The 55936-nt window shown below is 44.2% G+C and carries 60 protein-coding genes (1 of these 60 only partly in view); 31 read left to right on the top strand and 29 right to left on the bottom strand.

Translation table 11 applies throughout. The features are described from left to right. The 3 genes in view from ECHVI_RS11045 to porX are tightly spaced (at most 10 nt apart) and all read right to left on the bottom strand, a layout consistent with a single transcriptional unit that may run on beyond the window. A protein-coding gene (locus ECHVI_RS11045) for an alanine dehydrogenase (protein ID WP_015266072.1) crosses the window boundary here: on the bottom strand, nucleotides 1-951 show its 5' portion. Its footprint begins 267 nt before the window's first position; 951 of the gene's 1218 nt are visible here — the first part of the coding sequence; the start codon lies at nucleotides 949-951; its stop codon lies off the left edge, out of view. 1 nt (nucleotide 952) lies between these two features. Beyond that, on the bottom strand, nucleotides 953-1375 hold the full coding sequence (locus ECHVI_RS11040; protein ID WP_015266071.1) for a bifunctional tRNA (adenosine(37)-N6)-threonylcarbamoyltransferase complex ATPase subunit type 1 TsaE/phosphotransferase: 423 nt from the start codon (nucleotides 1373-1375) through the stop codon (nucleotides 953-955). 10 nt (nucleotides 1376-1385) lie between these two features. Then, entirely contained in the window at nucleotides 1386-2948 is a 1563-nt protein-coding gene (porX, locus tag ECHVI_RS11035; RefSeq protein WP_015266070.1) for a T9SS response regulator signal transducer PorX, read from the bottom strand. A gap of 66 nt (nucleotides 2949-3014) precedes the next feature. On the opposite strand from porX, the gene ECHVI_RS11030 reads away from it, so the two are divergent. Genes ECHVI_RS11030 through ECHVI_RS11000 form a run of 7 tightly spaced genes read left to right on the top strand, consistent with a single transcriptional unit; the run spans nucleotide 3015 to nucleotide 9109 of the window. Beyond that, nucleotides 3015-4244, top strand: coding sequence for an HD domain-containing protein (locus ECHVI_RS11030; protein ID WP_015266069.1), 1230 nt, complete (start codon nucleotides 3015-3017; stop codon nucleotides 4242-4244). A 15-nt stretch (nucleotides 4245-4259) separates the two neighbouring features. Then, the gene (lpxD, locus tag ECHVI_RS11025) at nucleotides 4260-5282 is read left to right on the top strand and encodes a UDP-3-O-(3-hydroxymyristoyl)glucosamine N-acyltransferase (protein ID WP_015266068.1); all 1023 of its coding nucleotides are present in this window, start codon (nucleotides 4260-4262) and stop codon (nucleotides 5280-5282) included. Between the two features lie 39 nt (nucleotides 5283-5321). Next, a complete protein-coding gene (locus ECHVI_RS11020) occupies nucleotides 5322-6716 on the top strand; it encodes a bifunctional UDP-3-O-[3-hydroxymyristoyl] N-acetylglucosamine deacetylase/3-hydroxyacyl-ACP dehydratase (RefSeq protein WP_015266067.1) in 1395 nt (464 codons plus the stop codon). Next, on the top strand, nucleotides 6713-7492 hold the full coding sequence (gene lpxA / locus ECHVI_RS11015; RefSeq protein ID WP_015266066.1) for an acyl-ACP--UDP-N-acetylglucosamine O-acyltransferase: 780 nt from the start codon (nucleotides 6713-6715) through the stop codon (nucleotides 7490-7492). Before ECHVI_RS11020 ends, lpxA begins: the two co-directional genes overlap by 4 nt. 3 nt (nucleotides 7493-7495) lie before the next feature. Beyond that, the gene (locus tag ECHVI_RS11010) at nucleotides 7496-8131 is read left to right on the top strand and encodes an ABC transporter ATP-binding protein (protein WP_015266065.1); all 636 of its coding nucleotides are present in this window, start codon (nucleotides 7496-7498) and stop codon (nucleotides 8129-8131) included. A 58-nt stretch (nucleotides 8132-8189) separates the two neighbouring features. Beyond that, the gene (locus tag ECHVI_RS11005; RefSeq protein ID WP_015266064.1) at nucleotides 8190-8666 is read left to right on the top strand and encodes a hypothetical protein; all 477 of its coding nucleotides are present in this window, start codon (nucleotides 8190-8192) and stop codon (nucleotides 8664-8666) included. Between the two features lie 8 nt (nucleotides 8667-8674). Then, a complete protein-coding gene (locus ECHVI_RS11000) occupies nucleotides 8675-9109 on the top strand; it encodes a nuclear transport factor 2 family protein (RefSeq protein WP_015266063.1) in 435 nt (144 codons plus the stop codon). Between the two features lie 12 nt (nucleotides 9110-9121). Here the strand turns inward: ECHVI_RS11000 and ECHVI_RS10995 are convergent, their stop codons facing one another. Together ECHVI_RS10995 and ECHVI_RS10990 are read right to left on the bottom strand one after the other, a co-directional pair. Further along, nucleotides 9122-11512, bottom strand: a complete 2391-nt coding sequence (locus tag ECHVI_RS10995) for an endonuclease MutS2 (protein WP_015266062.1) — start codon at nucleotides 11510-11512, stop codon at nucleotides 9122-9124. 138 nt (nucleotides 11513-11650) lie between these two features. Beyond that, the gene (locus ECHVI_RS10990) at nucleotides 11651-11995 is read right to left on the bottom strand and encodes a DUF4296 domain-containing protein (protein WP_015266061.1); all 345 of its coding nucleotides are present in this window, start codon (nucleotides 11993-11995) and stop codon (nucleotides 11651-11653) included. Nucleotides 11996-12103: 108 nt separating this feature from the next. On the opposite strand from ECHVI_RS10990, the gene ECHVI_RS10985 reads away from it, so the two are divergent. Genes ECHVI_RS10985 through ECHVI_RS10975 form a run of 3 tightly spaced genes read left to right on the top strand, consistent with a single transcriptional unit; the run spans nucleotide 12104 to nucleotide 14931 of the window. Next, nucleotides 12104-12982 carry a DUF58 domain-containing protein gene (locus ECHVI_RS10985; RefSeq protein ID WP_015266060.1) on the top strand — a complete coding sequence of 293 codons (879 nt, stop codon included), beginning with the start codon at nucleotides 12104-12106 and terminating at the stop codon, nucleotides 12980-12982. Continuing rightward, nucleotides 12975-13898, top strand: coding sequence for a hypothetical protein (locus ECHVI_RS10980; RefSeq protein WP_015266059.1), 924 nt, complete (start codon nucleotides 12975-12977; stop codon nucleotides 13896-13898). The genes ECHVI_RS10985 and ECHVI_RS10980 overlap by 8 nt, the downstream gene beginning before the upstream one ends. After that, nucleotides 13885-14931 (top strand): vWA domain-containing protein, encoded by a 1047-nt coding sequence (locus ECHVI_RS10975; RefSeq protein WP_015266058.1) that lies wholly within the window; start codon nucleotides 13885-13887, stop codon nucleotides 14929-14931. Before ECHVI_RS10980 ends, ECHVI_RS10975 begins: the two co-directional genes overlap by 14 nt. 119 nt (nucleotides 14932-15050) lie before the next feature. Here the strand turns inward: ECHVI_RS10975 and ECHVI_RS23655 are convergent, their stop codons facing one another. The 16 genes from ECHVI_RS23655 to ECHVI_RS10905 all read right to left on the bottom strand — a co-directional run bounded on the left by ECHVI_RS23655 (nucleotide 15051) and on the right by ECHVI_RS10905 (nucleotide 26870). Beyond that, complete coding sequence (locus ECHVI_RS23655) at nucleotides 15051-15227, bottom strand: hypothetical protein (RefSeq protein ID WP_015266057.1); 177 nt, start codon at nucleotides 15225-15227, stop codon at nucleotides 15051-15053. Nucleotides 15228-15351: 124 nt separating this feature from the next. Next, entirely contained in the window at nucleotides 15352-15519 is a 168-nt protein-coding gene (locus tag ECHVI_RS23650) for a hypothetical protein (RefSeq protein ID WP_157501348.1), read from the bottom strand. A 9-nt stretch (nucleotides 15520-15528) separates the two neighbouring features. Continuing rightward, nucleotides 15529-15729: a hypothetical protein gene (locus ECHVI_RS10970; RefSeq protein WP_015266056.1), complete on the bottom strand. Its 201-nt coding sequence runs from the start codon at nucleotides 15727-15729 to the stop codon at nucleotides 15529-15531. Beyond that, complete coding sequence (locus ECHVI_RS10965) at nucleotides 15726-15962, bottom strand: hypothetical protein (protein ID WP_015266055.1); 237 nt, start codon at nucleotides 15960-15962, stop codon at nucleotides 15726-15728. The genes ECHVI_RS10970 and ECHVI_RS10965 overlap by 4 nt, the downstream gene beginning before the upstream one ends. Before the next feature lie 234 nt (nucleotides 15963-16196). Then, entirely contained in the window at nucleotides 16197-16709 is a 513-nt protein-coding gene (locus tag ECHVI_RS10960; protein WP_041738562.1) for a peroxiredoxin family protein, read from the bottom strand. Between the two features lies 1 nt (nucleotide 16710). Further along, on the bottom strand, nucleotides 16711-17340 hold the full coding sequence (locus ECHVI_RS10955; RefSeq protein ID WP_015266053.1) for a hypothetical protein: 630 nt from the start codon (nucleotides 17338-17340) through the stop codon (nucleotides 16711-16713). Nucleotides 17341-18168: 828 nt separating this feature from the next. Next, a complete protein-coding gene (locus tag ECHVI_RS23645; RefSeq protein WP_015266051.1) occupies nucleotides 18169-18345 on the bottom strand; it encodes a hypothetical protein in 177 nt (58 codons plus the stop codon). Nucleotides 18346-18603: 258 nt separating this feature from the next. Beyond that, nucleotides 18604-18816, bottom strand: coding sequence for a hypothetical protein (locus ECHVI_RS10950; protein ID WP_015266049.1), 213 nt, complete (start codon nucleotides 18814-18816; stop codon nucleotides 18604-18606). Between the two features lie 7 nt (nucleotides 18817-18823). Continuing rightward, nucleotides 18824-19009, bottom strand: coding sequence for a hypothetical protein (locus ECHVI_RS24060; RefSeq protein ID WP_245553482.1), 186 nt, complete (start codon nucleotides 19007-19009; stop codon nucleotides 18824-18826). A 24-nt stretch (nucleotides 19010-19033) separates the two neighbouring features. Beyond that, nucleotides 19034-21022, bottom strand: a complete 1989-nt coding sequence (locus tag ECHVI_RS10945) for a peptidase domain-containing ABC transporter (protein ID WP_015266048.1) — start codon at nucleotides 21020-21022, stop codon at nucleotides 19034-19036. A gap of 215 nt (nucleotides 21023-21237) precedes the next feature. After that, nucleotides 21238-21690, bottom strand: coding sequence for a glycosyltransferase (locus ECHVI_RS10935; protein WP_157501345.1), 453 nt, complete (start codon nucleotides 21688-21690; stop codon nucleotides 21238-21240). Then, nucleotides 21671-22342 (bottom strand): hypothetical protein, encoded by a 672-nt coding sequence (locus ECHVI_RS10930; protein ID WP_157501342.1) that lies wholly within the window; start codon nucleotides 22340-22342, stop codon nucleotides 21671-21673. The genes ECHVI_RS10935 and ECHVI_RS10930 overlap by 20 nt, the downstream gene beginning before the upstream one ends. 409 nt (nucleotides 22343-22751) lie before the next feature. Further along, nucleotides 22752-23096 carry a hypothetical protein gene (locus tag ECHVI_RS10925; protein ID WP_015266046.1) on the bottom strand — a complete coding sequence of 115 codons (345 nt, stop codon included), beginning with the start codon at nucleotides 23094-23096 and terminating at the stop codon, nucleotides 22752-22754. Nucleotides 23097-23819: 723 nt separating this feature from the next. Further along, entirely contained in the window at nucleotides 23820-24026 is a 207-nt protein-coding gene (locus tag ECHVI_RS10915; RefSeq protein WP_015266044.1) for a hypothetical protein, read from the bottom strand. Between the two features lie 668 nt (nucleotides 24027-24694). Next, nucleotides 24695-25327, bottom strand: a complete 633-nt coding sequence (locus ECHVI_RS10910; RefSeq protein ID WP_015266043.1) for a LysE family translocator — start codon at nucleotides 25325-25327, stop codon at nucleotides 24695-24697. Nucleotides 25328-25331: 4 nt separating this feature from the next. Further along, a complete protein-coding gene (locus ECHVI_RS10905) occupies nucleotides 25332-26870 on the bottom strand; it encodes a GH3 family acyl-acid amido synthetase (RefSeq protein ID WP_015266042.1) in 1539 nt (512 codons plus the stop codon). Between the two features lie 167 nt (nucleotides 26871-27037). Between ECHVI_RS10905 and ECHVI_RS10900 the strand changes: the two genes are divergently transcribed. From ECHVI_RS10900 to ECHVI_RS10880, 5 genes are all read left to right on the top strand, one after another. Then, nucleotides 27038-27712, top strand: a complete 675-nt coding sequence (locus tag ECHVI_RS10900; RefSeq protein WP_015266041.1) for a YggS family pyridoxal phosphate-dependent enzyme — start codon at nucleotides 27038-27040, stop codon at nucleotides 27710-27712. Between the two features lie 60 nt (nucleotides 27713-27772). After that, nucleotides 27773-28159, top strand: a complete 387-nt coding sequence (locus ECHVI_RS10895; protein WP_015266040.1) for a DUF423 domain-containing protein — start codon at nucleotides 27773-27775, stop codon at nucleotides 28157-28159. Between the two features lie 51 nt (nucleotides 28160-28210). Continuing rightward, nucleotides 28211-29512 (top strand): D-alanyl-D-alanine carboxypeptidase/D-alanyl-D-alanine-endopeptidase, encoded by a 1302-nt coding sequence (locus ECHVI_RS10890; protein ID WP_015266039.1) that lies wholly within the window; start codon nucleotides 28211-28213, stop codon nucleotides 29510-29512. Between the two features lie 21 nt (nucleotides 29513-29533). Beyond that, nucleotides 29534-30586 (top strand): S66 peptidase family protein, encoded by a 1053-nt coding sequence (locus ECHVI_RS10885; RefSeq protein WP_015266038.1) that lies wholly within the window; start codon nucleotides 29534-29536, stop codon nucleotides 30584-30586. A gap of 166 nt (nucleotides 30587-30752) precedes the next feature. Then, a complete protein-coding gene (locus tag ECHVI_RS10880) occupies nucleotides 30753-31502 on the top strand; it encodes an SGNH/GDSL hydrolase family protein (protein WP_015266037.1) in 750 nt (249 codons plus the stop codon). 114 nt (nucleotides 31503-31616) lie between these two features. Here ECHVI_RS10880 and ECHVI_RS10875 read toward each other — a convergent pair whose 3' ends face one another. Beyond that, nucleotides 31617-32279: an HAD family hydrolase gene (locus ECHVI_RS10875; RefSeq protein ID WP_015266036.1), complete on the bottom strand. Its 663-nt coding sequence runs from the start codon at nucleotides 32277-32279 to the stop codon at nucleotides 31617-31619. Between the two features lie 307 nt (nucleotides 32280-32586). Here ECHVI_RS10875 and ECHVI_RS10870 point away from each other — a divergent pair, with 307 nt between their 5' ends. The 3 genes from ECHVI_RS10870 to ECHVI_RS10860 all read left to right on the top strand — a co-directional run bounded on the left by ECHVI_RS10870 (nucleotide 32587) and on the right by ECHVI_RS10860 (nucleotide 36673). Beyond that, a complete protein-coding gene (locus tag ECHVI_RS10870) occupies nucleotides 32587-34476 on the top strand; it encodes a DUF294 nucleotidyltransferase-like domain-containing protein (RefSeq protein WP_015266035.1) in 1890 nt (629 codons plus the stop codon). Between the two features lie 397 nt (nucleotides 34477-34873). Next, complete coding sequence (locus tag ECHVI_RS10865; protein WP_015266034.1) at nucleotides 34874-35110, top strand: hypothetical protein; 237 nt, start codon at nucleotides 34874-34876, stop codon at nucleotides 35108-35110. A gap of 210 nt (nucleotides 35111-35320) precedes the next feature. After that, nucleotides 35321-36673 carry a transposase gene (locus ECHVI_RS10860; RefSeq protein WP_015266033.1) on the top strand — a complete coding sequence of 451 codons (1353 nt, stop codon included), beginning with the start codon at nucleotides 35321-35323 and terminating at the stop codon, nucleotides 36671-36673. An 836-nt stretch (nucleotides 36674-37509) separates the two neighbouring features. Here the strand turns inward: ECHVI_RS10860 and ECHVI_RS23640 are convergent. From ECHVI_RS23640 to ECHVI_RS10845, 3 genes are all read right to left on the bottom strand, one after another. Then, nucleotides 37510-37683, bottom strand: a complete 174-nt coding sequence (locus ECHVI_RS23640; protein ID WP_015266030.1) for a hypothetical protein — start codon at nucleotides 37681-37683, stop codon at nucleotides 37510-37512. Nucleotides 37684-37731: 48 nt separating this feature from the next. Beyond that, nucleotides 37732-38154 (bottom strand): DUF1573 domain-containing protein, encoded by a 423-nt coding sequence (locus ECHVI_RS10850; protein WP_015266029.1) that lies wholly within the window; start codon nucleotides 38152-38154, stop codon nucleotides 37732-37734. 179 nt (nucleotides 38155-38333) lie between these two features. After that, nucleotides 38334-39761 carry an ATP-dependent DNA helicase gene (locus tag ECHVI_RS10845; RefSeq protein WP_015266028.1) on the bottom strand — a complete coding sequence of 476 codons (1428 nt, stop codon included), beginning with the start codon at nucleotides 39759-39761 and terminating at the stop codon, nucleotides 38334-38336. A gap of 23 nt (nucleotides 39762-39784) precedes the next feature. Here ECHVI_RS10845 and ECHVI_RS10840 point away from each other — a divergent pair, with 23 nt between their 5' ends. Genes ECHVI_RS10840 through coaD form a run of 4 tightly spaced genes read left to right on the top strand, consistent with a single transcriptional unit; the run spans nucleotide 39785 to nucleotide 42224 of the window. Further along, the gene (locus ECHVI_RS10840) at nucleotides 39785-40288 is read left to right on the top strand and encodes an NUDIX domain-containing protein (RefSeq protein WP_015266027.1); all 504 of its coding nucleotides are present in this window, start codon (nucleotides 39785-39787) and stop codon (nucleotides 40286-40288) included. Nucleotides 40289-40340: 52 nt separating this feature from the next. Beyond that, the gene (locus ECHVI_RS10835; RefSeq protein WP_015266026.1) at nucleotides 40341-40928 is read left to right on the top strand and encodes a hypothetical protein; all 588 of its coding nucleotides are present in this window, start codon (nucleotides 40341-40343) and stop codon (nucleotides 40926-40928) included. Between the two features lie 2 nt (nucleotides 40929-40930). After that, nucleotides 40931-41764 carry a DUF3822 family protein gene (locus ECHVI_RS10830; protein WP_015266025.1) on the top strand — a complete coding sequence of 278 codons (834 nt, stop codon included), beginning with the start codon at nucleotides 40931-40933 and terminating at the stop codon, nucleotides 41762-41764. 4 nt (nucleotides 41765-41768) lie between these two features. After that, a complete protein-coding gene (gene coaD / locus ECHVI_RS10825; RefSeq protein WP_015266024.1) occupies nucleotides 41769-42224 on the top strand; it encodes a pantetheine-phosphate adenylyltransferase in 456 nt (151 codons plus the stop codon). On the opposite strand, the gene ECHVI_RS10820 is transcribed toward coaD, so the two are convergent. After that, nucleotides 42212-42898: an NUDIX hydrolase gene (locus ECHVI_RS10820; protein WP_015266023.1), complete on the bottom strand. Its 687-nt coding sequence runs from the start codon at nucleotides 42896-42898 to the stop codon at nucleotides 42212-42214. The genes coaD and ECHVI_RS10820 overlap by 13 nt on opposite strands. Nucleotides 42899-42981: 83 nt before the next feature. Between ECHVI_RS10820 and pyrE the strand changes: the two genes are divergently transcribed. Continuing rightward, nucleotides 42982-43629, top strand: a complete 648-nt coding sequence (gene pyrE / locus ECHVI_RS10815; RefSeq protein ID WP_015266022.1) for an orotate phosphoribosyltransferase — start codon at nucleotides 42982-42984, stop codon at nucleotides 43627-43629. Nucleotides 43630-43708: 79 nt separating this feature from the next. Here pyrE and ECHVI_RS10810 read toward each other — a convergent pair whose 3' ends face one another. The 3 genes from ECHVI_RS10810 to ECHVI_RS10795 form a co-directional block, all read right to left on the bottom strand. Beyond that, on the bottom strand, nucleotides 43709-44476 hold the full coding sequence (locus ECHVI_RS10810; RefSeq protein ID WP_015266021.1) for a TIGR02757 family protein: 768 nt from the start codon (nucleotides 44474-44476) through the stop codon (nucleotides 43709-43711). Continuing rightward, nucleotides 44473-45027: a hypothetical protein gene (locus tag ECHVI_RS10805; RefSeq protein WP_015266020.1), complete on the bottom strand. Its 555-nt coding sequence runs from the start codon at nucleotides 45025-45027 to the stop codon at nucleotides 44473-44475. The genes ECHVI_RS10810 and ECHVI_RS10805 overlap by 4 nt, the downstream gene beginning before the upstream one ends. 970 nt (nucleotides 45028-45997) lie before the next feature. Further along, nucleotides 45998-47224, bottom strand: a complete 1227-nt coding sequence (locus ECHVI_RS10795) for a LysM peptidoglycan-binding domain-containing protein (protein WP_015266018.1) — start codon at nucleotides 47222-47224, stop codon at nucleotides 45998-46000. Nucleotides 47225-47483: 259 nt separating this feature from the next. Here ECHVI_RS10795 and ECHVI_RS10790 point away from each other — a divergent pair, with 259 nt between their 5' ends. The 8 genes from ECHVI_RS10790 (at nucleotide 47484) to ECHVI_RS10755 (ending at nucleotide 55829) form a co-directional block, all read left to right on the top strand. Next, the gene (locus ECHVI_RS10790) at nucleotides 47484-48839 is read left to right on the top strand and encodes an NfeD family protein (protein ID WP_015266017.1); all 1356 of its coding nucleotides are present in this window, start codon (nucleotides 47484-47486) and stop codon (nucleotides 48837-48839) included. 129 nt (nucleotides 48840-48968) lie between these two features. Then, on the top strand, nucleotides 48969-49340 hold the full coding sequence (locus tag ECHVI_RS10785; RefSeq protein WP_015266016.1) for a globin domain-containing protein: 372 nt from the start codon (nucleotides 48969-48971) through the stop codon (nucleotides 49338-49340). Between the two features lie 7 nt (nucleotides 49341-49347). After that, the gene (locus tag ECHVI_RS10780; protein WP_015266015.1) at nucleotides 49348-50073 is read left to right on the top strand and encodes a lysophospholipid acyltransferase family protein; all 726 of its coding nucleotides are present in this window, start codon (nucleotides 49348-49350) and stop codon (nucleotides 50071-50073) included. A gap of 29 nt (nucleotides 50074-50102) precedes the next feature. Continuing rightward, entirely contained in the window at nucleotides 50103-50390 is a 288-nt protein-coding gene (gene gatC / locus ECHVI_RS10775) for an Asp-tRNA(Asn)/Glu-tRNA(Gln) amidotransferase subunit GatC (protein WP_015266014.1), read from the top strand. Further along, nucleotides 50390-53191 (top strand): tetratricopeptide repeat protein, encoded by a 2802-nt coding sequence (locus tag ECHVI_RS10770; RefSeq protein ID WP_015266013.1) that lies wholly within the window; start codon nucleotides 50390-50392, stop codon nucleotides 53189-53191. Before gatC ends, ECHVI_RS10770 begins: the two co-directional genes overlap by 1 nt. A gap of 160 nt (nucleotides 53192-53351) precedes the next feature. Then, nucleotides 53352-54074, top strand: a complete 723-nt coding sequence (locus ECHVI_RS10765; RefSeq protein ID WP_015266012.1) for an ABC transporter ATP-binding protein — start codon at nucleotides 53352-53354, stop codon at nucleotides 54072-54074. A gap of 134 nt (nucleotides 54075-54208) precedes the next feature. After that, entirely contained in the window at nucleotides 54209-54757 is a 549-nt protein-coding gene (locus ECHVI_RS10760; RefSeq protein WP_015266011.1) for a cob(I)yrinic acid a,c-diamide adenosyltransferase, read from the top strand. Between the two features lie 4 nt (nucleotides 54758-54761). After that, on the top strand, nucleotides 54762-55829 hold the full coding sequence (locus tag ECHVI_RS10755) for a branched-chain amino acid aminotransferase (RefSeq protein ID WP_015266010.1): 1068 nt from the start codon (nucleotides 54762-54764) through the stop codon (nucleotides 55827-55829). Nucleotides 55830-55936: the final 107 nt, after the last annotated feature.

The following is a 55936-nucleotide window of genomic DNA, read 5'->3' as shown; positions in this document are numbered from 1 at the left end:
AACTGGCTCGTTGTGAGTCGTCATGCGGGACGTTTCGATACAGCCTCCTTGGTCTATGCTTACATCGATCACCACGCTTCCGGGCATCATTTCGGCTACCATTTCCTCTGAGACCACTACCTTGGCACGCCCCTTTTCACCCCTAAGTGCCCCTATCACCACATCGGCTTTTTTTAGCGCCTCACCTAAGGTATAATTGTCGATGGTAGACGTATAGACCTGTTGTCCCAGCAACTGTTTTATCCTCCTGAGCTTATAAAGGTGATTATCAAAAATCTTAATGCTGGCTCCAAGGCCTAGCCCCGTCCTCGCCGCATACTCGGCGACCGTGCCCGCACCTATGATGACCACGTTGGTAGGTGGTACTCCGGTAATCCCTCCTAAAATCAATCCTTTACCGCCTTTTTTGGCGCTGCTGAGGTACTCTGCTGCTATCAGCATCACCGAACTACCGGCTATTTCACTCATCGCACGTACCACGGGCATTCCGCCTACTTTATCTTCAAGGTGCTCAAAAGAGACTGCAGTGATCTTTTTTCTGTTGAGGGCATGGATATAATCAGCACTTTGCTTTCCCAGCTGAAGGGCAGAAATGAGGCAGCTTCCCGGCTTCATAAAACCAATCTCCTCTTCAGTAGGCGGCTCTACTTTCAGCACCACCTCCGCTTCAAATGCCTCCTTGGAAGAATAAACTACCTTTGCACCTGCATCTGAATAGGCCTTATCTGAAAACTTGGAAGGCTTCCCCGCACCGGACTCCACCATCACCCGCTGGTTATTATTGACCAATAACGCAACAGCTTCTGGTGTCAGCACCACTCTTTTTTCTTGCAGCTCCGCTTCTTTGGGAACTCCTATCAAAATCGAATGGTCAGAAGTTCCGGTTTTTGCCAAGGATTCCTGCGGATAGATTCCTGCCTCTTTACTTATCTCAGCCATTTTAGCCCCCATCTTAAAACTTTTTTATGCTCATCTCCCTACCTCCTATATCGTCGACGGCTATCCTGATCAGGTAAAATTCCTCGGGCAAATAGTCCTGGATATTTTCTGCCCATTCAAGCCAGCAATAACTTCCACTGTAAATATATTCATCCACCCCAATCTCCAACGCCTCGTCTTGCTCCTTTATTCGATAGAAATCAAAATGGTAGAAGGTTTCCCCTTGATCATTTAGATATTCATTGACGATAGAAAATGAAGGGCTGCTCACCACATCTCCCACACCAAATTCCTTTGCGACGGCCTTTATCAATGTGGTCTTGCCAGCTCCCATTTCTCCTTGAAAGACCCACACCGGCAAGTCCCTACAGTACGAGATGATCTCCTTTGCCACTTCTGGCAATGTTGCTATAGTTCCACACTTGATTGTTTTCAACCTTCTTTTTCTACTTTAGTTTAGGTGATAAATGCATGATCGGAACAATCATTTCTTCCAAAGAAACCCCTCCGTGCTGGAAAGTATCCCTGTAGTAATTTACATAATAGTTGTAATTGTTCGGATATGCAAAGAAATAATCTTCTACTGCAAAAACATAACTGGTGGAAACATTAAATCTCGGAAGCTTGATATCCTCAGGTTTTCCGATCTCAAATACTTTTCCGGATTCAAAATTAAGGTTTTTGCCCTGCTTATACCTTAAATTCGTGGTAACTTTTCGATCTCCAATGATTTTATAGGGGCGGTTTACCTTTTTGGTGCCGTGATCTGTCGTCACGATGACCTCACACCCCGCTTCACTCACTTTCTTAAACAGTTCAAACAACGAACTGTGCAAAAACCAACTTTCCGTGATCGATCGGTAGGCGGATTCATCAGGGGCCAATTCACGGATCATCTTCATGTCTGTACGGGCGTGTGACATCATGTCCACAAAATTATACACCAGCACATTAAGGTCATTGTTCATCAGGTTAGGAAATTGCTCCAAAACAGATTTCCCTTGATTGGCCTGAAGGATTTTATGGTAACTAAACTTACTCTGTAAACGGTTTTTCTTAAGGTTAATGGCCAAAAAATCTGCCTCATGGCTATTCTTACTTTCATCCGTATCTTCATTTTCCCACAAATCTGGATGAAAACGGGCCATGTCCAAAGGCATCATGCCACTAAACAGGGCATTTCTGGCGTAAGCAGTAGTGGTGGGAAGTATACTGTAATAGGTGTCTTCTGACTTGACATTAAAATAATCACTCAACGCCGGCTCAATGATCTCCCATTGATCCAACCGCAAGTTGTCGATCACGACAAAAAACAACGGCTTTTCAGATGCCTTTAACTCGGGAAAGACCTTCTCCTTCATCACTCGGTGTGACAAAATCGGCTTATCGGCATCCCCATCATTTAACCAGTCCAGGTAATTATCCTTTATAAACCGCGCGAAGTTGGCGTTAGCCTCTGCCTTTTGGGTGTCCAGGACCTCTTGCATGCTCTTGTTTTCGGTCTTGTCAATTTCAAGCTCCCAATAAGTCAGCCTTTTGTAGATGTCCGCCCATTCATTATGGTCGATCGCATCATTATAAGCCATGCTGATCTTAGAAAAATCTTGCTGGTACGAAAGATTGGTCTTTTCGCTGATGAGCTGTTTATTTTGCAATATTTTCTTTACAGAAAGCAAAATCTGGTTTGGATTGATGGGCTTGATGAGGTAATCTGCAATTTTACCACCAATGGCATCATCCATGATGTGTTCTTCCTCACTTTTGGTTATCATGACCACAGGCGTCTGCGGCTTAAGGATTTTCACCTGCTGCAAGGTCTCCAACCCCGTCATTCCGGGCATCATTTCATCCAAAAAAATCACATCGAAGTTGGTACTTTCCACCCTATCAATGGCGTCCACACCACTGTTTACAGTGGTAATTTCATATCCTTTTTGCTCTAAAAACATGATGTGAGGTTTCAATAGGTCAATCTCATCATCTGCCCAGAGTATTTTAAATTTTTGCATCTTATCAGGTTTAAATCTTTTAAATTTATAATTACTTTTGAATTCTATCAACTAATTCTTAGGCAATTGAAAAGCCATAAAATACTTAACGATCCAGTTTACGGTTTCATCACTATTCCCAGTGAGTTGATTTTCACCATCATCGACCATCCTTTTTTTCAAAGGTTACGGAGGATCAAACAACTTGGTTTGACCGATTTGGTCTACCCTGGAGCTTTGCACACCCGATTTCACCATGCCATTGGCGCGATGCACCTTATGAGCATCACCTTGGACAACCTCCGAAACAAAGGTCATGAAATTAGTGACCATGAATACGAGGCTTCACTGATTGCCATTTTGCTCCATGATATAGGCCATGGGCCTTTTTCACATGCGCTGGAATACACCCTGCTGAAGGGAATTCCCCATGAGTCACTTTCGCTGCTCCTTATGGAGTCTTTAAACAACCAATTAAACGGCCAATTGGATCTGGCTTTAAGAATTTTTAAGAATAAATATGAGCGAAAATTCTTCCATCAACTGGTTTCCAGCCAATTGGACATTGACCGCTTGGACTACCTCCAGCGGGATTGTTTTTTCACGGGGGTATCCGAAGGGACCATCGGTGCAGACAGGATCATCAAAATGATGAACATTAAGGATGATCAGATCGTAGTAGAAGAGAAAGGTTTATACAGCATAGAAAACTTCCTCAGTGCTAGGCGTTTGATGTACTGGCAGGTATACCTGCACAAAACAACTGTTAGTGCTGAAAAAATGCTCATAAACCTTATCACCAGGGCCAAAGACCTCCAACAATCAGGGGTCGATGTGGAAGGGTCGCATGCTTTCAGGCATTTGTTGCAGAACAATTATACCCTAAGGGATTTCCAACAGTCCCCTGCGCTACTGGAGACGTTTGCGGACTTGGACGACTTTGATATCTGGGGAGCCATAAAGTATTGGAAAAACCATGACGACTTTGTTCTCAGAAGTATATCTGAAATGTTTTTGACCAGGAACCTTTTTAAGATCAAGCTGAGCAATTTACCTTTCGAGGAAACGCAACTTGAACTTATGAACAAAGAGGTCGCCAAGGGACTTAACCTGCCTGATGAAGCCCTTCCTTATTTTGTTTCATCTGGGTTTATCTCCAATAATGCTTACGTGGCCAAAGAGAAAGTCATGATCCTCACCAAAAAAGGAGAAGTAATCGACGTGGCCCAGGCAGCAGACCTCCCAAACATCAAAGCGATGAGCAAAATTGTAAAAAAGTACTATGCTTGTCGCGCTAAAAATTTAACTTTGCGGTAATATAATTTTAAACTCATGGAATTCACTGTCAGTCAGGTTGCAGCGCTTATAAACGGTACAGTAGAAGGTGACGGTTCCCAAAAAGTCGAACGGATAGATAAAATCCAAGAAGGTAAAAAAGGAGGAATCAGTTTCTTGTCCAACATGAAATACGAACCTCATATCTATGGTACGGCATCCTCTGCCGTCATTGTATCCGAGGATTTTTCCCCTTCCAAACCACTCCAAACCACACTTATCAGGGTAAAGGATCCTTATTCAGGTTTCACCCAATTGCTGGAAGCATATGCTCAGCTCACCAAGCATACCAAAACAGGTGTAGAGGAACCGTCCTTTATGGATAAAACCAGCAAAATGCAAGATGGTGGTTACAGGGGAGCGTTTAGTTATATTGGCAAGAACTGCAGCATCGGACAGCAAGTCAGCATTCATGCCCAGGCTTACATCGGAGATAATGTCAAAATTGGCGACCGTACGATCATTCATCCTGGAGCGAGGATTTACAGTGACACGATCATTGGCAATGACTGTGAAATCCACCCCAATGTGGTCATCGGTGCAGATGGATTTGGTTTTGCCCCGCAGGAAGACAAAAGTTATAAAAACATCCCCCAACTTGGTAATGTCATCCTCGAAGACCATGTCAGCGTAGGTTCTGGCAGCACCATTGACTGTGCCACCATGGGATCCACCCTCATCAAAAAGGGCGTTAAAATAGACAACCTGGTCCAGATCGCCCACAATGTCATCATTGGAGAACATACCGTCATCGCTGCCCAAGCGGGTATTTCCGGCTCTACTGAAATTGGCAAAAACTGTGTGATTGCCGGTCAAGTAGGTATCGTAGGGCATTTAAAAATTGCCGATAACACGACCATTGGGGCTAAAACAGGTGTTTCCAAATCAATTTTGGAATCCGGAAAAACCATTTTTGGATACATGGGCTACGAAATGAAGGAGTTCCTCAAGTCCTATTCTATTTTCAAAAAACTCCCATCTCTGCAAGACAGAGTAAAAGAACTGGAAAAAAAACAATAAATTTGTGGCAAAATCTATGATGCCCAAAAATCATCTTTAATGAAAGTCAAACAGCATACTATTGGAAAACAGGTAACCATTTCGGGCGTAGGTCTACATACCGGAGTGGATGCCAACATGACATTTCTCCCTGCTCCGCCAAACCATGGCTATAAATTTCAACGTATAGATATGGAAGGCGCTCCAATTGTGGATGCCGATGTCGATAACGTAGTGGATGTATCCAGAGGAACCACCATAGAACAGAGCGGCGCTCGGGTCAATACTGTGGAGCACGTCTTGGCAGCATTGGTGGGCTTGGAAATTGACAATGTGCTAATCCAGTTGGATGGGCCTGAGCCTCCTATTATGGACGGCAGCTCCATTCAGTTTATCAATATCCTAGAAGAGGCGGGCTTGAAAGAGCAAAATGCCCTTCGTCGGTTCTTTGAAGTGCCCGAAAGCATCCACTACAGGGATTCCGCAAGGGAAGTGGAAATGGCTGCTTTGCCGTTGGATGATTACAGGGTTACGGTTATGGTGGACTACAATTCTCCCGTTTTGGGAAGTCAGCATGCCTCTATTACGGACATTAGCCAGTTCAAATCGGAAATTGCTTCATGCAGGACATTCTGCTTTCTGCACGAATTGGAGATGCTTTACAAGCAAAACCTTATCCAAGGAGGAGACCTCAATAATGCCATCGTAGTGGTGGACCGTGTGGTAACCGATGAGGAGCTGGACGGGCTGGCTAAAATGTTTAACAAGCCAAAGGTGGAAGTCCGCAAGGAAGGTATACTCAATAACGTAGAACTTCGCTATAAAAACGAACCTGCAAGGCATAAACTACTGGACGTCGTAGGGGACTTGGCCTTGGTTGGTCGTCCGCTGAAGGGGCAGATTTTAGCGGCCAGACCTGGCCATGCCGCCAATGTGGCATTCGCCAAAAAGCTCAAGCGAGCCATGGAAAAAGTAGGGCCTAGTCATATCCCCCACTACGATCCAAAACTACCGCCCGTATTGGACATTAATCAAATCGGAAACATCCTTCCACACCGCTATCCTTTTCAGTTATTGGATAAAATCATTTATCTTGACGAGACAGTAGTGGCTGGTGTAAAGAATGTCACGATCAATGAGCCCTTTTTTATGGGGCATTTCCCAAACAATCCTGTAATGCCAGGAGTATTACAAGTGGAAGCCATGGCGCAAACTGGCGGAATTCTTGTACTCAGTACCGTGGATGACCCTGAAAACTATTGGACCTATTTCTTAGGCATCGAAAGCTGTAAGTTTAGAAAAATGGTCCTTCCGGGAGACACGTTGGTTTTTAAATGTGAGTTATTGTCCCCTATCAGAAGAGGGATTGCCAAAATGAAAGGTGAAGCCTATGTGGGCAACACATTGGTTTGCGAAGCCGTTATGACTGCCAGTATAGTAAGAAAAGAAGCATGATAAGTAAGCTATCACAAATACATGAAAAAACGCAAATCGGTGAGGATGTTTCCATCGACCCTTTTTCGGTCATTCATGAAAATGTAGAAATTGGAAAAGGAACCTGGATTGGCTCCAATGTCACCATTTATCCAGGGACCAAAATTGGTGAAAACTGTAAAATATTCCCTGGTGCGGTCATTGCCGGTGTACCTCAGGACCTTAAATTCCAAGGGGAAACCTCTACCGTAGAAATTGGAAATAACACCACTATCCGGGAGTGCGTTACCATCAGCCGCGGCACCATTGACAAAAGAATCACCAAAGTGGGCAGTAACTGCCTGCTCATGGCCTATGTGCACATTGCCCATGACTGCATCGTAGGTGACAATGTCATCATTGCCAATGCCGTACAGGTGGCCGGACACGTAGCCATTGACGATTGGGCCATCATCGGCGGATCAAGTGCCATTCACCAATTCGTAAAGATCGGTATGCATGCCATGGTTTCTGGTGGATCGCTGGTCCGAAAGGATGTCCCTCCATTTACCAAAGCCGCCCGCGAACCACTAAGCTATGCAGGCGTAAACTCCCTTGGGCTGCGAAGAAGAGGGTTCAGCAGCGAATCGATCAGTCATATCCAGGAAGTGTACCGTTACCTGTTCTTGAATAGTCTTAACAATAGCCGGGCACTTGAGGAAATAGAAGTAAACCTCCCTGCCACTAAGGAAAGGGACGAAATCGTCAACTTCATCAGGTCTTCTGAAAGGGGCGTGATGAAAGGTTATATCAATTGATAAATGCTCGATATCAGGTTAAGCAATGCGGCAAAGAGGTTCCAGTATGATTGGATTTTTAGAGACCTCGACCTGCATATAAACCCAACCGACAAAATCGCCATCACTGGCAGCAATGGTTCCGGCAAGTCCACTTTTCTAAAATGCCTTGCCGGAATCAATCCTTTTACAGAAGGAAAAGCAGAATACACACTCCAGCAACAACACATCTCTGACAATGAGATTTACCGCCATTTGGCCATCTCCGCTCCCTACATGGAGCTTCCGGAAGAATTTTCGCTAATCGAATTGCTGCACTTCCATTTTAATTTTAAAAAGCCCTATCAAGGGATGCCCTTAGTGGAAATGATCAAAGCCATGTACCTGGAAGATGCTAAAGACAAACAAGTCTCCTATTTCTCATCAGGAATGAAACAGCGCCTTAAATTAGGGCTTTGTTTCTTTGCCGAGACGCCTCTACTCTTGCTGGATGAACCGACCTCAAACCTCGACCAAAGGGGAAGCAATTGGTATCGGGCACTTGTTCAATCGTATGGCCAGGACCGCACCATCCTTGTGGCATCAAATGATCCCAAAGAATATGAATTTTGTTCCAAGCATCTTTCCATTGAGGATTATAAGGTCAAAAAGGCTCGCTGATTTTTAATAAATCTGATTATATTTAGCATTACGCGAATTGCTCACCAAACCGCATTATATGACAAGACTACACCATACTATTTTTGCGCTAATTTCTTTCACGCTGTTGTTCTCCTGTGGTGGAGATGAGGACCCCACTCCTGCCAAATCCAAAGAACAAGTGGCCTTGGAAAAGCTAACAGCAGATGGAACCCAAGCATGGGTATTGGGTACCGACGGATTTGTCACCCACAAGGGCCAAGACAAATCCAGTGATTTTGCGGACTTTGAGATCATCTTTTCCCATTCAGGAGGCAATCAAGCCTATACCTCAGCCAACAGCAACTTGTTGTTCGATGAAAGTGGCACCTGGGCTTTTGAAGGGGATAATTTCACTAAAATTTCTCTAAGCGGAACACAACCGGCAGCAGGACAGGAAATTGCCTTTTCAGGGCAGGGCAACAAGCTCCGACTAGAATTTAATGTTCCCACTCCTACGAATGGGCGTGTAACCGCCTTGGCCGGGGACTATGTATTTATGCTTGAGAAAAAATAATATTCCTTATGAAAAAATGGTTGATACTGGCCCTGATCCTTTCCTGCTGCACCTTTAACAGTTTTGCACAATCACCAAACAGCGTGAAATTGGTTAATGCAGTGCAAGAGTTCACCCAACTGATGATCCATCCAGATGAAGCTCAGCTAAAGAAAATCACGCATAAAAAACTATCTTATGGCCATTCCAGTGGGCATCAGGAGGACCAAGCCTCGTTTATCGCTTCATTGATGACGGGAAAATCGGATTTCGTCTCCATTAACCTAAACGAACAAACTTACAATGTCGTCGATGATATCGGGATTGTCAGGCATATCCTGGTAGCCGAAACCAATGACAATGGAACCCCTGGAAAGGTTCGAATTGGCGTTTTGATGATTTGGCGGGACGTCGGCGAATCCTGGAAGCTCTTGGCCCGTCAGGCCTATAAAGTCCCTCAGTGATAAACGCCCTGTTTATTTTAAGGTCACCAGTGTTACACCGGCACCTCCGCGGTCGGCATGTTCGTCCTCAAATCGGCCCACAGACGGCATGGAACGCAGTAGGTTTCGCGTAATTTCCCGCAAAATCCCGTCACCCTTGCCATGAACAATGCGAAGGTCTTTGACCCCGAGCATGTGTCCCTCATCCACGAAATTCTGGACAATCGGCAAGATCTCCTCTCCCCTTTTTCCTCTTAGGTCCAGATTAGGCGAAAAATCCTGCATTTTGGAGGTCGTATCATAAGTGCTCCTCGCAGCGATCGTTTTCTTTTCCTTCTTCATTGCCGTCCTCGAGACTTTCTCCAATCGGTTTAGCTTTACATTGGATTTTAGGTCGCCGATACTGATCTCTACATCCTTATTCCGAACGGCCAAAACTTCCGCTACGGCCCCATTATCCTTTAATCGTACGTAATCTCCTACCTCGATAGCCCCTCCCACTACTTTTACTTCTTCTGTCGCTTTTGGCTTAATGGACTGATGAGGTTTCACGGTATCCTTATGCCGCTCGAGGTCTTTTCGAAGCTTCTTGGTAGCTTCTTTTTCTGCTTTGTTTTCCTTAATGGACCGAATGGTTTCCTCTATTTTTTGATTGGCTCCGTCAAGGATGGCCTTGGCTTCCCTCTTGGCCTGTTGGATCAATTCCTTCTTGTTGCTTTCTACGGTTTCTTTGAGCGAGTTGTATTCTTTAAGGCGCTGCGTCAGAAGCCTTTCCTTTCGTTGGGATTCGAGCACCAGCTGCTCATACTTGTTCTTTTCAGACTCCAGCTTGTTGAGCAGTTTGTCGTAGCGGACACGCTCATCGCCAATTTGTTCCTTGGCATAACTGATGATGTCTTTATGAATACCGATTTTGGTAGCAATTTCGAGCGCAAAAGAACTTCCGGGTTTACCGATATCCAACTGGTACATCGGCTCCAGTTTATCGATGTCAAAGCGCATTGCACCATTGGTCATGCCTTGGTTCTTCGCTGCAATTTGTTTCAAGTTGCCATAATGGGTCGTCACGATCCCATAGGCTCCAGACTTATTCAGTGCCAGCAAAATGGATTCAGCAATAGCTCCACCAAACTGCGGCTCCGTTCCGGTTCCAAATTCATCAATAAAAAAGATGGTTTGCTTATCCGCAAACTGCGTAAAGTACTTCATGCTCATCAGGTGCGAGCTATACGTACTCAGGTCATTTTCAATATTCTGTTCGTCACCTATATCAATGAAGAAATGGTGGAATACGGTACATTTTGAATGTGGATCCATCGGCACCAAGAGACCACATTGGAGCATGTACTGCACCAAGGACACGGTCTTCAGCGTTACTGATTTACCGCCTGCATTGGGCCCTGAAATCACCAATAAGCGGCTGTTATGATCCAAGTGAATGTTCAGCGGAACAATTGGCCTCTGCTGCTGCTTCAGTGCATGCTCCAAGACAGGATGCCGGGCATTATACCACTCGATGACTTTTGCCTTTTGAAGGGTCGGCTTGTGGGCATCCATCTTCAGCGCCAACCGCGCTTTGGCCCGGATAAAGTCCACCATGCCCAAAAACTTATAGGCACTTCTCAAGGCAGGAATAAAAGGTCTTAGCGTATCGGTGAGTTGCATCAGGATTTTCTGCACCTCCCTCCGTTCCATGTACTCCAGCTCCTTCAGTTCATTATTGATATCCAGCACCTCCGCAGGCTCCAAGAAGACCGTTTGCCCAGTAGCGGATTCATCATGGACAAAGCCTTTGATCTTCCGTTTATTCTCTGCCAGCACGGGCATTACCATACGGCCTCCACGAATGGTAATGGAGGCATCATCGGGTGTCAGCCTTTTTGCCTTGGCCTCTCTAAAAATCCTATCAAGGACCTTTCTTAGCCTATTTTCTTCGTAAATAATTTGTCCTCGGATCAGTCCCAGTTCCCGGGTGGCATTATCCTTGATTTTACCTTTATCGTTCAGTACCCGTTCGATCGCCCGTAGGAGGGTATTGTCCAAGTCCACCATTCCGATCAATTGGAACAATTGGGGGTATTCGGTTTCATTTCTCCTAAAAAAATCCACACAATCCTTCAGCGTAATCAATGAAAGCTTGATCTCGTGAAAATCATCCTCGTACAAAAACGTCCCCTCGATTTTCGCCTTTTCCAGATAGGGATAGATATTCAGGTAGTTAGAGGAGGGAAAAAGCTCCCCAGAAACCAAAATCTGGCGAAATTCCTCGGTTTGGTCCAGCAGTTTGTTCAGGAGGTTTATGTCATTGGAAAAGCCGACCTTTTCCACCATGGCTGTTCCAAGCGCGCTGGTACACTCTTCTCTGATCCACTCCTTTATTTTATCGAAATTAACCTTGGATTCAAGATTATCCGGATATTGCATATAATTCGAATTGGTTATGGGAGTTCTACGCAGTGGCCAATGTCTTCGGGTATATCAGGATTTGGCCGCTGGTTATAAAAAACGCCCTACTATACTATTTTACGACAGAAGGCCTCGGTAAGCTTTCTGCATACTTCATCAGTCCTCTTCTTGCCCGATCTTTTCTTTGACATTCAGGGAATCGATAACTCTGCCATAGAGTTCCTTCATTTTTTCTGTGTCCCTTAAATAGAACTCCAGGCTCTTGGTGTATGTCGTATCGGTCACCTGATGCTTCTCAAAAACCCTACTTTCAAAAAGCGGGTACAGCTTTTTGGAAGAATCATAAGAAACGGGTAAAGAGCTGGCCATGCCTTCGGCCATGTGGATATCAACCATCACCCCCACCATCTCATCTTCTGACAGCAAGTACGGTGGGGCCTTGTCATCACCACATGAAATGACCCCTATTACGAAAACGAAGAAGAATATTGTCTTTTTCACAATCCAAAATTAGCCATTTCCGTTGAAATTTAGGTAATATGTTAGCCTTTACTCGTTTTATTATTCAAAGGAGTCCATTAAATTTAGGCCTTCGGAATAAAACCGCCCATGAATCAACTGCTGAAAAAACTCAGGAAATACGAAATAATGATCCGGAAAGTGGCCAACAACCACCTCCAAGGGGATTATCAATCTATATTTAAAGGCGCAGGCCTGGAATTCGATGACCTGAGGCCTTACCAGTATGGGGACGATGTGCGTACGATCGAGTGGAAAGTTTCCGCCAAAGGGCATGGGGCTTTTGTAAAGACCTTCCGGGAAGACAAAGACCAATCGGTTTATTTTCTGCTGGATATCTCAGGTTCCCAAGACATAGGGGATGAACGCAGGAAAAAAATTGACCTGGGCAAAGAAATTGCCGGGGTCTTGACCTTGGCAGCAATTCACGAAGGCAGTCAAGTAGGCTTGATTTCCTTTTCTGACCAAAAGGAAAAAATCATCCTTCCTGGCAAAGGCCCAAAGCAAGGTGTCAAGGTCATCAGGGGGATTTTTAGCCATGACAATAAATCGCTGAAGACAAATCTCAACGAAATGTTTTCCTTTGCACTAAACTTGATCAAAAAAAGGAGTATCATCATCGTTATTTCCGACTTTATCGATGAAAATTATCAGCGTTCGTTAAAGGCAATGGGAGAAAAACACGACGTGGTGGCCATTCAAGTTACTGACCCACGGGAATCGGCTTTGCCAGCCTTGGGAATCATCCCTGTTTTTGACAAAGAAGAAGGCAAAACCACTTGGGTCAACACCGCTTTTGGAAGCTTTTCACGAAAAATCGCCGAAACTTTTTCGGAAGAGCGGGACACACTAAAAGAACTATGCAAAAAAAATCAAATCAATTACCTCCCAATAGACACCCGTGAGGACATCGTTCTTCCTCTGATAGAATTGTTTAGGTATAGAAATAAATCCATGAAGCGTGGGTAAGATCAAGGTATTCATCTTAAGTTATTTAATTGTCATTATCAACCTTTCCCTTCCAGTCCAAGGGCTGGCGCAAGAGCCGTCCCAAAGGCTGCACGTGGAGGGGTATTTCATGCAGGATTCCGCCAAGCTTGGTGAACGGGTTGGCTATGTGCTGAAGGCTGAGTATCCTTCTGAAATGAACATCGTATTTCCCGACTCCACTTTTCAGTACAGGGACTTTTCATTTCTGGAAAAGCATACCTTCACCTCCTATACCCCTGACAGTGTCACGTTGGACAGTGCCATATATTTCCTCTCCAATTTTTCGCTAGACTCGGTAAAAACCTATGCATTGCCGGTATTTGAAATCCTTAAGTATGACAGCATCGTCCATTATGCTCCGCAAGATGAGTTGGCTCTGCGGTTTACGATTGACCCGATGCCGGAGGAATTGACGTTTAAAGACAACGACAAGTACATGCCTGTCGAAAAAGATTTTAATTACCCGTACTTGTTGATTTTTATGGGAATCGTCCTTGCGCTGGCCTTAGCGGTGCTTCTTTTATTTGGTAAAAAAATCAGAAAAGGATGGGCTGCAGGACGACTGAAAAAACAACACAGTACTTTCCTCAAGAAGTGGGATGCTTCCATCCAGTCTCTTCAATCTGAGCCATCGCTGCAAACGGCCGAGGAAACCCTGTGGCTATGGAGGGATTATATGGAGCAGCTGACGGGCAAACCTTACAAGGAATGGACGGCCACTGAAATCGCGGAATACCTCGCCCAACCGGAGCTGGTGATGGATTTCAGAAAGATCGAAATCATCATTTATGCCAATCGCCCTGCAGAAGATATCCAGGCTACAGGCAATAAGCTAAAAGCTGTCTGTGTGAACATGTACAACCAAAAAGTAAAAGAGATCCATGAGCGCAAATAGTATCATAGAATGGTTTTCATGGAGCTGGTTTTTGCCGGAAACCTTCCGCTCATACGAATGGAAAAATCCGTGGGTGCTACACCTATTATGGATCGTTCCGCTGATCTTATTGATCAGGAAGTTTACCAAACTTCTCAAAAATCCTTCCTTGGAGCTGTCTTTGCCTGGCAGCGTTTCCAGCAGTAATCCTTGGACCTATTTACGTTTGGTCCCCACTCTTTTCTTTATGCTGGCCTTGGGCATGGTGATCATCGCCTTGGCGCGTCCACAGCGCTCCAATGAAAAAGTGGAGCAGTCCACGGAAGGTATCGACATCATGTTGGTGCTGGACATCTCAGAATCCATGGATCTCCAAGACTTCGAGCCCAATAGACTGGAAGCTGCCAAATCCACTGCCATAGATTTCATAAATGGTCGCTTTGGTGATCGGATCGGCATGGTAATCTTTGCCGGAGAGGCTTTTTCATTGGCCCCGTTGACCACTGATTACGAGCTGCTCACCGATCTTATCGACGACATTTCTTTTGACATGATGGACGCCAAAGGCACGGCAATCGGCAGTGCTGTAGCCACCGCTACCAACCGCATGCGGGAATCAGACTCCAAATCCAAAGTGATGGTGCTCCTCAGTGACGGAGACAACAACGCAGGGAACGTGGATCCTACATTTGCAGCCGAACTGGCTGAGGCCATGGACATTAAGATCTATACCATCGCCGTGGGTAAAGACGGCATGGTTCCATATGGCACGGATTTCTTTGGAAGACCACAAATGGTAGAATCTTACCTGAATGAGACCACTTTGAGGGATTTGGCCAGGATCGGAAAGGGACAGTTTTTTCGGGCTTCGGATGACAAGGCCTTGGAAAACATCTTTGAGCAGATTGATCAATTGGAAAAAGCCGAAATCCTGGAATCAAGGTACAAGGAAACCCAAGACTATTACAGGCCTTATCTTTTCTTGGGCATTTTCTTCTTCTTTATCTGGCTGGGACTAAAAAGCTCTTTCATGAACAACTTCTTATTGGATTAGCAGGCGTGGTCAAATTGTCCATTTACTGGACTGTAAAACCGTCTTATCAAGCCTAACCGCCTGGTCCAAGTCTCAAGACTTGGACCAAAACTGAAAAAGTCTCCAGACTTTTACGAGACCTATTGTTTGCGCCGCCTATCCCTAAAAACCAGCATAATCACCGACATACCAAACATCAACTTGGCCATTCTTGAATAAAATCCATCAGTCAACAAGTCGTCCAAAAACACCATATACAGCACGCTGGCAAATAGTATCCCCAGTAAAATAATATCTTCAATCTGAGCTTTTTTCATACCACTTTAATTTTGCAGCTAATTGAGCCTCAAACCTTGAATATGCCTTAACCTATCTACGCCACGTACAGGTATTGCGAGCTGATCTGCCACACCTCCAGACAAACATTGCTTTGTCGATACTTTACCTCGACTTTTCCCAAACCATGGCCAAAACGATAAACAGCACTGGACTTAATAACACAAAAGCAACCGTTCTTCCAGTTAACCACTCATAATGAAGTGACAGCATTGCAAGGTTGATCAATACCCCGCAAATTACCAAAAGCACTATTTCCTTTCCTTGACTCATTCCTAATGGCTAATCTGTATTTCCTTCATTGACAATACTTTGAATCAAGCCGATAGATGAAAACACCATTCCTACAGAGTTTGACACTGCTGTAATGAGCTTTACTTCACCCATATAATACCCGTACCAACCCACTCCAATGAGCAGCAAAGCCAATCCCAGAATAATTACCCGTATGATTTGTTCCCCGCCCATGAGCCCTTTGGTCATATGCAACCCAGAACCGTTGGCATCAAGAAAATCAACACCGCCGGGAAACCCATCACTAACCTGCGCAGTCCATTAAAAAAATAGGAAAGACATATTCCTCCTCCTGCCATACTCATCAAAAAGGTCATCTCACCATTCAAAAAATCAGCTTTATGTTCAAATGCTAGATAAACCAAATAAACACTTGCCAAAAAACTAAAAAGGACTTTCACTATCTTTACCAATAACCCCATAACAATCAACATTTTAGAACTACAATATAAAGACCTCATCCTTTCCATAACAGGGTAAAAAATGACAAAAAGCCCAGTAAAACCACTTGATGGGCTGATGTATGGCCGTGGAACTGTGGGATTGTGTGACTGTATTATGTGGAGGATCCTCCCTCTCACCAACAGCGTTGATCCAAGTCTGAAGACTTGGACCATGACTCAAAAAAGTCTTTGGACTTTTTAACCTAAATATATTCAATACGCTTCTAGCAACCTCTCCACCTTCACCGTCCCCTGAAAACGCTTGACCAATTTACCGTCAGTGCCATATAAGAAAATCTCCGGAACACTGCCCACATCATAGTAAACCGCCACCTCCATATCCCTATCTTGGAACCAATGGATGTTTTTACAGCCTTCCAGTTCCATCCTTTTGGCAAAGTCCCCTATCACATTACCCGCTTCGCTCGACACCAATAGCAATTGGATTTCGCCAAATTCTTCCTTCCTGTCCCTAATGGCCTGAATTTCCTTTTCGCACAGGTGGCAGGTAGAATTAAAATAGATCAAGATAACCGGTCGATCATAGGGCAGCTCGTCGGTGGTAAACTTTTCCCCGCCAGGCTTATAAAGCGTAAACGCTGGAAACTGTCTGATCCTTTCTGCTACGCCATTTTTCTCCATTACCCTATCCATGATCAGGTACCCCATTATCCCAAGAAAGGCAATTACCAAAAAAAGCACCATAAACTTCAGCTTTTTCCTCATATCAGGACATGTTCAGGGTGATAAAAACGACAAACACCACCCAGCAAAACAGTGCCGTCCCATAAGATACCAAGACAATGTTGGAACTCCTCGGCATGCTCAGTTCCAGCTCCTCCTTTACCAAATACACCAATACGAACACATAGACCAGCTCAAACGCATTCACCAACTGGAGTGGATAATTGAAAACAGGATTAATATTTTCTAAATCGAACAAGTTGAGTAAGGACAAGGGATAAAATGTGGCAAACTCCTGATAGCTGAGGTCATAAGCCGATACGAACACCAGCTTTACCAGTCCTGCGATCACAAAAACCACTTCCGCATATACCGCAATACCAAAAAGCGTCCCCAGCCTTACCTCCTTGTGCCGATCGGTAAAGAACAGCCCTGCATACAACACTACTGCCACCAAAAAACATTTAACTGTAAACATCAGAAAGGCAAACAGCGCACTGAACCTGTTCCAATACAGCATCTCGTCGATGGCCGCCTGGACTTCCTTAAATGACAGTTCAAGCGCATCCTCATTTAGCATTTCGTTCAGCAGCATCCCCTCAAAATCAATCAACAAAAGTGTTGCTACATATAAAGCCAATGAATAGCCCAATAAAATCAAAAATGGTTTCATACTGATAATTCTAACTTCAATATCTTTTAGATTAACTAATCTCCGGAGATGTCAGACCGAGCGGAGTGAAGTACAGGGTCATACCATTTGGCTCTGTTTAGGGTGACTATTCCCTCCCCTCGCTTAACTAAATGACTTTGACTCTAATTCTCGCGGATTTCGCAACTTTTTTCATCCAGTTTAGAACAATAAGGACTTTAACAACTAAAAAAAACAGACTGTGTCACCACCAAATAGGTAATCATCTGAAAGAAAATTCCCCAATAATACCAGAGACAAGAAAGTCAAAACAAGATTAATATTGATATGATATATCCTTTTACGATCACAAGAAATAGCAACGGAGTACATGGCATCATAAAATCACCACTAATCATTCTCATGTACCTAAAGGAGTATTTTTTTATCAACAAATCCTCAAGTCAACACTTAAAGAGGAGTTATTGACGCTGTCTGACGCTTTTTAATTCTCGAAAGAAAAAGCCCAAACAAATTATTCCTAGAATTAAATTGGAGCGAAATAAAATTTCTCCATTTGGAATATCGTCCATATGCAAATAACCAAGATAAAACAGGTATCCTGCTGCGAAAAGGTTAATGAACAGTTTTATGATTTTAATTGTAAAGCTTATATACACTTTCATAGATTTAACATATTTACTCTAACATTATTGATAACCAAACATCAGAATTACAGTTATACACGATTGATTTTCAATTGTTTTACTAAAGATAAAATTCCCCACTACGATACTATTTTCTAAAAACAGAACATCGTAGTGAGAAAAATCCAGTTATTATTCAGTTGCCATTGAGCGACATTAAAGCTTACCAGTAATCAAAACATCCACCAGCAGCTGCAGCAGCTGTTATCCCAAGCGTTGCAGCCCACTGTTGCCCTACTGCAGCTAGAAATGCAACACCTCCTAATCGAGAGCATGTTCTATTTGAATAATTATCCCCTCCTTTAATTTCAGACATTTTTTGAATGGAAATAGATTTCATAATTTTAAGTTTTAAGTTGATTTTAGATATAAATTAAGTATTCTCACATGCATACCATAGGCTACTTCCACTCTGCATAAAAGGCATATGACTAGCCAAAAACAGTGGAATTGCGAAAAAACACCTAGCATTTCCTCCCCCCCTAACACTCTCCATTCTCTCAAAACTTAGCTCTTTCATAATTTACAAAATTTAATGTAAAACATTGATTTATTGATAAACCCAATTTATACCCACTTCACTGTAATTTCCTTGCAGTCAGAGATTTTTTTCTAGGAAACAGTAACTTCTTTGCTCTTTGCAGTAACTGATTTCTTGCCCCAGCGTCAAACGCAAATCGTCCAGTAGGTTATAAACCATTCTTTCTTTTATGCCCAGCTTTCGGGCCAGTTCTCCAGGTCTTCCCGTTTTCTTTTTTTCGATCAGCTCTATAAGGAGCTTTGTTCTTTCGTAGTATTTCAGTCCTCCCATGGTGCCGTTATTTAATGGTTTCGCTGATGATCTGTTGGTAGGCTTTTGCATATTCGTTATTTCCCCGAACGAGTGCTTCATGGGCTCCCTCTCCGGTAATGCTTCCCTGTTTGAGGATCAGTATCCTGTCCGCTTGCTTTGCCAGCCCTACCCAGTGGGTGACCAGCACTACCCCCATCCCGTGGCCGTACATGACTCTTTTCAGCAGCAGCAATAGCTACCGCTCCGTATCGAAATCCATCGCCGAAGTGGCTTCGTCCAGTACCAGGAACTTCGGCTGTTTGTAGAGTGCCCTGGAAATGGCCACCAGCTGCCGCTGGCCTCCACTGAGGTTTCTGCCATTTTCTCCACACAGGGTCATCACCCCTTGATCAAACTGCCCAAAAAACCTTTCCAGCCCACTCTGGTTTAAAAACTCCCCGCAACGTCGCCATTCTTCCACATCATGGCTCAGGCAGATATTGTCCAGTATCGTGGTGTTAAATATCTTTTCGGTCTGGGATACCACCGCCACCTGCTTCCTCCAGTGCTCCATAAGCCATGAATCCATCGGCTTGTCCCCAATTTTAAGGCATCCCTTCTCAGGCATATAAAACCCCTGTAGCAGGTTGACCAGCGTGGTTTTCCCTGAACCTACCTGGCCAAAAAGGGCCAACATTTCGCCCTGTCCCAGGGAGAAATTTATATTGTTTAAAATCGCTTTTTGTCCCGGGAACCTAAAAGATACCTCTTCCAGGGTCAATTGGTGGTCACTTTTAGTAGAATGTTTTTCTTTGGATCCAAAATCTTTCCCTGGATTTTCCTTTTCCAGGGATGCTATTTCGTACAGCCTGTCAAAAGCCACCTTAGCTTCCTGAAGTTGGATATTGGCGATGATCAGGGAAGCTGCGCCGGGAATGATGCCTCCCCCTACTGTCAGCACCGCCATCAGTTCACCGAGTAACAGGTGTCCCTCTAGGATCATCCATACACCAAGTGCAAACATCAGGCTCAGGAATACCGCCGATACCAGTTGGGTAAAGAAGCCGAACCTATTCGCCACAATGGCCAAATCATAGCTTTTTCCTTGGTACAGTTCGTAGACCATATTGATCCGCTCTTTAAACACCTCTTCCTTGCTATAAGACCTCACCGTATGGATTCCCGTCAGCGATTCGAGGTATTGGGCCTCATTTTGGCTATGTGCCTGCATTACTTCTTTTTGGAACGTTAGGATAGGTTTATGAAAGCGAATCCCCACTACTGTAAAGAAAACCAGGCCAACAAGACAGACCAATCCAATGGGCCAGGAGAGGTGAAAAATATATCCCATGGAAACAAGCACCACCAATACATTGATGGCGACATTCCCGGTCAGCAGGGCTACCGTCTTCCGGATCCGCATGGAGTCATTCATCCGTGCCACCAGATCTCCCGTACTGTAACCGTTCAGGACTGGGATCGGCAGGCGGATGATCTTTTGGACAAAGGATTTTACTAGCCGAATATTAAGTTCCTTTCCCTGCCTGGCCATAAAAACCCCTTGTATATACCCCAACAAAGCCCTTAACCCTAGCAGCAGAGCCAAAGCAGCAAATCCTATTGCGATCTTTTCCGTTTCCATATTGGGCAAAAAATCGTCGATCAGCTTTTGCGAAAAAATAGCGGTGGACAATCCTGCCAGAGCCATCAGTATCCCCAAGGTCATGGCAACCGTAAGAATAGGAATATCCTCCTTAATCAATTCCTTAAACCACCTCCATCGGTTTCTTTTGTCTATCTTATGGGTTTGGAAGTTCGCTCCAGGGACGATCTTCAGCAAGGCCTTGGATTGCCATATCGCCTCCAGCTCATTTTCCGGATACATCAAAATCCCCTTGGCAGGATCACCCAGCACAAAACGGTCCTCCAATAATCCATAACTGATCACAAAATGCTCTTGCTTTCCATCCATCACCACATGGAGTATCACCGGCTCGGAAAGTCCCTTAAGGCTATCCACATCCGCCTCAAAGCCTTTCGCTTCAAAGCCAATTTTCTCGGCTGCTTGTAAAAGTCCCAGCATAGTGGTTCCATTGATCGTGGTACCACTGGATTCCCGCAGCTTCTCTTGGGAGATACTTCCCTCATAGTATGCTGAAAGGGAGCTCAGACATGCCAGTCCACAGGAGTACTCCCCCAGCTGTTGGACATGGATTTTCCGTAGTTCATTAATAGTTCTTTTCATTGTCATCTTGGGTTTAAAAAAAATCTTTTATTCATCTTTTAACAGGTCAATTAACCTGTTGATACTTTCTCTTTTATCTTGATCTACCTGCCCAAGGAAAGCCCTGATATTTGAACGATACAGGTGAAGGTTTCGGAATAGGGTATCCAGTTTACCCAAGAGCCGTCGGAAACTATCTTTGCGAATATTTCCCTTGAGCCCCAAACCGCACTTCACTACCCTGGCTGGTCCCAATATGGCGACAGGGGATAAACAAGCATGGGCACCTCATTAACAATACACTCTTTGATGGAATTGATCCCGCCGTGGTTGATCATCACATCCACTTCCTTCAGGAGGCTGTGCTGCTCTACCTTATCAAAAACTGACACGTTGCCAGGCAAAGGATCCAACTTATGGACATCAAAATGTTTACCCACATTCAGTATAAAATGGAGTTGGGTATTTTCTTGGGCACCTTTAAGTACCTTATTAAAAAACACCTCACAATCCCGCTGAAATTCTCTGGTCACTGTACCCAGTGAGCAGTAAACCAACTTCTTTTTCTCTGCTTTTTTTTGATTAATAATGCTTACAAGACGAGGTTCTTGGATAACCTTATCTGCAGGACAGGGCAGCTCATCCAAATAAAACACATCATATATTTCGCTATAAATCCACCAAATCAAAGGATTTGGGATAGGTAGCCACTGTTGACATCCCTTTTATTCCCCAGCCCAATGCCCTATTGCGATCAAATGCATACCGACGCTGGGTAAAAGTTTTCAGCATGATATTTAGATCTGTCTGCCCCAGACTCAAAATGTAACCGATGGAATTTTGTATATCCCGCTTCATCCTGTTCAGTCTCCATAAAGCCGATATCCCAATGGATGAAATCACTCCCTTACCGGGAACATGGGAGGATTGGAAGGGTGGAGATTTTGAATGCTTAAAGGGAAGCATAGCTGTAGCCACCTGATTTACTTCCAATCCGCTAAAATGGTAAAATATTGCCTTGGATATATAATGAATATCAAGCAATACTTGCTTACAATTTTCTTCCCTAAAAGCCTTTTTGTACGTTTCTTTCGTTTTTAGCATATAGTCTCTTGCAACTTTATCTCTTCCTTTGTAGAGATTGTCAAGAAAAAACCTAAGTGCTCCTTTTTGCTTTCTTTCGGATTTAGCGGGGATTAATAACATCGGAGCCACCACGTAGCGGGCAAATCCTTCCTGTCTCACTTTACCTTCATATTCTTGACTGATCAAAAATACAGGGCGAAATCCCTGACTTAGCAGCCACTTGGCAAGATTAAGAAAAGCATTTATATGCCCCATAGCAGGGAAAGGATCTAGAAAAATAGACTTTTCCTCCCCGTTGTTTACCCTCTTATTTATATTTTTTGCCTCAAAAATGCTTTTACCATCATCCATATCTAAAAATTTTTCACACCTATTTACTTCAAATAATTCTGCAAAATAAAAATCTTCTACCACCAAAAACAGAGTAAAAAACAACTAAAAAATCCATAAAACCACCTATTTGGCTCGTATAGGATGGCAGGGTTGTTGAGTTATGGAACCGTAGAACGGTAAAGCGGCCGGGTTAAAGAAGTCTAAGATGGGGCAATTGGCAATCTATCCGCATTCGGTCCACGTCTTTAGACGTGGACCCCTAACTGAAAAAAGTCTCCAGACTTTTACCTAGACTTACTCACTGCATACCACAACAGCCTTATGCCAAAAATTACCAAGATGACCCTGCGATCACAAAAACCACTTCCGCATATACCGCAATACCAAAAAGCGTCCCCAGCCTTACCTCCTTGTGCCGATCGGTAAAGAACAGTCCTGCATAGAGCACCACGGCCACCAAAAAACATTTAACTGTAAACATCAGAAAGGCAAACAGCGCACTGAACCTGTTCCAATACAGCATCTCGTCGATGGCCGCCTGGACTTCCTTAAATGACAGTTCAAGCGCATCCTCATTTAGCATTTCGTTCAGCAGTATCCCCTCAAAGTCGATCAGCAATAGCGTGGCGAGATATAGCGCCAAGGAATAGCCCAGTAAGATCAAGAATGGTTTCATAAGAAATAAACAGAACTGGTTATTAAACATGTATTCAACAACCGCTTGACCCCAAAGTTTTATTATAGAGATCCACTTAACTGTATCGCTTCAAATTTTACAAAAACTTACCAATGCCAAATCCTCAGGAATTATCTACTTCGGATTTCCTCTTTTTCATATAGACAACCACTTCCCTAGCATAGGCAAAAGCAATGAAACCCCAAACTACATAGACGAGGATATCAAATCCTGGTATCTTCCCTCCCACCGCCATCCTGGAAAAGACTGTACCCACCAGGATACAAGGATAACTAAAACTCATCTTTAGAAAGTGGGTAGTATGGGGCTTCATAATTTAAGTACTTATATCAAAAACACTATCTTCTAAAAATCATAAGGGCCACAATTCGTCATAAATCATAAAGTTACCCCATCATTTGCTCAAAACTAATGGTAAAATTAGTCAGTGTTATTTTCTTTGCATGCTCATCCACATTGAGATTGCTGTACAAACCATCGTTATCGATACCAATACTGCAGTACTAAGAATTAACTTATTATTCAGATAGTAATACCAACATAACACAATCGATATTAAGGATATGAATATAAGCAGCCCTCTAGTCTTATCGCCTAATTCCATCACTATTTTTCAAATTACAGTAAAACTAATATCCAGATACAATCCCATTTTAAAGATTGTATCTGTTTAATTGTTTAATTTCAATAATCAAATAAAACCTATAAATAGACACCATTACATGACATAACACTGGCAAAACTAGAGGCAAAACCTAAACCTGCAACTAGTAATCCTGCTCCACCTGTTGCCATAGTCAAACCTACGGCACCTACGATCATCCCAAAAGTAGCCAAACCATTATCATAATTACTACATCTATTTCCTCCCTTAATTCTCTCCATTCTTTCAAAACTTAGCTCTTTCATAATTTGCAAAATTTAATGTAAAACATTGATTTATTGATAAGCTAAATTTATCCCTGATCCACTGCAATTTCCTTGCAGTGGATCAGGGATTTTTTTCTAGGAAAACGCTCCTTACAGTATTGGATGTTTTTTCCATAAACAACTTCAGATCATCCATTATGCGATATACCTACATTTCCTTGCCCCCAGTTTTCTAATTTTATCATTAACCTTCATGGTTCTCAAATTTAGAACACAACAAAACTCTTATACCTAAAGAGACTATAACACCATCACATGACATAACACTGGCAAAAATTGAGGCAAAACCTTGCCCTACCACTAATATTCTCCTAATTCGGAGATTCCTTCGGCTCCTTCCCGCAAAACAAGCTTCACGTTCGGAATGACGGTTATTAGTCCTAACTCACGTTATGATTTAAATAGAACTTTTAGAATGATTCTGCAAAATAAAAATCTTCTACCACCAAAAACAGAGTGAAAAACAACTAAAAAATCCGTAAAACCACCTATTTGGCTCGTATAGGATGGCAGGGTTGTTGAGTTATGGAACCGTAGAACGGTAAAGCGGCCGGGTTAAAGAAGTGTAAGATGGGGCAATTGGCAATCTATCCGCATTTGGTCCAAGTCTGAAGACTTGGACCAAAACTGAAAAAGTCTCCAGACTTTTACCAGGACTTGCTTACCGCATACCAAAGGAGCCTTATTCCAAAAACCACCAGAATAACTCCAACAGCCCTGTTCATATAAAGCATAAAAATCGGTGTAATGAACTTGCTCAGCCGTTTGGCGATATAGGCCTTTAGCAGGTCAGTGCTAAAAACCGTCAGCAACATTCCCCCGTAAAACAGCAGCCTATCTCCCTCCGAATAGCGTTTCTTTAATTGTACCATCCCGGCAATGGATATCCAAAAAAGCAGCACAAAAGGGTTTACCCCATTTAAGCTCAGTCCCTTTAAAAAGCCTTTCATTCTTCTCGGCGGGTCTTTTGCCAGCACCCCTCCCGAATTTGGCCGATTGAAGGTCTTTTTGAAAAAACTGGCCAGGCCAAAACCGATCATGATTGCTCCTCCCACATACCCAAGCCCCGCCTTGAAACTGGGATTATGGGTCAGGTAGCTTACACCAAAATGGGAAATGACCACATAAATGCTGTCACTCACCAAAATCCCCAAGGCCATGACCACAGAGTGACGAAAACCATACTCAATGCTATTCTGTATCAAGGCAAAAAAAACAGGACCAATGATCAAACACAGCACCAGTCCCATTCCGATTCCTTCCACCAGTGAAAATCCCATCTGACTATTGTTTTTCCAAAAATTCCAGCCAAGCTTCCATCCTTGGCCCCTTTAGTACTCGTGGAAATTTATGCTGACCACCTTCTTTACCTTGCTCACGCATCCAGTCATAAAACACGGAGGAAGGCAGCACGTCCAATCGAACTTCTCTTAGTGCATGTTTTCGTTCGGTCACATAGTCATCGTTAAGCACCTTCAGGTTATCATCGATCACTGCACAAAGCCGCTCACTGTCCACCTCATCATCTGTTCCAATATACCAATGATGGCCAAACAAGGTGCCGTGCGGCACTCCTAGCACTGTAAATTCCCGGACATGAATATTCAACTCATCCTCGGCCATTTTTACCGCTTTGTTCATATTGTCCACAGACAAATGCTCCCCGCAAAGGCTCAGAAAATGCTTGGTTCTTCCCGTAATGATTATTTCGCTGTCCTTAACCGACACAAACCTGATCACATCCCCGATCATGTAGCGCCAGGCCCCTGCACAGGTGGAGATCAAAAGGGCATAATCCACCCCTTCCTCCACTTCATCGATCTTGAGAGGCTTTACGTCATCCCTCAATTCACTGTTTTCATCAAAATATAGCCCGTTAAAAGGGACAAATTCATAAAAAATCCCATTGTTTAAAACCAGCCGCATGGAGCTGCGGTTCGGCAGGGCTTGAAAGGCCAGGAAACCTTCACTCGCCAAGTAAGTCTCCAAATAAATCAACGGCTTGGCCAATAATTTTTCGAAACCCTTTTTATACGGCTCAAATGATACGCCTCCATGCACAAAAATGGTGAGGTTTGGCCAAATATCGTGGATCGTGTCGACCTCATACCTTTCGATGATCTTCTCTATCAAAATCTGCAACCATGCCGGAACGCCTACAATGATGCCGATATCCCACTTCGGTGCATTTTCGACAATCTTTTCCAACTTGTCTGCCCAATTCTTGTTACGGGCAATCTCTTGGCCCGGTTTATAGAAACGCTGAAACCAAATGGGCAGTTTGCCGGCGGTAATTCCACTGAGATCGCCCGCAAAATAGGTTCCGTTAAATTCCAGGTCAGTACTGCCGCCAAGCATCAAAATGCCTTTGTTAAACAACTTGGAAGGCAGGTCATATTTAGAAAGGGTCAGGATTTGCCTCACGCCAGTTTTTCGAATGGCCTTGACCATTTCCTTGCTTATGGGGATGTATTTGGAAGCACTTCCAGAGGTTCCTGAGCTGAGGGCAAAATACTTAATGGCTTTGGGCCAGGTAACGTTTTTCTCCCCCTCCTGAAGCTTATGCCACCATTCTTCATAAATCTTGTCGTAATCATAAATCGGCACGTGACTGGAAAAAGATTTATAAAATGCATCCCCCTCTTTCGGGAATTCAGAAAGAATAGTTCTAAAACCATACTTTTCAGCCATTTGGGTTTTGCTGGCCGTAATAAGCAATTTTTTTAATTCCTGCTTCTGAAGTTCTAAAGGAGAACTGTATTCCTGCTCAAGCGACTCCCGCAACCGGATGCCTCTTTTGAGCAATGTTCCTAAAATTGCCATATTCTATGATGCATTAATGTCGTTGCAGTGTTATGGAACGGGGGACCGTTTAAATCCGCCATTCTTAGTTCTTAATTCCTCATTCATCATTTGCCAATAGCCGTCTTCCCCACTATCTTTGAACAGGGATGCCGCCATGCTGGGCTTTCAACCATAAAAATAACGGAATGCACATAAAAGAGAACCTATCCGAGTTAAAAAAGCAATTTAAAAAGCAAGATTGTTTATTGATAGCGGTCAGTAAGACCAAGCCTGTGTCTGACATCCAAGAGGCTTATGATGCTGGCATTCGCCATTTTGGGGAAAATAAAGTCCAAGAGCTTACTGAAAAACAGCCGCAGCTACCGGATGATATCCGTTGGCACATGATCGGCCACCTACAGCGCAACAAGGTCAAATACATCGCGCCTTTTATCCACCTTATCCATGGCGTAGATTCGTTCAAGCTGCTCAAAGAGATCAACAAACAAGCCCAAAAGGCCGATAGGGTGATCGCATGTCTGTTGCAGGTGCATATCGCAAAAGAAGAAAGTAAGTTTGGCTTTAGTGAGGAAGAAATCATGGACCTGATCAAGCTGCCCGAATTTGCTGCGCTCGAACATGTCCGTGTCATCGGATTGATGGGAATGGCAACCAACACCGATAAAGAAGCGGTGATCCGAGCGGAATTTGCAGCCCTCAAAAAGTTTATGAACCACCTAAACACCTTGGATCTTCCCGGTGGCATGGCCCTCAAGGAACTCTCCATGGGCATGAGCGGTGATTACCAAATTGCCCAAGAAGAAGGAAGCACGATGGTCCGCATTGGCAGTGCTATTTTTGGCCAACGAAACTACTTATAGTCAGGAAAAAACAGCTCACGTATCCAGACACCAAGAGCAAGATTATAAACCAACGAAAAGATGAACTATATCAGTACGATAAAACTCGCCGCGATTTTAGGGGCTTTGACCGTAGCCATTGGTGCCTTTGGTGCCCATGGGCTGGCGGATATTTTGGAACAGTATGGACGCACTGACACCTTTGAAACGGCCGTAAAGTATCAGTTTTACCATGTCTTGGCTATTTTTTTGGTGGGGCTTTTGCAGGCAAAGCTTCCTAATGCCAAAATACTTGACACCGCGGTTTATGCGTTTTTGACCGGAATCATCATATTTTCGGGTTCGCTTTATGTCCTCTCTACCACCGGGGTGACCTGGCTCGGTGCCATTACCCCTTTAGGAGGCTTGGCCTTTATTGGCGGATGGATCATGGTATTCCTCGGAGCCAAACCCAGTGCCCAAAAATGATCCTATGCAAACACCCTTACCTTTGTTTTACTTTATTGAGCCAATTTTTTCATGAAAGACACTAAAAAACTAATCCTCATTTGCTGTTTGTGCTTTCCCTTTCAATTATGGGCACAAACCAACCCAAAATCGGTCACGGCGCTTGAAAACCAACTGGGAGAGCATTCCTTCTTTTCCAAGCACCTTACCGGTTTTATGCTCTATGACCTGGAGGAGCAGCAAACCGTCTATGAAAAAAACAGCGACCTGTATTTTGCCCCTGCCTCGACCACCAAATTATTCACCTTTTATGCCGCATTGCTCACCTTAGGGGATACTACGAAACGCCTTCGCTACCTTCCCAAGGGAAAGGACATCATCATTTGGGGCACTGGAGACCCTTCCTGGAAATACAAACCTGTCCCCGACATTGACATGAAAGGGTTCCTGGCCAACTATGATAAAGTTTACTTTTCCGACAGCAACTGGGAAGACACCCCCTATGGCTACGGTTGGCAGTGGGACGACTATTATTATGCCTACGCTGCCGAACGGTCCCCCTTGCCCATATACGGAAACCTGGCCACCGTGACGAACCTTCAGCGTTCCCCGCACTTGGCTCCACCGCTTTTTGCCAATGCCCTGACCATCACGACCAAGGCCATCAAGGACGTCGAGCGTGACTTTCGTAGCAATCGTTTCTACTATAATCCCAGCACATATGTGATTCGGGGAAGGGATACCAAAATTCCTTTTGCTACCTCCACGGAAACTTTTGCACTGCTCGCCAGTAAAGAGCTAGACAAAGAGGTCATCCCCTCCAAAGACCCTCTCCCCGAAAAGCACTTGGTTCTTAAAGGCATCCCGCTGGACAGTATTTACAGGGAAATGCTCCATGAAAGTGACAATTTTCTCGCCGAACACTTACTGCTCATGGTGGCAGATGAATTACACTCGAAACTCAACGCGGAAGAAGCCATTGAATTCATCACAAAAAACTACCTTGCTGACCTAAAAGATGAACCCATCTGGCTGGACGGTTCAGGACTATCACGGTACAATTTATTTACCCCAAGATCAATGGTGTCCATTGCCGAAAAGATCTATCAAATCGTACCCGACACCACCCTGTTCAGGTTGTTGCCTCAAGGCGGAAGGACTGGAACGCTCAAAAATGCCTATCGTGCCCCCACTCCTTACATCTTTGCCAAGACCGGCACCATCAGTAACAACCACTCCCTGGTAGGCTATATCAAAACCAAAAAAGGTAAGCTTTATGCCTTTGCCTTTATGAACAATAATTATCCTTACAAAGCCCGTCAAGTCATCAATGAGATGGAAAAGGTCCTGTTGTATGTTCGGGATAATTTTTAACTTCAACAAAAAAACACCTGCATGAACAAACGCACATTTATCAAAGCATTGGGACTGACCGCTGGTCTTTCGCCGATGATGGCCTTGAAAAGCGATGTCCTCGCAGCCGCTACCGCAGATGCCAAAACCATCCTTCCCCATGCTTTAAGGCGCGGAGACTTTGTCGGGCTGGTGAGTCCTTCTGCTGCCACCAATGACGAGATATTGTTCCAATTTGCCCAAGAGACCCTGGAAGCATTGGGCTTGAAGGTGCTGAGAGGAAAGCATCTTACCGATCGGTACGGCCACCTTGCCGGCAGAGATGAAGACCGGGCCGGAGACCTTAATGCCATGTTTGCAAACGAAGAAATCAAAGCGATCATTTGCATTCGCGGTGGTTCTGGCGCAGCACGGATTTTACCGCTTTTGGACTATAAAACTATCCGAAAAAACCCTAAACCTATCCTTGGGTACAGCGATATCACGGCCATCCATAACGCCATTTATGCACAGACAGGCCTCATCACCTTTCATGGCCCAAACGGCACAGGAAGCTGGAACAGCTTTAATGTCCACCAATTTGAGCAAATGTTTTATGACCAGAAATTGGTGAAATTTGAAAATGAGCAGGAAAAGGGCGACGACCTTATTGTCAAGAAAAACCGGATCCAGACCATCACACCGGGCACCGCAGAAGGCATCATTGTGGGGGGAAATTTGACGGTCTTGACAGGAATCGCCGGATCTCCCTACCTGCCAGACTTTAAGGATAAAATCCTGTTTCTGGAAGATGTCGGGGAAGACCCTTACCGAGTGGACCGAATGATGAGTACCCTGATGCTCATGGGGGTATTTGACGAAATAAAAGGGTTTATCTTCGGCCAATGTTCTGAATGTGAACCTTCTGGCGGATACGGTTCATTGACCCTCTGGCAGATCCTTGAGGATTATATCAAGCCGCTGAACATTCCTGCCTATCGTGGTGCCATGATCGGGCATGTCAGCAAACAATTCATCGTTCCCATAGGAGCCAGCATAAAAATGGACGCTGTCAATGGGACATTTGAAATGACCGAAAAAATCTTTCAAAATTAACGGATGGTAATGGTAAATTTCTCTCTCCCCCCTTGGCGATAGAGTACCAAAGAAGAGAGCTAAAACCCATCGGTTCCAAGAAATCATGTTCCAGTTTGACTGATCTAATCGTCCGTTAATTTATTTTCAGATCATCCTAGCCCAACAAAACATCGTATGTACAAGCATGAAGACCCCACTGTTCCTTTCGACCTTATTTTGCCTGGTGGCCATTGGCCTATCGGCCTGTGTCACGAACGGCACGCACCAATCTCCCACACCGAAGCCATCCCAACCCCCAAACGATAAGGACATGACCAATTCCACTGAAGCAATGACCTACTTGGCCCTTGGAGACTCCTACACCATCGGTGAAGGGGTCAGTGAAAACGAAACTTACCCTGCCCAACTGATCGATTTGCTGAATGGCCAAGGGATTAACATTTCACTCACTGACATCATCGCCACCACAGGTTGGACGACAGACGAGCTCCAACAGGGCATTGAGGCAGCCCAAATTGAAGGAAACACCTATTCCCTCGTCACCCTCCTTATCGGAGTCAACAATCAGTATAGGGGCAGAACAGTAGAAAATTATAAAGTAGAATTTGAGCAGTTATTGACTCAGGCAATCACCTTTGCCGGCGGCAGTACCAATCGCGTCGTGGTCATTTCGATTCCCGACTGGGGCGTCACCAGGTTTGCCGACCAGCAGCAGGTAGACAAGAAAAAAATCGCTGACGAAATTGACGCCTACAACCAAGCTCAAAAGCAAATCGCCCAGGAAAAGGGTGTCACTTTTTTGGACATTACTACCGAGTATCGCCAAATCGGACATCAGGATAAAAACCTTGCCGCTGATGGCCTTCATCCAAGCGGTAATGTTTACCGATCTTGGGCACAGCAACTCGCTGAATTATTGACGAATAGGCTATAAAACCTAAAAATTGTAGAACTGAATGATGGTGAAGCTGCCAACCAGAAGCAGGGCATGCCCTTTCCATTTGACAATCACACTACATCCCAGTTCTACAATTTAGCCCTTCGAACATCAGATCAATTCCTTGATAAACGGATCGTCATAATCTTCAATAAAAGCTAGCACATTATCGTATTGCTGGAAATCCTCCTTGGGGTGGGCAGTCGTGATCACCACGGCTTTCATTCCGGCATTTTGGGCAGCTTCCACACCTTTGGGAGCATCCTCGAAAACGATACAATCTTCCGGTTCTCTTTTCAGCTTTTCTGCGGCCATCGTAAAAGTATCCGGATGTGGTTTGCTTAGCTTTACATCATCAGCCGTAACAATGGCCGAGAAGTATTTCCTAATGTCCAGGTTATCCAGCGCAAAGTCCACATTGAACGGTATCGCGGCTGTCCCAACAGCCATCTTGATGCCAGCATCATTGGCTTTCTCAAGAAACTCATCCAGGCCTTTGATCAATGCCAAATGAGGCCTATATTCTTCTTGGTACCTTTTCTCCTTCTTCATGGACCACTCTTCTGCTTCCTGGGGTGTAAAATGCCCCTTTCCAAAAACCCGATCCAGTACCTCAGGATTCTTTCCGTACATTTCCACCTTCACTTCCTCCCAGCTCAGGTTCGCACCTAAGTCCTCATTAAAAAGCTGGTGCCAGGCTTTGGTGTGAAAATGCATATCATCTATCATGGTCCCGTTCATGTCAAAAATAAACGTTAAATCTTTGTTGCTCATCGTCATCAATGGTTTAAACAAGTTTGAAGTAAGTTTTTTAAACACCCATATTCCTCGTTTGGTTCTATTTCCACCAGAAAAATATGGCCGTTTGGTGCATGTTTTTGGCCTGCTAGATCAGAAGCAGTTTGGTCATGCCCTTTGGAGATACCGCTAGTTAAACGGTGGCTTAGCATATGGACGTTGCTTCTTTATTGGGACTCAAGGCCATTCGTGCACCTAATTCGCTTCAATACAATCCTGTTCGTAGCTCCCTCCTGATTTTTTTTATATTTTTAGAAAACCAACTTTAAAATAGGCATTATCCATGGTAGATTTCACCAAACCTTTCTCCGATCTTCCCCCTACTGCCCAAGACAGCCTTCGGCAGCAATTTAAGGAGGTCAAGTACCCCAAATCCAGACGGCTTTACCTCCAAAACCAATCCGGTATAGAGGGGTTTGACTTTATCGCAGAAGGTGGTTTTGAAGGATATTTTTATGACCGCAACCAAAAAAAGCGGCGAATAGAACAGTATGGCCCAGGAACTTGGTTTGGAGGAATATCCCTGCTGTATAACAAAGGGATTTCTCTGCAAACGGTGGACATTCTCCCTAAAACCGTGATCTATCGCTTGACCCCGGAGGAATTTGCGACATTGTGTGAGGAGCATCCTTTGTTTAGGGATCATTTTGTCCGGGAATTTGGGGAAAGGATGCTGGAGCCAGAGTTTGTGCACTTTATCAAAGGTGCCACCTATTATCCGCAGCAAAACAACATCACATCGGACACATTCTACACCCAGAAAGTAGGCTCACTAAACCCTCGGGACCTGATCACTTCTCCAGCCACGGCCTCCATTGCGGCTACGGCAAAAATCATGGGAGAAGAAAAAACCAGCTGTATTTTCATCACTGATGACACAGACAATATTATCGGGTACGTCACGGACATCACCCTTCGGGATCAGGTCATCGCGCAAAACATCCCACCTTCCTCACCCGTGGAAACGATCACAAAAAAGGACATTGTCTCCATAGATGCAGACGCGTACATTTACGAGTCCTTGTTACTGATGTTTCAGACCAAAACCCGCTACCTCCTGGTCGTCAATGACGGGAAGTTCTCCGGTTTTATTTCAAGGACCAAACTCCTCAGTGAACAGTCTCAATCGCCCTTTTTGTTTATCCAGTCCGTAAAGCAAGCTACCTCTGTGAAAGAGCTCCGAGAAAAATGGAGCCAAGTACCGGCTATTGTCGAGCAGCTCTTGCAGCGGGGAGTCAAATCCGAAACCGTCAACCAGGTCATCACTACCGTCTCCGACACCATTGCGCTGCGAGTGATTGACGATGTCATCCATGAAGTGGGGCCACCCCCATCGCGGTTTGTATTCATCACCCTTGGCAGTGAAGGCCGGAAAGAACAAACCCTCAAAACCGACCAGGACAATGCCATCATTTATGAAGACAAAGCCAATGAACACCGTGAAGAGGTGCGGGCATATTTTCTGGATTTTGCGGATCGTATTTCCACACACCTCGACACCATTGGCTTTAGCTTTTGTAAAGGCGGATTTATGGCCAAAAACCCCAAATGGACCCATTCGCTCTCACACTGGAAGCGAAACTATGACTCTTGGATGATGGAATCCACCCAAGAAACGGTCATGAAATATTCCACTTTCTTTGACAATCGACCTATTTATGGAGATTTCAGCATTCTGAACGAACTTCATGATTACATGGAAGAACAACTAAATGCCCCCTTGGAGCGTTTTTTCTTCAACATGGCCACCAATGCCCTGCAATACGAACCTCCCTTGACCTTCTTTAAGGGCATCAGGACTTTCACTGTTGGAGAGCAAAAGGTTTTTGACATCAAAAAAGCTATGACTCCCATTGTGGACATCACACGGGTATTTGCGCTTAAACACAAAATCTTCCTGACCAATACAGGGGAACGGCTCGATGCCCTGGCGCTGGCAAATCATATTACGGAAGAAGAACTATTAGAACTAAAACAGGCCTACTATTACCTGATGGGGCTTCGACTGGACCGCCAAGCCAAGCAGATCATGCTGGACAAAACGGAGCCCGAAAACTTTATCAGCATTGACAGCCTGACCAAAATCGAAAAAGTAACCCTAATTGAAATCTTCAAAGTCATCAAAAACTACCAAATGAAGGTAAAGATTGCTTTTACCAATACGATCTTTTAGCTCGGTTGCAATGCTGTTTTGCCAAGGGCATTTTTCCTTTTTTGATTATACGCTTCTTGCCAGTAAGTTTTAGCGCTCGCGCAACACTCAGAAAACCAGACATAAAACAGAGCTTTTCTGAGATTTCCGTGGTTTCTATGAGGCCTATTTCACATCTCTGAGATCAATGGTGTCATTGCAGATATACATCATAAAAAAAACTCTGGAAAGTAGGCCAAGGGCCATTTTCCCGGAGGTTTGGTTTAGTAAAACTATCATGCGTCTCGATTGTCCCTAAAGTTGAGCCTGTGTCACGGGTTGATTTACAAAAAACAACTGACTGTCAGGAAATGTCAGTGGATCAGGTATATATTGAGATTATCAATAAATCAATGTTTTACATTAAATTCTGTAAATTATGAAAGAGTTAAGTTTTGAGAGAATGGAAAGAGTTAAGGGAGGAGCAAGAGGAGATTTTGGATGTGGCCTGGCTGCCGCCGGATATATTGCAGGAGTAGGCTTGTTACTAGCTTTTCCCCCAGCGGGTATCGGAGCAGCATTATTTAGTTCCCTAATAGTAACTGGAGGGGGCATGATGAGTGTCGGTTATTCGTGTGGAAATAAAGTCAAAAATGGCCTTCGGGACTATAATTAGTTTAAAATGAAAACAAAATTTCAAAATATTGCTTTTTACACTACATCATTAGCTGTATTAGTTTATTTAGGGCATCTTGTTAATTAGCTAAATCACTGATTCTTAATAAACAGGGTTGCGAAAAAATAACTCAAAAACCCCGAAAATCGTCCAAAAGGGCTTTTTCCGGGGTTTTATTTTTCGTATTTTTTGTTTGCAGACAAAAATACTATGAAAGATACCATACAGCTCCCTATTTTCAAAGACTTTGACGGATACTCTCCAAAGTATCACTTTTTCAAGAATTCCTTGCTTGGCCAGATCCATGACAGCCTGCCATGGGAAAAGCTTTCGAGCCTTGTTCCTGAAAAGCTGCAGGGGCCTGGTGCCCCAAGGTGGTTCGGTGCCAGGGGCATGTTTGCCCTGATGTTTTTGAAAGCCTACCTGAATACCTCAGACCGCCAATTGATTGAGCGTTTCAATACCGACTGGAGCCTTCAGTATTTCTGCGGGAAAGTATTGGCATCAGACCAACAGATCCGGGACCTTACCATTATGACACGGATCAGGGCCTACATCGAGGAACACTGCCACTGGGAACAGATCCAAGAGGTACTAATTGATCACTGGAAACAGGATGTGGACAACAGCCACGTCTTATTAATGGATGCCACCTGTTATGAAAGTTATGTCCGTTTCCCCACCGACCCCAAACTACTCTGGGAATGCTGCCAGTGGGTGTTTGAAAAGCAACTGTTCAAAAAATGTAAACAATTGGGCATAAAAAGGCCCCGGTCAAAATACAGGGAGCAGAAGGCCAAACAGCTTGGCTACTTCCGTAAAAGACGCAAATCCTTTAAGGAAACCCTCAAAAGGAAAAAATCCCTGGTCTTCCTGTTGGAAAAAGGACTTGGCCAGTTACAAGAGATCCTGGACTTTTATCAAGGGGCGGGGTTTAGACCAAATGACTTTGCCTGTCTGAAGACCATCAAAAAAGTCTTGGTCCAGCAGCAGTTTTTGTTGGAAAATCCTCCCTCCGAACTTAAGGACCGCATCGTTTCCCTCCATAAACCTTATCTCCGGCCGATCGTCCGGGGAAAGGAAAACAAACGTGTGGAGTTCGGTATGAAAGCCCATATCCTTCAGACAGGCGGGCTATCATTTATCGATAAACTGGACTTCAACAACTTCAATGAATGTACCCGGTTGAAAATATCCACGGTAAAACATACCCGGGTTTTCGGACAGACTTCCCAGCTGGGTGCCGACCGGATTTATGCCACCAATGCCAACAGAAAGTATTGTACCTCCAAAGACATATTCACCGGCTTCCCCAAAAAAGGCCCCAGACCCCACAGCAAAGCCGAAAAGATTCTGAGTGCTGAAGTCTCCAAACAAAGGGCAACGGCAATGGAAGGGGCTTTCGGAAACCATAAAAACCACTATGGACTGGTTAAAATACGAGTAAAGGGAGATAAAAGGGAAAAGCTGGCCGTGCTGTTCGGCATTATGGCAGCCAACGCCGTAGCAGTTGCCAAACGAAGAAACCAACAGGAATCCCCGCCCATCAACAAAGCTGCTTGACAAAAACTACCGCCGGAAAGAAGGATTACAGGACAGGTGTGTCCAATTGTCAAAACCACCCCAAAAATCAACCTTTTCAATTCAGGAATTGTACTTTTCCTTACACAAATTGTACTATTGATTTTGCTTCAAATTACCCTAAAAACAAATTAACCTTTTAGTTAAGTCACTAAAAGGTTAATTATACCTATTTTCCAAGGAGGCCTATTTAACGTATCAAGTGGGTTTTAGGAGAACTAATTATAATCCCGAAGTTTTTAGTAAAATAGTGATGCTTATTGGTGTGTTCTTTATTGGATCCTACGCCTTATTTTATAAAAACTTCATTACGACACAAAAATATGAATCCAATAAAGTGAAGTATTTTTTTTATATATTAAAAGTCCATTCTTTATCTATATTTTCACTATATGCAATGCATTATTAGTTATTATTGGATTTAATTTCCATAAATCCGAAACATTCACACCCTTGATGTTTGTCATTTTGTATAACATGATAATTTTAAGTCTAATTTCTATTTTTATACAATTCACAATTCGGGAGACATATTTCACGGTCAATAAAGTGTTTTGGATACTTATTGGAACGACGTTAACGGCATATCAATTGGATATTATTTTTGGTATCAATGAACTAGTGAACTTCAACCCACTATCGGGATGGTTCTTTATAATGGTCACCGAGAATAATTTTAATTTCTTTACAGCATCTAACCTATTGTTCATTTCTGCCTTTCTGAACATTGTACTTTTTAGGACTCTACACACCACCGAAAACCATACGAAATGACAAAACTCACCCTCAATATCGTTTAATATCTAGGGGTCATTGTCTCAATGCTTCTTTTGATGAAAATTGATGATATTCCCCCCTATTTGGCTTATGCTTATTTCTTGGTCATTTATGGTAGCGACCATCGGAAGATCTTCATAGTAACCAAGTACCGCAGAAGGTCTTAAGTTGTCATTACAGCCAAAAAAACCTCCGGGAAGCAGGCCAAGGGCCATTTTCCCGGAGGTTTTTTAATATCACTCGTCTAGCATCTTGATGCTATACTATTTTCCTGACTTGGTCACATTGGAAATCAACGTTACTTTTTCGATTGGCTCAGAAGCATTGGAGTAAATCCTTACCACGCTACGCTGCTTACCCATTTTACCGGCAGAGTTGAAACTCACCTTGATTTCACCAGTTTTGCCCGGTGCTACCGGTTCTTTTGGCCATTTCGGCACGGTACACCCACAGGTAGCGGCCACATTTGAAATTCTTAACACTTCCGTTCCGGTGTTCGTGAATTTAAAGGTATGCTCCACTTTGGTGCCTTGTGTAATTTCACCAAAATCCTTTTCCGTCTCATCGAAGGTAATCACGGGTCCTTTCACCTCTTCCTTCTCGGTAGTAGCCTTTTCGGTTTCATTCTGGGCCTGAACAGCAAAAGCCGTAAATGCCATGGCAAAAATTAGAATTAACTTTTTCATTTCAGTTGGTCTTTATTAATTACTAATAGAAAATTCACTTCAATATTCGTTCCATTTTCAAATAGAAGAGGTTCATTCCCCCCTCTTCCTTAAACGCAATAGAGCGTAAATGTTCCCATTTTTTAAAGAATAATCAAGTTTATACAGTTTTAATCTGTTTATTTTTACCTAGAACATGATTATCCTACAAAAAAGTTGGCATGAAAATTCACCAAAAAGACCTCCGCCGTGGCCCTGGTCAACGCCGTGTATAGCCACCGGATATAAGCAGTATCCAATTGGTCTTCGGATACATACCCCTGATCGACGAACACCGCACTCCACTGGCCGCCTTGGCTCTTATGGCAGGTAAGTGCATAAGCAAATTTCACTTGCAGGGCGTTGAGGTATGGATCTTTTTTGATGTACTCTCGACGCTCCTTTTTGTTCTCCACCCCTGCGTAGTCCTCGGTCACTTGACGGTAGAGCTCCTTGGCATCCTCAGTACTCAAGGAAGTGGAGGAAGTGTACAAGGTATCCAGTATTACCTTCGCTTCAAAGAAGGGCTCTTCAGGGTAATCAATAAGCCTGAGCTCCAGTGTCGCAAAACGCAAGCCGTACATCTCCTCGAAAGACCGGATCTTAACAACCTCTACAAAATCTCCATTGGCCAAAAAGCTCACCTTATCCGATTCGGCCATATAGGTATAATTGTTCCGCACAATCATCAACATGTCTCCTGCTGAAATTTCCTCTTCATAAAAATGAATCGTCCTTCTGATATATTGATTATACTGGACAGCAGTCTTATTGGATCGGGTAATAATAATGGTATTTTCCACGCCATATTTATCATAAGCATACCGCAAGCCATCTTCTAACCTTTCGCTGGTCATCTTATAAAAATCTGGAAATCCTTTTATCCTAAAAGAAATGACAGGTGCTTCCTTGACCACCTCTTTTCGCAGCTCGGTGGCATTGTATAAAATACCAGAGTCCAATTGCTGCCGCATCACCTCAGTAAGTTCGGCTTCCAAAACATCCAAGCCGTAATGATGCACAAGGTAATTTCCATCCAGCGCAGGACTGTTCTCGCTGCCTACGGGTGGCAACTGGGCCGTATCGCCGATCAGGATTAGTCTATTGGAAGGGTGCTGGAAGACATACTGCAACAAATCCCGAAGCAGATTACTCCCTCCAAGGGCATCATCGGAGAGCATGGAAGCTTCATCGACGATAAAGACGGTGTTTTTGTAATAGTTTTTCTGCAAGTCAAACCCCGACCCGGCCATTCCCTCCTGATCCTTGGGCCGGTAAATGATTTTATGAATGGTAAACCCCATCCTCCCCGAATAAGCGGCCATCACCTTGGCGGCTCTTCCGGTGGGAGCCAAAAGCAGCGAGCGAAAATTCAATTTTGGCAAAGACTTTACCACCGCCGCGATCACCGAGGTCTTCCCTGTCCCGGCATATCCCCGCAGCACAAAGGTAGGCTTACGATCAAAATCCTCATCCAAAAACGTATTCATCAAACGAAAAAAGCTCCCTTGCCCATGGGTAGGCTCATAAGGAAAATTTTGCCGTATCAAGGCCGACGGATTCGGGATATCTTGCTTATCTTTATTCATGTAAAAGCGAATCTACAGCTTAAATGGAGAATTTAGAAAAAGAAATCAACGAGAAATTTGGTGGTAGATTACGCACGAGGGTAAATGGCGTGCTCATCATAGCGGATAAAATCCTGATGGTAAAACACCTGATGGGCAATGGGAAATGTTTCTGGAATGTCCCCGGAGGAGGGATGGACTACCAATCTACCGCCCCGGAAAACCTGAAAAGGGAATTTCTTGAGGAAACGGGAATCACTATCCAAATAGGTCCTCTATTGACCGTAACCGAATTCCTAAAACCGCCACTTCATGCGGTGGAGCTTTTTTTTGAAGTTTCTAAGGAATCAGGCACCTTGACCAAGGGAACGGATCCCGAGCTCCCAAATCACTCGCAACTTATTGAAGATGTGCGGTTCATGAGTTTGGAAGAAATCCACAAAATTCCCAATGACGAAAAACATCATCTTTTTTGGAAGATAAAATCGCTGAATGACATAAGAATATGGAAAGGATATTTTAATTTTGAAAATAAATGCATAAAATAGCATCTTATTAGATACCATCAACCTTTATATAAGAAGTAAAATCCACTGAAAAATGAATTTGACTAGAATCTTATCGATTGTTTTTCTCATCGCAGCCTTGGCCGTAGGTTATAGGCTCTACAAAGGCGTGGACGATGTCATGCAAGAAGAAAAGCGAATTGCCAACATCGAAGCTCGCGTTATCGAAAAATTGCAAATGCTTCGTCAAGCACAACAGGCTTATCTGGCCACCAATGGAGAATATGCCGGAAACTGGCAGGATCTGAAAAAATTCATTGAAGACGGTGAAATCTTCATTGTTCAAAAAACGGAAGAAACCAAGCTATTGGATTACGGTGAAGAGGAAGTGACCATTCATTATGACACTTTGGGTTCCGTAAATGTAATGGACTCGCTTTTCAATGAAAGAAAGTACCCAGAGTTTAACATCACTACCCTCAATGTAGTCCCTGGATCAGGCGGAAAAACCTTTGAGTTCTTCGCTGGTGAAGTGGAAAGAGGAGCCAGCAAAACACTTATCGACGTGTTTGAAATCAGAGACCCTGCTCCTGTAAATCCTGAAAGAAGACAAAACAACAATGAAAAAGCGCTGAGAGTAGGATCGAAAACAGACGCTTCTACCTCAGGAAACTGGGAATAATCTTGGCAAAGACTGTAACAAATACCCATACAGAATTTCACTGCGATAAGCTTGATGTGGCCAATACATCAAGCTTATCGCTTTTATTTTATCCGCAAAGGCTCATCGTACTTGCCAAAAACCAAAATGGTTTGGTCATCGGCGTGAATGACTATCCTTTTGTGGAAGATAAAGAACTGGAGATGATCTTGGAAAAGGACTTGTTCGTTTCCCAGATGCGCAGCCAATGCGAAACCACACTCTATGTATTCTCGCCTGATTTCTGTTTGGTTCCCAGTGTGCTCTTCGACGCCAGTGAAGTCCAGCATTACCTCAACTTCAGTGTCGAAACGACTGGAAAAGACGCTTTTTATTCTCACCTGAATGACAGCCAGCTCGTTATTGTTGGCGGGATTGACTCCACCCTCTTGGCTATTTTTGGCAATCATATCAAAAACCTCACCTTAAGGCACGGGAGTAGCCTTGCCATCGCTTATTTATTGGGTGAAAAAGCTGACATGCTCAACCAGGAACTGGCCGTGGTCATAGAAGACCATGAGATGTACGTTGCAGGTTTTATCAACAAAGAGCTTAAATTCTTCAACCGATTTGAAGTACGAAACAACCAAGACTTTCTGAAATACAGTTTCAGCGTGCTTCACCAATTGGCATTTGATAGGATGCATTGTAAAATCACCCTTTACGGCAACTTGGACGAAATCAACGTACAAGAACAAGTGCTTCGAAAGTATTTCAAAAACATCGAAATAACCACTCCCAAACCCAGTCAAAATTATCTCCCCGGAGCAGAGAGCTTTAGGGAAACCAAAAAACTGGAAGCCTTTTGGGCAAGCTAAAGACATGAAAAAAACAGCTATTTTCCCCGGTTCATTTGACCCCTACACCAATGGCCACCATGACATTGTCATGAGGGGACTGGATATTTTCGATGAAATCGTCGTCGGTATCGGCTATAATTCGTCCAAAAAATCGCGCTATTTCGAAATAGACAAGATGGTCCAGAAAATAGAAGAAGTCTACAAGGACATTCCCGCGGTTAAAGTAGTCGTGTACAATGAGCTTACTTCCAGCTTGGCCAAAAAGCACAACGCCAACTTTTTACTCCGAGGCTTGCGAAATACTACGGATTTTGAGTATGAAAATACCATTTCCCAAATGAACCGCTACTTGAATACAGACTTGGAGACGGTATTTCTGATCACCTCCCCCCAATATGCGGCAGTCAGCTCCACCATCATCAGAGAAGTACACCGATATGGCGGAAATGTCAGTGAATTCCTGCCTTATGAAGTCTGAACTTCAGGCACCATTTTCAGGAAGCACTTGTACAAATACCTCATGGATGGATAGGAATTGACCAATGCTACTTTCGCCTCATGGTGGCTGAGCCACTTGATATCATCTATCCCCTCTTCGCGCTGCGGAGCCATATTCGAATCATCCTTACACTCCATCGCATACCAATAGGTCTTTTTCAGAATGCTTTTCCTGTTTTGCGTATAAGTATGCCAAGTCTTACAAATTAATTTCCCGCGCTTGACCGAAACCGCACATTCCTCCTCTACTTCCCTTACCGCACAAATTTCCGGGGTTTCACCTTTCTCAAACTTCCCTTTTGGCAAATCCCATTTCCCCAATCGATGAATAAAAAGCACCTTCTCGTTTTTCGTCACGATTCCTCCTGCAGCTTTGACAATATTAAAGCGACTCTTTATAAATGATTTCAGCATCTTCTCATCCTCCGATACTATGGTGATGGAATCCAAGTTCTTCAATTTTCGTGTCCGCAACAAGTACAGCAACTTAATGATAATATCTTTAGAAGGCTTGGTAATCAGGACATCATCGTGAAAAGCAACAGAGGCAGGTAAATCGGACGGATTGTCATAAACACACTCAAACGTCTTCTTCTTGCTCAGCTGCGCTGGGGATAAGATGTCCAGAGGCTTGTCGTTGATGAATATTCGCATAAATTGGTCATTTCAGATCAAAAATGCACAAAAATTTTAGCCATCACAACAGCCAAAAGATTTTTATGAATTAATTTTGGGGCATGGAATTACACAGCAAAGAAATAGCGGCAGCTGTCGCACGGAAATTACTGGACATTAAAGCCATTCGCCTTCAGCCAAAACAACCCTTTACTTGGGCCTCAGGCTGGAAATCACCTATTTATTGCGATAACCGCCTGTCCCTTTCCTTCCCTGAAGCCCGGACTTTCATTAAGGAGAAATTAGTGGAAGTCATCAAAAAACACTTCCCCAATGCCGAAGGCATCGCTGGGGTGGCCACAGCAGGAATCCCCCAAGGAGCACTGATTGCAGAAGAAATGGGGCTGCCATTTATCTATGTAAGGTCCAAGCCCAAAGGTCATGGCATGGAAAACATGATCGAAGGAAAAGTCACAAAAGGCCAAAAAGTAGTCGTTATTGAAGACCTGGTCTCCACAGGAGGCAGCTCATTGAAAGCCGTTGAGGCCTTGAAAGCTTCTGGTTTTGACGTACTAGGCATGGCCGCTATCTTTACTTATGGTTTTGAAATTGCACGTCAAAATTTTGAAAATGCTGAGCTAAAACTAATTTGCCTCAGCGATTACGAGGCCATGCTGCCCCAAGCCATTGAAAACAACTATGCTTCGGATGAAGACCTACAATCCTTAGCAGAATGGAGAAAATCCCCCGATACTTGGGAAAAAGAATAGTCCACAACCATTCTATTGGAATTGCGGAATTGTAGGACAAACGATCGGTTTTACAATTCCGCAATTTGACCGTTTCCAGTCAAAATTTTTCTTCTATCCCTAGCCCAAAAAGGGCGAAATCATATTTCACAGGATCTACTGGATCAAATTCCCTCAGCCGATCGGTCAGCTCCATCGCCGTTTTCCAGTCCGTCTGTTTCCGCTCTATCAGGCCCAGCTTTCTCGCCACACGGTCTACGTGCAAATCACATGGACAAACCAACTGCGAAGGCTTTATCCTGTCCCACAGCCCAAAATCAACGCCGCAATCATCCTTTCGGACCATCCACCGCAAAAACATGTTGATCCGCTTGCATGCGGCATTTCGCTTGGGAGTGGCCACATGCTTGCGCGTTCTTTGAGGCGCCATGGGATCCCTAAAGAAAACTTCATGGAAATTCATCAACAAATCTCCCATCACATTTACATCCTCGCTCCAGCCATGGGTAAAAGCTTCTTCCAGGCTGTCATGCGCTTTATAAAAGCCACTTAAAAAAGAGATAAACCATAAGGTATCCACATCATTAAACGTACGATGCTTAAAATTCACAAATGGCTTTAGGTCTTGCTCCTGATGATGCAACATGAAATCATGAGGAGCATCATCCATCATCGCCAAAAGCGTCGTACACTTGTTGATAATCGTCTTTCGCTGTCCCCACGCCAAGATTGCTGCAAAAAAACCTGCAATTTCTATGTCTTGCTTTTTGGAGAAGCGATGTGGAATTAGGATTGGATCGGCAGCAATAAATCCAGGCTGGTTGTAGCGCGCAACCTTTTCATCTAAAAAAGCTTTGAGGTCTGTCATAATGCCACCTTCACTTCACCACCTTGGATCCCATCAAACCACTTGAAATACAATTGATTTTTCTCTTTCTCGGCCAGATGCCAATCGAAGCATTTGATATTGGTCAGCGGTGTCAGCCGATCTTCATCAGGCTCGTAAAGACACACGTCAAAATCCGGTAGTTTTTTCGCATCCATGGTATTCCATTTTTCCAATAAATACCCTTCTTCAATGATTCTGACTTTCGTGCCAAAATAAAAATCCTCAAGCACCGATGGCACACCGTCCTTTCGGCGGACGCTAAAGCAAGAAGGCCCAAACATGATCTGCTTATGGAGTTTTCCTTCCAGAAGGTCTACATCCTTCGAAAGAGGGCCCCACTCGGGAGTATTGATCTCTTTAATGGATTCTTTTTTCTTAATTCGTGTCAACAACCTGGATATCCATGAAAAAAAATAAGTAATGCCTATAAAAACCAGTCCAAATGTGGCTAATATAGGATAAGAAATAACAAATATCAGGTTCCAGATAAACCTGAAAATGTGGTGGAATATGAGTTGGATTTTATTCATTCATTCTTGCAAACGTCATTGCAAAAATAGGCTAATTATCAGCAATTAACAAAATAGCTTTTTTAAGAACAGGACACCCTATTTTTGCAAGGCATACGGAGCCTATGTTTTGGAACTTTTCCCGTGAGGCCCAAAATGGATTAAAACGTTACAATAAAGACCAAATCATCCTACTGCCATTCGGGTCAATTCCCATACAGGTTATTAATACATTGCATCTGTGATAATGGCACAACTTCGGATCAAGCGGAAAAGTTGGGGGCATTTTACTCCATAATGAAAATTGTCAGTTCCCCCAGGGCAAACACTTTTAAACTATTAGTAAAGAGATGTCAGCCTGAATGAAAGGACTTCAAGGGACTAAAAGTGATTCCCCTGATGGTTTTCAAGTGTGGCAAGCGCATTTAGTACTAATTTCGTGTAAAGAAGCTATCATCCGTGCCGCTGGCACTCCTTCGGTAGGTTGAGGAGCGCTTAAGTTCCTGCGGATGAATCCGCAGGTCACAAAATTTATCGTGCCGCCGGCACTTTTCCCCCATTTGTACATAGGAAACCGCAGTAGCCTATGGTGCCGAATGGCGGAATAACCTGAAAGAATGATTTGTTGATTTGGATCATACAAGCCGTCGCAGCTATCTGCTCATGTTTAGTGGTTGGCTTGGTAGAGGTTAAACCCTGAATATGTGCTGGCAACTGAGCAATATGCCTAATCCGCCTTTGGCGGAGGGGCATATAGAAGGTACAGGTTGTCACCTGCACCAAAAATGATTATACACATAAGGGTCAGTTCCGTAGGAACGGCAGATATAAATGCAAATAGGAACATTTTTTTAACCCGCATTATGCATTAGCCTATCTACACCACGGTGCACAAGTATTCCGACCTAAAACTATTTCTAATGGCTAAAACAAAAAAAGGCTGCATCCAACAAAATGGACACAGCCTTCTCTGATCTGATAATGTTTCTTACTAGTAGGAAATCTCTACTCTAAAACGATTGTTCACTGCTCTCAATTGGTCGAAAGCTGCTTGTGAAACCTTGATCAATAATTCTTTATTATCACCTGTTTCGGGAAGCTTACCGACTACCCTCGCAAAAATGGTCACGTCATTTTCTTCATTGCGGATCCTCATGATGGTTCCCACAGGTGCAGTTTTATGCAACACCAAATATTTCTTGTGATTGCTGGTGCCTTCGATGACTTCGGCCTGTCCAGATTCCTTGATGTTCTTGTAAGCAGTACTTTCATTGGAGGCCTTCTTGACGGCCGCTGCACTGGCAGAAGCTTCCTCTTCAGGCGTGCTTACAGGAGTCTCTTTGGCCGCGGTAACAGCAGGTTCGGAAGGAGCAGGTGAAGGGTTATTGACAGCTCCTTCTTTTCTGCCGACTTTCAGCTTTTGGCCTTCCCGGAGGTTATTGGATGACAGCACATTCCAATTGATCAGATCCCCCATATTGGCATTGTATTTTTTGGAAATGGAATAGAGTGTTTCACCATCCTTTACAGTATGCGTGATCCAGCCTGTCGCCTCCTTATCCGTAACTTCCTCTATCCGCGTCTCTTCACTTGGCTGTGCAGGGGCCGCTGAAACCGGTGCAGGTGTTTTGTCCTTTTTACTTTTTTCTTCCTTGGGCTTATCCTTCTTCGAAACCTCCACGTCTGTCTCCACTGGTGCTTGCTTTATGTCAGTAGGATTATCTCTCAATTCAGGCGCTTCGCGTTTGGGCGGGGTTTTAGGCTTTACTCCCTCTATGATCAAGGCTTGGCCTACACTGAGGTCATCTCCCTTTAGGTCATTCCAAGCTTTGACATCTGATACAGAAACATCGTATTTCTTCGCAACGGAAAAAAGCGTCTCTCCAGGGCTCACCTTGTGCAGTACCGCCCCAGCGGGAATTTCAGTTTTGGGGATATAAGGCACCTTGATGCGCTGGCCGATTTTAAGGCCTTGCTTCAGCTCATCATTGTTCTTGATAATATCGCCTACGGGTGTTTCATAACGTCTAGAAATCGCAAACAATGTTTCCTTGGCGGTAACTTCATGAATGATAAACGTCTTGTCGCCTATCTTCTCTACTCCTATAGAATCCCTTGCCGCCCCCTTCGCAAAGACGGCTCCAGCTCCCATAAAAAAAATAAGGGTGGCTAAACTTACACTTTTGATTACACTGTCCATACTCACTTTAAAACTCATATTTCCTGTTGTGATTATTATTAGCAATTAAGCTTTCATTTGTGCTTTTTTCCTAGCTGCAAATTACAACAAAAATACTGCTAAAATTTTCAATCAACAGAAATTTCCTGTTTGATTCGCCTTAAAGTTTCTAAATGGGAATTGGTATAAAACCGCTATATTTATAGTAGCAATTAAAAAATCAACGCTACCATTACGCTTTGTCATCAATAGGAGGCCATCTCCCTTTAATGGCACGATTCAATACTAAATTTAATCTATGAAGTTCACGCCCTTTTTCCTCTGCATATTTTTATGGCTGACCCACTCCCCTCTTTTGGCGGCTACGGACTCTTTGGGAATCCAAAAAGTTTACGTCCTTGAAATCCAGGACAACATAGACCCCAGAATGAATCGAAAAGTAAAAATGGCCTTGGAAGATGCCCATGCTGCCGACGCAGACATTTTAGTGATTCACATGGACACTTATGGTGGTGCGGTCAATGATGCAGACGATATCCGAACGATGCTCTTGGAATCAACCATCCCCACCGTTTCTTTTATCGATAAAGATGCGGCCTCTGCCGGGGCCTTGATCAGCATCGCCTGTGACAGCATCTATATGGCCCCCGGGGCAAGTATCGGTGCCGCCACGGTGGTCATGGGTGGATCCGGGGAAGCTGCTCCCGACAAGTACCAATCTTACATGCGCTCCATGATGCGAAGCACTGCCGAAGCCAACGGCCGGGATCCACAAATCGCGGAAGCCATGGTCGATGAGCGGATCGAGATTGAAGGGATCACCACGGCAGGTTCGGTCATTACCTTTTCCGTTTCAGAAGCCATCAAAAATGGTTTCTGTGAGGCTGAAGCTCGATCCATTGACGATGCCGTAAAACACTTTGGCATTACGGATTACGAACTTATCGAATACGAGATGAGCACAGTGGAGCACATCATCAGCATTTTCCTCAATCCTGCCATCAGCGGGTTTCTGATTCTCATCATCATTGGTGGAATATATTTCGAAATCCAAACGCCCGGAGTAGGTTTTCCTTTAGCCGCTGCAATCACCGCAGTAATTTTATATTTCATTCCTTATTACCTTACCGGACTGGCCGAAAACTGGGAAATCATCGTTTTTGCCCTGGGCATTATCTTGCTGGCTCTTGAGCTCTTCGTCATACCAGGGTTTGGCGTGGCCGGAATTTTGGGAATTGCCTGTATCTTGGCAGGGCTGACCTTGGGCATGCTCCCCAATGATGCCTTTGACTTTTCCTTTGTCCCTTCGGAAGAACTCTTTGTTGCTTTGGTGACGGTCATCTTGGCATCTGTGGTCGCCATCGGTGGGATATTCTTCTTGGCACCGAAGGTCAACGAATGGCAGGCTTTTAGCAAAATCACCTTGGCCACTACCCAAAAAAAGGAAGAAGGCTATACCTCGTTCTGGTATTCCAATGACCTTTTGAACAAGGAGGGAATTGCTCATACCAGATTGATGCCCAGTGGCAAGGTCTTGATCGATGAAGAAATTTATGATGCCCATTCGAGGGGTGCATTCATCGACCAAGGAGAAAAAATCAAAGTGATCAGTACCGAAGGCACTTCCCTTAAGGTGAAGAAAATAAGTTCATAAGGGGAAAGTTTTGGCATGGGAGCATTTGGTGACCTTACCGTTTTCAATGTGTTTGGCATCCCACCGCCCCTACTTTCTACTTTTTTGCACTTTTTTAATTAAGTTTGCCGTAACTATCACTGAAATTCCATGAACGAATTCCAAACGGTTTATCAGGCCATAGGAGAAGAAAAAATCAAGGAACTGGCCAAGTATTTTTATGAAGGGGTGGCCCAGAACGAGGCATTAAGGGCACTATATCCCAGCGACTTGGAAGCAGCCGAAGAACGCTTGTTTTTGTTTTTATTGCAGGTTTTTGGAGGGCCGACCACCTATTCTGAACAACGTGGGCATCCACGGCTTCGGATGAGGCATTTGGAATGGGCCATAGATGACAATATGAGAAATCATTGGCTCAGCACCATGTTCACCGCCATGGACAAGATCTCCGTGGAACAAAACATCAAAGAACTCATGATGAGCTATTTTGTAAAAGTGGCTAACCACATGATCAACCAATAATTCAGGTATGCGCTTACTCCGAAGGATTTATTCGACATACGGCACCATTATCTTTTTGGGTTCTTTTTTGGTCTTGCTCCCACTTTTCATCATCACCATTGAAGTCCCAGGCCTGAAAAAATACGGGAGAAAGCTCAATGGAATCTGGGCAAAAGTCTTCTTTACAGGCCTCTTTATGCGGGTAATTGTAGAAAACAAGCATCACTTAAAACAATATCCGCAATACATCATCGTGGCCAATCACTTTTCCTATTTGGATATTCCTGTGATCGGCCTGATGTCAGGAGATGCGGTATTTGTCGGCAAAAGCTCCATTGGCAAAGTCCCGCTTTTTGGTTACATGTTCAAAAAACTCCATATTGCAGTGGATCGGGCTAGTTTCAGAAGCAGGGGTGAAACGCTCAAGCGGACCAAGGAAATCATTGACGAAGGGAGCAGCATCATCATTTTCCCGGAGGGAGGCATCCGCAGTACCGAACCGCCCATCATTGCACCATTTAAGGACGGGGCATTTAATCTGGCTTTTGAAAAACAAATCCCTATAATTCCTGTAACTTTATCCTATAATCACTTAATTTTACCCGACGATAATAAATTCTTATTGCACTATAAACCGGTAAAAGTGGTCATTCATGCCCCCATGATGCCTGAAGGCTCAGGCAAAGATGCGGTGGCCAACATGAAATTACGCTGTCATAAGGTCATCCAAGATCAGCTCTGGAAGGACAATTAACAGCACCTTTTTACCAAAAAATATTCATCATGAAAATTGATATCAATACGTTAAAAAAAATCGCCCACCTTGCCCGCCTTGAGTTTGACGAAAACAGCGCCAAGAAAATGACCCGCGACATGACTCAAATCCTGGACTGGGTGGAGCACCTGGAGCAAGTGGACACTGAGGGAGTAGCCCCTATTACGACCATGTCTTCCGAAGTAAATGTACTTCGTGAAGATGCCGTTGGAAGCCACCTGTCTCATGAAAAAGGCCTTAAAAACGCGCCACAAAAGGACTCTGATTACTTCCGTGTGCCCAAGGTGCTAGAATAATGCCTGATTTCATTACCGCCAGAACCAGTAAAATCATATTTCAAAAACTGCCAATCCTCATTGTGATCATTGGCAGTTTTCTTTTGTGCTACCAGTATTGGTTTGCGCCTGATGACGCACTTCCCATACAGCCTGGACTGTTTTCGGAAATGGCAGAGGTACCGCTCGATATTTTTAACTGGGGAATCGACAGCTATCCCCTTAAGGTCGAAAATTACCTCATCTTCCAAAATTATGAAGTGCTGGCACCGGTGCCTCAGACTGCAAAAACCTATTTCTTTGGGGCCTCAATGGCGCTGCTCCTCATCATTGGCATCACGCTGATCACGACCTTTAAGCGATACTATTTTATCGGAGGCATGGCTTTGGTCATTGTCCTGCTCACCCTCAGCGGTGTCAATGCGCTTAACATTGGGAGTGTCAGCAGTAACCTTTCCCTGATCATTCTGATCAGCGGACTTACCATTCCGGGTATGATCATTCATGTCTTCTTTGACCAGCTGTCTCTGCTGAGAAGGAGCTTGATCATTATCCCCGTTGCGGCCCTGACCATTTGGGCACTGGTTTCCTTAAGCCCTTCGGTCAATCCGTCCCTGCTACTTTCCGAAAACATTGGCTTGACCACTTTGGGCATTGCTGCCATTTTTATGCTGTATGTAGGGCACGCGGTGATCGGGAGTTTTTTCCTATTGCTCACCAAGCTAAACCGAGGTGTAGGCCTTAAAATCTCATGGCACCTCACGACTTTTTCGGTGGTGTACCTGCTCTTGCTTTTGGCCATGTACATGCACCATACGGGAACCTTTTCGCTTCCCATCACCTATCCACCGCTCTTCCCGCTGATCCTCCTTGCAGGATATTTGGGATGGTTTGAATTGAGGGCAAAACTAGCACAGGTACCTCAGCCGTTTGATCATGCCATGGTCGGAAAATCACTCTATTGGATAGGCTTTGCCATAACGGCCTTGGCCTTTTGGAAAGCAGGTTTCTCCCAGAACGAACCCATGCAGGATTTCTTGGATCAATGGCTGCTGTATACGCAAATCGCCATGTCTTTGCTGTTTTTCCTTTACCTCATGGCCAATTTCCTGGGATTTATGAATTCAGGGAAGCCCGTGGATGAAGTGATTTTCAAGCCGAAGTACTTTGCTTATATCCACATGCGAATAGGTTCATTGATTGCATTGCTTTCCCTGGTCGTTTATGCGGATGGCGTCATAGCCCCACAATTGAGCACCAGTTCCACCAACTTCTCAGCAGATTATTATTATGCTACGGATCGGCCGCTGGAAGCGCGAATTCTTTTCGAAAACAGCTGGCTGCGATACCGCCAAAACAGCAAGGCCAAAGTGGCGACTGCTTTGCTGTATGAAGGCGAAAACCAACTCACCCTGGCCAAAAAACAAATGGAAGAAGCCTTCGAATGGGAACCTTCCGTGGCAGAAATCCTATTGGCGGCAAATATGGCCCATAAGCGAGACCGCTATTTTGACGCCATCTATTATTTGGAAAAGGGAATGGAACTGTACCCCGATGACAGCCGGATCAAAAACAACCTGGCCCTGCTTTACAGCAAAGGCAACAAAGGAGCACAAGCGCTTGAACTGCTGAACGAATCACATCCCTCCCGTATCGCCCTGAGTAACCTCATTGGGCTTCAGGTGAAGCATTTGCTCCGCATCGAGACCCTTCCTGATCCCGGAGAGGACAAAATCGCCAAGATCAACACCTTGGCCTACAACAACCTCATGGGTGATTTTGCCGCCTTTTCCTTGGCCACCGATGTAGAAGATGCCCCGCTCATTCAACAAGCCACGCTCCGGAACCAATGGACCGATAAGGCCACCACTCCTTTTGCCCATGACATCGCACTGGTGGATTCCCTGTATCAAAAAGCACAGGAAACGACCGCGCAGCAAGAACTACGACTTACCCGTGTCATCAGGAGCTATCAAGCCCACCAAATTGGGGAAGCCCTAAAATACCTGAACGGCCTGGCCATCGCTTTCAAGGGATCAGCGGGCTATTTCCATGCGTTGGCAGCCCACATATTGATCGGTGAAGCTGATTTCGAGAAAGCAGCCAATGAACTTGAAATGGCAGAAATGATGGGATACAGCAATTTTAACACCTCCCTTTTGCCCGTTCTTTATTTTGGCGGCCAAAAAGAGACGGCCTTCAAAGTCGCCGAAAAATACCAGCTGCAACTCCCTCAATGGATGGACACAACCGGCATCTTACCCTCTGAAAAGCATTCCCAAGCCACGTATTTCCAACACCTTGCCCAACTCAACAAGGCCACCAAAGCTGATTTTTACAGCTCCTTTGAGGCCATGGAGGATGCTCCACTAAAAGTAATTTATGCCCATGAAGTGCTGTTCAAAAAGGGCCATTGGCTCAAGGATACTGAAATCGACCAGCTCACCTCCTATTTGGCTTCCCAAAGCAGCTTGGACAGCGCATATATCGCAGCACTTGGCTCGATTGCCAGACAGAAAACGCCTTCATTATCTGAAAATAATCCACTACAAGTTTACTTTCAAGAAGATGCCCCCTTGGCTGGCAATCCCTATTTCACTCCTCTGGTGCTGATGGCCGGGGAGGAAGCCTCCTCTTTAGAAAAACGCTATGAACTGCTCAGAAATGCGGCCGAGTTTAACAAAGACCCCAAACTCTGGCTAGCCATGATCCAAGCAGCTCGGGCGCTGCAATTGACCGGTTATGTCAAAAACTACATGGATGAATTGAGCGGCTGGGTATCCGATACGCAGCTTCAGGAATTAATGAAAGGGGACAATTGATCAAGCCATACGGGTTAACACGCTACAGGACACTTCTCCCTTTCATCTTGATCCTGACCTTAATACCTTCATTTCACCTTTTAGATAAATTAAGACCATTCCATTATACTTTTTAGTTTAAAACTGTAACTTTAGGGAATACAAAACATCAATTTTTATCATGGGGAAAATAATTGAAACCAAAGAGATCAAAAAAACTTATGTGATGGGGGCAGAAAAGGTACAAGCCCTTAAATCTGTCACTATAGATATCATCAAAGGAGAGTATGTTGCTTTTATGGGACCTTCAGGGTCTGGAAAATCCACCTTGATGAATATCATTGGCTGCTTGGACACCCCCACCGCAGGCAATTATATCCTAAACAACAAAGATGTCAGCCACATGACCGAAAATGAATTGGCTGAAATCAGGAACAAGGAAATTGGTTTTGTATTCCAAACATTCAACCTGCTTCCCCGTGCCACATGTCTTGAAAACGTCGCCCTACCGCTTATTTATGCGGGTTATAGCAAATCTGACCGTGAAGACAAGGCTTTCTTGGCCCTAAAAAGCGTAGGACTTGAAGACCGCATCCACCACAAGCCCAATGAGCTTTCGGGTGGTCAGCGGCAACGTGTGGCCATTGCCAGGGCGTTGGTAAACGATCCCAGTATTATTTTGGCAGATGAGCCTACTGGTAACCTGGATACCAAAACTTCCTACGATATCATGAACCTTTTTGATGAACTCCACCAAAAAGGAAACACCATTATCATGGTAACCCATGAAGATGATATTGCTCACTATGCACATCGAATTGTCAGGCTAAGAGACGGTCTGGTAGAAACCGATCAAAACAACCCCAACCCCACAAGAAATAATTTTCAGCCGGTCAGCGAATAGTATTGCAATTAAATGCTTAATTTTGCTTCCTGATTTCAAAGTCGAAAGTGATATTGGTAAAATTTTCTTTAGCTGTTGCTAAGGAAGCCCTTCCAATTCATTTTCCTGCAACAAACCTAAAAAAACGTCACCACATGAAGCTGTACACAAAAGGAGGCGACCAAGGACAGACCTCTCTCTTGGGGGGCAGTAGAGTTTCCAAAGCTGATATGAGGATAGAGGCCTATGGGACCATTGATGAGTTAAATGCTTTTTTAGGGTTGCTGAAGGACCAAGAGGTAAACCAAAAACGTTCCGGTCAATTGAAGACCATTCAAGATCGGCTGTTTACCATTGGGGCTACATTGGCCACAGAACAAGGCAATCACAAGGTAAGGAGACCCGATATCCTGGAAGAGGACATTGCGTTTTTAGAAGGAGAGATCGATCTGATGGAAGAAAAATTACCTGTGCTGAAAAATTTCATATTGCCTGGAGGGCATCAAGCCATCTCCTACAGCCATGTGGCCAGGACCATTTGCCGGAGGGCCGAAAGAAGGGTCACGGCACTTGACGGACATGAGCCAGTTGATAAAATCATCATCAAATACCTCAATAGGCTTTCAGATTATCTGTTTGTATTGGGAAGGATGATAGCAATAGAATTAGAAGTAAAAGAGATCACGTGGGAATCTAGAGTTTAATACCATGAACACAACAATAGACATCCAAATAAAACAAACCAGCCAATCCAAATTACAAGGGACTGATTTTGAAAACCTGAGTTTCGGCCAGGTAATGAGTGACCACATGTTTGTGGCCGACTATAAAAATGGTGAATGGCAAGACTTCAGGATAGAGCCCTATGCGCCGCTCAGCCTGAACCCGGCAAATGCCACCCTTCATTATGGTCAGTCTGTTTTCGAAGGCTTGAAGGCCTACAAAGACGAGCATAACAATGTACTTATCTTCCGACCAGATGCCAATCAACAGCGTCTGAACGAATCGGCAGATCGTCTGTGCATCCCGCAGCTCCCGGAGGAAATATTCATGGAAGGATTAAGAAAGCTGCTCGCAGTGGACCGGGACTGGATCCCGAACAAACCTGGCTGTTCGCTCTATATCCGCCCATTTATTTTTGCCACGGATGATTATCTGGGCATTAGGCCTTCGGCGACGTATAAATTTATGATCTTCACTTGTCCGGTAGGGCATTATTACGCGAAGCCTGTTTCGGTAAAAGTAGAAACCAAATACACCCGTGCTGCCGAAGGTGGAACAGGGCAGGCAAAAGCCGCCGGAAATTATGCTGGCTCCCTCTATCCAGCCCAAATTGCCCAAAAGCAAGGTTATGACCAATTGCTATGGACGGATGGCAAGAACCATGAAAACATTGAAGAAAGTGGCACCATGAACGTCATGTTCATCATCAATAACACCCTTATCACTGCTCCTACTTCCAAAGGCACCATCCTCAAGGGCATTACCCGTGATTCGGTTTTGACCTTGGCGAAAGAAAAGGGCCTCAAGGTATCGGAAAGATTCCTGACGGTCACGGAACTTAAGGAAGCATTGGAAAACAACACGCTTCAGGAAGCTTTTGGAACCGGAACCGCAGCCACCATCGCCCATATTTACAAGATCAACGTAGGCGACACGGATTACGATCTTCCTGAAAAGCCAGCAGATTCCTTTTCTTACCAAGTATTGGAGACCCTTGACGCGATCAAGTATGGCCGTCAAGAAGATACACATGGATGGATTACCAAAGTATAACCATCCTTCATACACCGGTTAATACAGAGCATTTCAGGACACAACGAAGTCCTGAAATGCTCTTTTGTTTTGGGCCGGAAATGCTCCTTACCGCATATGTTTTGAGC

The sequence above is a fragment of the Echinicola vietnamensis DSM 17526 genome (assembly GCF_000325705.1).
Taxonomy (GTDB): domain Bacteria; phylum Bacteroidota; class Bacteroidia; order Cytophagales; family Cyclobacteriaceae; genus Echinicola; species Echinicola vietnamensis.
Note: the sequence above shows the minus strand (reverse complement) of the source record. Positions and strands in the feature narration are given on the sequence as shown.

What these genes read in the sequence shown, in the direction of transcription:
- porX (WP_015266070.1), bottom strand. Translation starts at nt 2,948, where the DNA reads ATGCAAAAATTTAAAATACTCTGGGCAGATGATGAGATTGACCTATTG.
- lpxD (WP_015266068.1), top strand. Translation starts at nt 4,260, where the DNA reads ATGGAATTCACTGTCAGTCAGGTTGCAGCGCTTATAAACGGTACAGTA.
- ECHVI_RS11020 (WP_015266067.1), top strand. Translation starts at nt 5,322, where the DNA reads ATGAAAGTCAAACAGCATACTATTGGAAAACAGGTAACCATTTCGGGC.
- lpxA (WP_015266066.1), top strand. Translation starts at nt 6,713, where the DNA reads ATGATAAGTAAGCTATCACAAATACATGAAAAAACGCAAATCGGTGAG.
- ECHVI_RS11010 (WP_015266065.1), top strand. Translation starts at nt 7,496, where the DNA reads ATGCTCGATATCAGGTTAAGCAATGCGGCAAAGAGGTTCCAGTATGAT.
- ECHVI_RS11005 (WP_015266064.1), top strand. Translation starts at nt 8,190, where the DNA reads ATGACAAGACTACACCATACTATTTTTGCGCTAATTTCTTTCACGCTG.
- ECHVI_RS11000 (WP_015266063.1), top strand. Translation starts at nt 8,675, where the DNA reads ATGAAAAAATGGTTGATACTGGCCCTGATCCTTTCCTGCTGCACCTTT.
- ECHVI_RS10995 (WP_015266062.1), bottom strand. Translation starts at nt 11,512, where the DNA reads ATGCAATATCCGGATAATCTTGAATCCAAGGTTAATTTCGATAAAATA.
- ECHVI_RS10985 (WP_015266060.1), top strand. Translation starts at nt 12,104, where the DNA reads ATGAATCAACTGCTGAAAAAACTCAGGAAATACGAAATAATGATCCGG.
- ECHVI_RS10975 (WP_015266058.1), top strand. Translation starts at nt 13,885, where the DNA reads ATGAGCGCAAATAGTATCATAGAATGGTTTTCATGGAGCTGGTTTTTG.
- ECHVI_RS23655 (WP_015266057.1), bottom strand. Translation starts at nt 15,227, where the DNA reads ATGAAAAAAGCTCAGATTGAAGATATTATTTTACTGGGGATACTATTT.
- ECHVI_RS23650 (WP_157501348.1), bottom strand. Translation starts at nt 15,519, where the DNA reads ATGAGTCAAGGAAAGGAAATAGTGCTTTTGGTAATTTGCGGGGTATTG.
- ECHVI_RS10970 (WP_015266056.1), bottom strand. Translation starts at nt 15,729, where the DNA reads ATGACCAAAGGGCTCATGGGCGGGGAACAAATCATACGGGTAATTATT.
- ECHVI_RS10965 (WP_015266055.1), bottom strand. Translation starts at nt 15,962, where the DNA reads ATGGGGTTATTGGTAAAGATAGTGAAAGTCCTTTTTAGTTTTTTGGCA.
- ECHVI_RS10960 (WP_041738562.1), bottom strand. Translation starts at nt 16,709, where the DNA reads ATGAGGAAAAAGCTGAAGTTTATGGTGCTTTTTTTGGTAATTGCCTTT.
- ECHVI_RS10955 (WP_015266053.1), bottom strand. Translation starts at nt 17,340, where the DNA reads ATGAAACCATTTTTGATTTTATTGGGCTATTCATTGGCTTTATATGTA.
- ECHVI_RS23645 (WP_015266051.1), bottom strand. Translation starts at nt 18,345, where the DNA reads ATGAAATCTATTTCCATTCAAAAAATGTCTGAAATTAAAGGAGGGGAT.
- ECHVI_RS10950 (WP_015266049.1), bottom strand. Translation starts at nt 18,816, where the DNA reads ATGGGAGGACTGAAATACTACGAAAGAACAAAGCTCCTTATAGAGCTG.
- ECHVI_RS24060 (WP_245553482.1), bottom strand. Translation starts at nt 19,009, where the DNA reads ATGTACGGCCACGGGATGGGGGTAGTGCTGGTCACCCACTGGGTAGGG.
- ECHVI_RS10945 (WP_015266048.1), bottom strand. Translation starts at nt 21,022, where the DNA reads ATGAAAAGAACTATTAATGAACTACGGAAAATCCATGTCCAACAGCTG.
- ECHVI_RS10930 (WP_157501342.1), bottom strand. Translation starts at nt 22,342, where the DNA reads ATGGGGCATATAAATGCTTTTCTTAATCTTGCCAAGTGGCTGCTAAGT.
- ECHVI_RS10925 (WP_015266046.1), bottom strand. Translation starts at nt 23,096, where the DNA reads ATGAAACCATTCTTGATCTTACTGGGCTATTCCTTGGCGCTATATCTC.
- ECHVI_RS10915 (WP_015266044.1), bottom strand. Translation starts at nt 24,026, where the DNA reads ATGAAAGAGCTAAGTTTTGAAAGAATGGAGAGAATTAAGGGAGGAAAT.
- ECHVI_RS10910 (WP_015266043.1), bottom strand. Translation starts at nt 25,327, where the DNA reads ATGGGATTTTCACTGGTGGAAGGAATCGGAATGGGACTGGTGCTGTGT.
- ECHVI_RS10905 (WP_015266042.1), bottom strand. Translation starts at nt 26,870, where the DNA reads ATGGCAATTTTAGGAACATTGCTCAAAAGAGGCATCCGGTTGCGGGAG.
- ECHVI_RS10900 (WP_015266041.1), top strand. Translation starts at nt 27,038, where the DNA reads ATGCACATAAAAGAGAACCTATCCGAGTTAAAAAAGCAATTTAAAAAG.
- ECHVI_RS10895 (WP_015266040.1), top strand. Translation starts at nt 27,773, where the DNA reads ATGAACTATATCAGTACGATAAAACTCGCCGCGATTTTAGGGGCTTTG.
- ECHVI_RS10890 (WP_015266039.1), top strand. Translation starts at nt 28,211, where the DNA reads ATGAAAGACACTAAAAAACTAATCCTCATTTGCTGTTTGTGCTTTCCC.
- ECHVI_RS10885 (WP_015266038.1), top strand. Translation starts at nt 29,534, where the DNA reads ATGAACAAACGCACATTTATCAAAGCATTGGGACTGACCGCTGGTCTT.
- ECHVI_RS10880 (WP_015266037.1), top strand. Translation starts at nt 30,753, where the DNA reads ATGAAGACCCCACTGTTCCTTTCGACCTTATTTTGCCTGGTGGCCATT.
- ECHVI_RS10875 (WP_015266036.1), bottom strand. Translation starts at nt 32,279, where the DNA reads ATGAGCAACAAAGATTTAACGTTTATTTTTGACATGAACGGGACCATG.
- ECHVI_RS10870 (WP_015266035.1), top strand. Translation starts at nt 32,587, where the DNA reads ATGGTAGATTTCACCAAACCTTTCTCCGATCTTCCCCCTACTGCCCAA.
- ECHVI_RS10865 (WP_015266034.1), top strand. Translation starts at nt 34,874, where the DNA reads ATGAAAGAGTTAAGTTTTGAGAGAATGGAAAGAGTTAAGGGAGGAGCA.
- ECHVI_RS10860 (WP_015266033.1), top strand. Translation starts at nt 35,321, where the DNA reads ATGAAAGATACCATACAGCTCCCTATTTTCAAAGACTTTGACGGATAC.
- ECHVI_RS23640 (WP_015266030.1), bottom strand. Translation starts at nt 37,683, where the DNA reads ATGGCCCTTGGCCTGCTTCCCGGAGGTTTTTTTGGCTGTAATGACAAC.
- ECHVI_RS10850 (WP_015266029.1), bottom strand. Translation starts at nt 38,154, where the DNA reads ATGAAAAAGTTAATTCTAATTTTTGCCATGGCATTTACGGCTTTTGCT.
- ECHVI_RS10845 (WP_015266028.1), bottom strand. Translation starts at nt 39,761, where the DNA reads ATGAATAAAGATAAGCAAGATATCCCGAATCCGTCGGCCTTGATACGG.
- ECHVI_RS10840 (WP_015266027.1), top strand. Translation starts at nt 39,785, where the DNA reads ATGGAGAATTTAGAAAAAGAAATCAACGAGAAATTTGGTGGTAGATTA.
- ECHVI_RS10835 (WP_015266026.1), top strand. Translation starts at nt 40,341, where the DNA reads ATGAATTTGACTAGAATCTTATCGATTGTTTTTCTCATCGCAGCCTTG.
- coaD (WP_015266024.1), top strand. Translation starts at nt 41,769, where the DNA reads ATGAAAAAAACAGCTATTTTCCCCGGTTCATTTGACCCCTACACCAAT.
- ECHVI_RS10820 (WP_015266023.1), bottom strand. Translation starts at nt 42,898, where the DNA reads ATGCGAATATTCATCAACGACAAGCCTCTGGACATCTTATCCCCAGCG.
- pyrE (WP_015266022.1), top strand. Translation starts at nt 42,982, where the DNA reads ATGGAATTACACAGCAAAGAAATAGCGGCAGCTGTCGCACGGAAATTA.
- ECHVI_RS10810 (WP_015266021.1), bottom strand. Translation starts at nt 44,476, where the DNA reads ATGACAGACCTCAAAGCTTTTTTAGATGAAAAGGTTGCGCGCTACAAC.
- ECHVI_RS10805 (WP_015266020.1), bottom strand. Translation starts at nt 45,027, where the DNA reads ATGAATAAAATCCAACTCATATTCCACCACATTTTCAGGTTTATCTGG.
- ECHVI_RS10795 (WP_015266018.1), bottom strand. Translation starts at nt 47,224, where the DNA reads ATGAGTTTTAAAGTGAGTATGGACAGTGTAATCAAAAGTGTAAGTTTA.
- ECHVI_RS10790 (WP_015266017.1), top strand. Translation starts at nt 47,484, where the DNA reads ATGAAGTTCACGCCCTTTTTCCTCTGCATATTTTTATGGCTGACCCAC.
- ECHVI_RS10785 (WP_015266016.1), top strand. Translation starts at nt 48,969, where the DNA reads ATGAACGAATTCCAAACGGTTTATCAGGCCATAGGAGAAGAAAAAATC.
- ECHVI_RS10780 (WP_015266015.1), top strand. Translation starts at nt 49,348, where the DNA reads ATGCGCTTACTCCGAAGGATTTATTCGACATACGGCACCATTATCTTT.
- gatC (WP_015266014.1), top strand. Translation starts at nt 50,103, where the DNA reads ATGAAAATTGATATCAATACGTTAAAAAAAATCGCCCACCTTGCCCGC.
- ECHVI_RS10770 (WP_015266013.1), top strand. Translation starts at nt 50,390, where the DNA reads ATGCCTGATTTCATTACCGCCAGAACCAGTAAAATCATATTTCAAAAA.
- ECHVI_RS10765 (WP_015266012.1), top strand. Translation starts at nt 53,352, where the DNA reads ATGGGGAAAATAATTGAAACCAAAGAGATCAAAAAAACTTATGTGATG.
- ECHVI_RS10760 (WP_015266011.1), top strand. Translation starts at nt 54,209, where the DNA reads ATGAAGCTGTACACAAAAGGAGGCGACCAAGGACAGACCTCTCTCTTG.
- ECHVI_RS10755 (WP_015266010.1), top strand. Translation starts at nt 54,762, where the DNA reads ATGAACACAACAATAGACATCCAAATAAAACAAACCAGCCAATCCAAA.